This window comes from Nocardioides sp. NPDC023903, assembly GCF_040639295.1.
Lineage (GTDB): Bacteria > Actinomycetota > Actinomycetes > Propionibacteriales > Nocardioidaceae > Nocardioides.
This window is the reverse complement of record NZ_JBEZZS010000005.1, coordinates 1-56,097: the sequence shown is the minus strand read 5'-3', so window position 1 is coordinate 56,097 and position 56,097 is coordinate 1. Positions and strand designations below refer to the sequence as shown.

The 56,097-nt window shown below is 69.2% G+C and carries 57 protein-coding genes and 1 tRNA gene (1 of these 58 only partly in view); 42 read left to right on the top strand and 16 right to left on the bottom strand.

The features are described from left to right. The 5 genes from AB0F44_RS07995 to AB0F44_RS07975 all read right to left on the bottom strand — a co-directional run. Positions 1–527: the 5' portion of a response regulator gene (locus AB0F44_RS07995; protein ID WP_357354290.1), read on the bottom strand. The gene continues 127 nt to the left of window position 1, outside the view; only the first 527 of its 654 coding nucleotides appear in the window; the start codon lies at positions 525–527; its stop codon lies off the left edge, out of view. Between the two features lie 117 nt (positions 528–644). Further along, complete coding sequence (locus AB0F44_RS07990; RefSeq protein WP_357354288.1) at positions 645–1,913, bottom strand: amidase; 1,269 nt, start codon at positions 1,911–1,913, stop codon at positions 645–647. After that, positions 1,910–2,200 carry a hypothetical protein gene (locus AB0F44_RS07985; protein WP_357354286.1) on the bottom strand — a complete coding sequence of 97 codons (291 nt, stop codon included), beginning with the start codon at positions 2,198–2,200 and terminating at the stop codon, positions 1,910–1,912. Before AB0F44_RS07985 ends, AB0F44_RS07990 begins: the two co-directional genes overlap by 4 nt. Then, positions 2,197–2,724, bottom strand: a complete 528-nt coding sequence (locus tag AB0F44_RS07980) for a flavin reductase (RefSeq protein WP_357354284.1) — start codon at positions 2,722–2,724, stop codon at positions 2,197–2,199. The genes AB0F44_RS07985 and AB0F44_RS07980 overlap by 4 nt, the downstream gene beginning before the upstream one ends. Positions 2,725–2,830: 106 nt before the next feature. Further along, positions 2,831–4,348 (bottom strand): ATP-binding protein, encoded by a 1,518-nt coding sequence (locus tag AB0F44_RS07975; RefSeq protein WP_357354281.1) that lies wholly within the window; start codon positions 4,346–4,348, stop codon positions 2,831–2,833. 197 nt (positions 4,349–4,545) lie between these two features. Between AB0F44_RS07975 and AB0F44_RS07970 the strand changes: the two genes are divergently transcribed. The 7 genes from AB0F44_RS07970 to AB0F44_RS07940 all read left to right on the top strand — a co-directional run bounded on the left by AB0F44_RS07970 (position 4,546) and on the right by AB0F44_RS07940 (position 11,230). Continuing rightward, on the top strand, positions 4,546–5,700 hold the full coding sequence (locus AB0F44_RS07970) for an acyl-CoA dehydrogenase family protein (protein WP_357354279.1): 1,155 nt from the start codon (positions 4,546–4,548) through the stop codon (positions 5,698–5,700). 38 nt (positions 5,701–5,738) lie between these two features. Further along, positions 5,739–6,125 (top strand): hypothetical protein, encoded by a 387-nt coding sequence (locus AB0F44_RS07965; RefSeq protein WP_350838665.1) that lies wholly within the window; start codon positions 5,739–5,741, stop codon positions 6,123–6,125. Position 6,126: 1 nt separating this feature from the next. Then, positions 6,127–7,437, top strand: coding sequence for an aromatic ring-hydroxylating dioxygenase subunit alpha (locus AB0F44_RS07960; protein WP_357354277.1), 1,311 nt, complete (start codon positions 6,127–6,129; stop codon positions 7,435–7,437). Then, entirely contained in the window at positions 7,430–7,960 is a 531-nt protein-coding gene (locus AB0F44_RS07955; RefSeq protein WP_357354275.1) for an aromatic-ring-hydroxylating dioxygenase subunit beta, read from the top strand. Before AB0F44_RS07960 ends, AB0F44_RS07955 begins: the two co-directional genes overlap by 8 nt. Next, positions 7,957–8,715: an SDR family NAD(P)-dependent oxidoreductase gene (locus AB0F44_RS07950; protein ID WP_357354273.1), complete on the top strand. Its 759-nt coding sequence runs from the start codon at positions 7,957–7,959 to the stop codon at positions 8,713–8,715. Before AB0F44_RS07955 ends, AB0F44_RS07950 begins: the two co-directional genes overlap by 4 nt. Before the next feature lie 23 nt (positions 8,716–8,738). Next, a complete protein-coding gene (locus tag AB0F44_RS07945) occupies positions 8,739–9,692 on the top strand; it encodes a PDR/VanB family oxidoreductase (protein WP_357354271.1) in 954 nt (317 codons plus the stop codon). Positions 9,693–9,868: 176 nt separating this feature from the next. Next, entirely contained in the window at positions 9,869–11,230 is a 1,362-nt protein-coding gene (locus AB0F44_RS07940; protein WP_357354269.1) for an MFS transporter, read from the top strand. A 12-nt stretch (positions 11,231–11,242) separates the two neighbouring features. Here AB0F44_RS07940 and AB0F44_RS07935 read toward each other — a convergent pair whose 3' ends face one another. The 3 genes from AB0F44_RS07935 to AB0F44_RS07925 form a co-directional block, all read right to left on the bottom strand. Beyond that, positions 11,243–11,800, bottom strand: coding sequence for a hypothetical protein (locus AB0F44_RS07935; RefSeq protein ID WP_357354267.1), 558 nt, complete (start codon positions 11,798–11,800; stop codon positions 11,243–11,245). A gap of 45 nt (positions 11,801–11,845) precedes the next feature. Further along, the gene (locus AB0F44_RS07930) at positions 11,846–12,256 is read right to left on the bottom strand and encodes a hypothetical protein (protein WP_357354265.1); all 411 of its coding nucleotides are present in this window, start codon (positions 12,254–12,256) and stop codon (positions 11,846–11,848) included. 85 nt (positions 12,257–12,341) lie between these two features. After that, the gene (locus AB0F44_RS07925; RefSeq protein WP_357354263.1) at positions 12,342–13,505 is read right to left on the bottom strand and encodes a beta-1,3-glucanase family protein; all 1,164 of its coding nucleotides are present in this window, start codon (positions 13,503–13,505) and stop codon (positions 12,342–12,344) included. Between the two features lie 184 nt (positions 13,506–13,689). Between AB0F44_RS07925 and AB0F44_RS07920 the strand changes: the two genes are divergently transcribed. The 13 genes from AB0F44_RS07920 to AB0F44_RS07860 all read left to right on the top strand — a co-directional run bounded on the left by AB0F44_RS07920 (position 13,690) and on the right by AB0F44_RS07860 (position 26,496). After that, entirely contained in the window at positions 13,690–14,385 is a 696-nt protein-coding gene (locus AB0F44_RS07920) for an NAD-dependent deacylase (protein WP_357354261.1), read from the top strand. 31 nt (positions 14,386–14,416) lie between these two features. After that, complete coding sequence (locus AB0F44_RS07915) at positions 14,417–15,133, top strand: hypothetical protein (protein WP_357354259.1); 717 nt, start codon at positions 14,417–14,419, stop codon at positions 15,131–15,133. Positions 15,134–15,196: 63 nt separating this feature from the next. After that, positions 15,197–16,390 (top strand): Fic family protein, encoded by a 1,194-nt coding sequence (locus AB0F44_RS07910; RefSeq protein WP_357354257.1) that lies wholly within the window; start codon positions 15,197–15,199, stop codon positions 16,388–16,390. 42 nt (positions 16,391–16,432) lie between these two features. Continuing rightward, positions 16,433–17,875: an MDR family MFS transporter gene (locus tag AB0F44_RS07905; protein ID WP_357354255.1), complete on the top strand. Its 1,443-nt coding sequence runs from the start codon at positions 16,433–16,435 to the stop codon at positions 17,873–17,875. A gap of 63 nt (positions 17,876–17,938) precedes the next feature. Then, positions 17,939–19,084, top strand: a complete 1,146-nt coding sequence (locus tag AB0F44_RS07900; RefSeq protein ID WP_350660438.1) for an acyl-CoA dehydrogenase family protein — start codon at positions 17,939–17,941, stop codon at positions 19,082–19,084. Between the two features lie 169 nt (positions 19,085–19,253). Continuing rightward, the gene (locus AB0F44_RS07895) at positions 19,254–20,435 is read left to right on the top strand and encodes a Xaa-Pro peptidase family protein (protein ID WP_357354253.1); all 1,182 of its coding nucleotides are present in this window, start codon (positions 19,254–19,256) and stop codon (positions 20,433–20,435) included. Between the two features lie 11 nt (positions 20,436–20,446). Next, positions 20,447–21,655: a PLP-dependent aminotransferase family protein gene (locus AB0F44_RS07890; RefSeq protein ID WP_357354251.1), complete on the top strand. Its 1,209-nt coding sequence runs from the start codon at positions 20,447–20,449 to the stop codon at positions 21,653–21,655. Then, a complete protein-coding gene (locus AB0F44_RS07885) occupies positions 21,652–22,812 on the top strand; it encodes a M20 family metallopeptidase (RefSeq protein ID WP_357354250.1) in 1,161 nt (386 codons plus the stop codon). Before AB0F44_RS07890 ends, AB0F44_RS07885 begins: the two co-directional genes overlap by 4 nt. Before the next feature lie 8 nt (positions 22,813–22,820). Beyond that, positions 22,821–24,059: an amidohydrolase gene (locus AB0F44_RS07880; RefSeq protein WP_357354248.1), complete on the top strand. Its 1,239-nt coding sequence runs from the start codon at positions 22,821–22,823 to the stop codon at positions 24,057–24,059. Between the two features lie 188 nt (positions 24,060–24,247). Beyond that, a complete protein-coding gene (locus tag AB0F44_RS07875; RefSeq protein WP_357354246.1) occupies positions 24,248–24,568 on the top strand; it encodes a hypothetical protein in 321 nt (106 codons plus the stop codon). After that, entirely contained in the window at positions 24,552–25,286 is a 735-nt protein-coding gene (locus tag AB0F44_RS07870; RefSeq protein WP_357354244.1) for a VIT family protein, read from the top strand. Before AB0F44_RS07875 ends, AB0F44_RS07870 begins: the two co-directional genes overlap by 17 nt. 33 nt (positions 25,287–25,319) lie before the next feature. Continuing rightward, a complete protein-coding gene (gene thpR, locus AB0F44_RS07865) occupies positions 25,320–25,880 on the top strand; it encodes an RNA 2',3'-cyclic phosphodiesterase (RefSeq protein ID WP_357354242.1) in 561 nt (186 codons plus the stop codon). Positions 25,881–25,965: 85 nt separating this feature from the next. After that, entirely contained in the window at positions 25,966–26,496 is a 531-nt protein-coding gene (locus AB0F44_RS07860) for a DoxX family protein (protein ID WP_357354240.1), read from the top strand. Positions 26,497–26,634: 138 nt separating this feature from the next. Here the strand turns inward: AB0F44_RS07860 and upp are convergent, their stop codons facing one another. Next, a complete protein-coding gene (gene upp, locus AB0F44_RS07855; protein WP_350660065.1) occupies positions 26,635–27,276 on the bottom strand; it encodes a uracil phosphoribosyltransferase in 642 nt (213 codons plus the stop codon). Between the two features lie 67 nt (positions 27,277–27,343). Here upp and AB0F44_RS07850 point away from each other — a divergent pair, with 67 nt between their 5' ends. The 6 genes from AB0F44_RS07850 to AB0F44_RS07825 all read left to right on the top strand — a co-directional run bounded on the left by AB0F44_RS07850 (position 27,344) and on the right by AB0F44_RS07825 (position 31,834). Further along, complete coding sequence (locus AB0F44_RS07850; protein ID WP_357354238.1) at positions 27,344–28,132, top strand: MerR family transcriptional regulator; 789 nt, start codon at positions 27,344–27,346, stop codon at positions 28,130–28,132. Further along, the gene (locus AB0F44_RS07845) at positions 28,129–29,031 is read left to right on the top strand and encodes an ABC transporter ATP-binding protein (RefSeq protein ID WP_357354236.1); all 903 of its coding nucleotides are present in this window, start codon (positions 28,129–28,131) and stop codon (positions 29,029–29,031) included. Before AB0F44_RS07850 ends, AB0F44_RS07845 begins: the two co-directional genes overlap by 4 nt. Then, complete coding sequence (locus AB0F44_RS07840; protein ID WP_357354235.1) at positions 29,028–30,632, top strand: polyketide antibiotic transporter; 1,605 nt, start codon at positions 29,028–29,030, stop codon at positions 30,630–30,632. Before AB0F44_RS07845 ends, AB0F44_RS07840 begins: the two co-directional genes overlap by 4 nt. 97 nt (positions 30,633–30,729) lie before the next feature. Continuing rightward, complete coding sequence (locus AB0F44_RS07835) at positions 30,730–31,242, top strand: tRNA adenosine deaminase-associated protein (protein ID WP_160026513.1); 513 nt, start codon at positions 30,730–30,732, stop codon at positions 31,240–31,242. 26 nt (positions 31,243–31,268) lie between these two features. Beyond that, a complete protein-coding gene (locus AB0F44_RS07830; protein WP_357354233.1) occupies positions 31,269–31,736 on the top strand; it encodes a nucleoside deaminase in 468 nt (155 codons plus the stop codon). Between the two features lie 10 nt (positions 31,737–31,746). After that, positions 31,747–31,834 (top strand) — tRNA-Ser (locus AB0F44_RS07825). A gap of 46 nt (positions 31,835–31,880) precedes the next feature. Here AB0F44_RS07825 and AB0F44_RS07820 read toward each other — a convergent pair. The 4 genes from AB0F44_RS07820 to AB0F44_RS07805 form a co-directional block, all read right to left on the bottom strand. Beyond that, complete coding sequence (locus AB0F44_RS07820) at positions 31,881–32,738, bottom strand: fructosamine kinase family protein (protein ID WP_357354231.1); 858 nt, start codon at positions 32,736–32,738, stop codon at positions 31,881–31,883. After that, positions 32,735–33,196, bottom strand: a complete 462-nt coding sequence (locus AB0F44_RS07815) for a low molecular weight protein-tyrosine-phosphatase (RefSeq protein ID WP_357354229.1) — start codon at positions 33,194–33,196, stop codon at positions 32,735–32,737. The genes AB0F44_RS07820 and AB0F44_RS07815 overlap by 4 nt, the downstream gene beginning before the upstream one ends. 54 nt (positions 33,197–33,250) lie before the next feature. Next, positions 33,251–33,643, bottom strand: a complete 393-nt coding sequence (locus AB0F44_RS07810) for a phage holin family protein (RefSeq protein WP_357354227.1) — start codon at positions 33,641–33,643, stop codon at positions 33,251–33,253. Between the two features lie 75 nt (positions 33,644–33,718). Continuing rightward, the gene (locus AB0F44_RS07805) at positions 33,719–34,390 is read right to left on the bottom strand and encodes a GntR family transcriptional regulator (protein ID WP_357354225.1); all 672 of its coding nucleotides are present in this window, start codon (positions 34,388–34,390) and stop codon (positions 33,719–33,721) included. 136 nt (positions 34,391–34,526) lie between these two features. Between AB0F44_RS07805 and AB0F44_RS07800 the strand changes: the two genes are divergently transcribed. Then, on the top strand, positions 34,527–35,417 hold the full coding sequence (locus tag AB0F44_RS07800; RefSeq protein ID WP_357354223.1) for an arginine deiminase family protein: 891 nt from the start codon (positions 34,527–34,529) through the stop codon (positions 35,415–35,417). Positions 35,418–35,428: 11 nt separating this feature from the next. Further along, entirely contained in the window at positions 35,429–36,508 is a 1,080-nt protein-coding gene (gene hisC / locus AB0F44_RS07795; RefSeq protein ID WP_357354221.1) for a histidinol-phosphate transaminase, read from the top strand. Between the two features lie 97 nt (positions 36,509–36,605). Here hisC and AB0F44_RS07790 read toward each other — a convergent pair whose 3' ends face one another. Next, positions 36,606–37,292, bottom strand: a complete 687-nt coding sequence (locus AB0F44_RS07790) for a hypothetical protein (RefSeq protein WP_357354219.1) — start codon at positions 37,290–37,292, stop codon at positions 36,606–36,608. A gap of 440 nt (positions 37,293–37,732) precedes the next feature. Here AB0F44_RS07790 and AB0F44_RS07785 point away from each other — a divergent pair, with 440 nt between their 5' ends. The 10 genes from AB0F44_RS07785 (at position 37,733) to AB0F44_RS07740 (ending at position 49,485) form a co-directional block, all read left to right on the top strand. Further along, on the top strand, positions 37,733–40,981 hold the full coding sequence (locus tag AB0F44_RS07785; protein WP_357354217.1) for a transglutaminase family protein: 3,249 nt from the start codon (positions 37,733–37,735) through the stop codon (positions 40,979–40,981). Further along, the gene (locus AB0F44_RS07780) at positions 40,978–43,446 is read left to right on the top strand and encodes a circularly permuted type 2 ATP-grasp protein (protein WP_357354215.1); all 2,469 of its coding nucleotides are present in this window, start codon (positions 40,978–40,980) and stop codon (positions 43,444–43,446) included. The genes AB0F44_RS07785 and AB0F44_RS07780 overlap by 4 nt, the downstream gene beginning before the upstream one ends. Positions 43,447–43,563: 117 nt before the next feature. Further along, a complete protein-coding gene (locus tag AB0F44_RS07775) occupies positions 43,564–43,875 on the top strand; it encodes a hypothetical protein (protein WP_357354213.1) in 312 nt (103 codons plus the stop codon). A gap of 602 nt (positions 43,876–44,477) precedes the next feature. Then, positions 44,478–44,939 (top strand): hypothetical protein, encoded by a 462-nt coding sequence (locus AB0F44_RS07770; protein ID WP_357354209.1) that lies wholly within the window; start codon positions 44,478–44,480, stop codon positions 44,937–44,939. After that, a complete protein-coding gene (locus AB0F44_RS07765; RefSeq protein ID WP_357354207.1) occupies positions 44,936–45,847 on the top strand; it encodes a transglutaminase family protein in 912 nt (303 codons plus the stop codon). The genes AB0F44_RS07770 and AB0F44_RS07765 overlap by 4 nt, the downstream gene beginning before the upstream one ends. A 16-nt stretch (positions 45,848–45,863) precedes the next feature. After that, entirely contained in the window at positions 45,864–46,334 is a 471-nt protein-coding gene (locus tag AB0F44_RS07760) for a hypothetical protein (RefSeq protein WP_357354205.1), read from the top strand. 20 nt (positions 46,335–46,354) lie between these two features. After that, positions 46,355–47,356: a putative zinc-binding metallopeptidase gene (locus tag AB0F44_RS07755; RefSeq protein ID WP_357354204.1), complete on the top strand. Its 1,002-nt coding sequence runs from the start codon at positions 46,355–46,357 to the stop codon at positions 47,354–47,356. 55 nt (positions 47,357–47,411) lie between these two features. Further along, positions 47,412–48,023, top strand: a complete 612-nt coding sequence (locus AB0F44_RS07750) for a CDP-alcohol phosphatidyltransferase family protein (RefSeq protein WP_357354201.1) — start codon at positions 47,412–47,414, stop codon at positions 48,021–48,023. Further along, a complete protein-coding gene (locus tag AB0F44_RS07745) occupies positions 48,020–48,481 on the top strand; it encodes a hypothetical protein (protein WP_357354200.1) in 462 nt (153 codons plus the stop codon). Before AB0F44_RS07750 ends, AB0F44_RS07745 begins: the two co-directional genes overlap by 4 nt. Before the next feature lie 38 nt (positions 48,482–48,519). Then, positions 48,520–49,485, top strand: a complete 966-nt coding sequence (locus tag AB0F44_RS07740; protein ID WP_357354198.1) for a glutathione S-transferase C-terminal domain-containing protein — start codon at positions 48,520–48,522, stop codon at positions 49,483–49,485. 14 nt (positions 49,486–49,499) lie between these two features. On the opposite strand, the gene AB0F44_RS07735 is transcribed toward AB0F44_RS07740, so the two are convergent. Both AB0F44_RS07735 and AB0F44_RS07730 read right to left on the bottom strand, forming a co-directional pair. Then, entirely contained in the window at positions 49,500–50,072 is a 573-nt protein-coding gene (locus tag AB0F44_RS07735) for a hypothetical protein (protein WP_357354196.1), read from the bottom strand. Positions 50,073–50,142: 70 nt separating this feature from the next. Next, positions 50,143–51,237 (bottom strand): DUF2855 family protein, encoded by a 1,095-nt coding sequence (locus tag AB0F44_RS07730; protein WP_357354194.1) that lies wholly within the window; start codon positions 51,235–51,237, stop codon positions 50,143–50,145. A 201-nt stretch (positions 51,238–51,438) separates the two neighbouring features. Here AB0F44_RS07730 and pdhA point away from each other — a divergent pair, with 201 nt between their 5' ends. From pdhA to AB0F44_RS07710, 4 genes are all read left to right on the top strand, one after another. Then, positions 51,439–52,575 (top strand): pyruvate dehydrogenase (acetyl-transferring) E1 component subunit alpha, encoded by a 1,137-nt coding sequence (gene pdhA / locus AB0F44_RS07725; protein ID WP_357354192.1) that lies wholly within the window; start codon positions 51,439–51,441, stop codon positions 52,573–52,575. Next, on the top strand, positions 52,572–53,549 hold the full coding sequence (locus AB0F44_RS07720) for an alpha-ketoacid dehydrogenase subunit beta (RefSeq protein WP_355017620.1): 978 nt from the start codon (positions 52,572–52,574) through the stop codon (positions 53,547–53,549). Before pdhA ends, AB0F44_RS07720 begins: the two co-directional genes overlap by 4 nt. Then, positions 53,543–54,901, top strand: coding sequence for a dihydrolipoamide acetyltransferase family protein (locus AB0F44_RS07715; protein ID WP_357354189.1), 1,359 nt, complete (start codon positions 53,543–53,545; stop codon positions 54,899–54,901). Before AB0F44_RS07720 ends, AB0F44_RS07715 begins: the two co-directional genes overlap by 7 nt. Before the next feature lie 168 nt (positions 54,902–55,069). Continuing rightward, entirely contained in the window at positions 55,070–55,930 is an 861-nt protein-coding gene (locus tag AB0F44_RS07710) for a calcium-binding protein (protein WP_357354187.1), read from the top strand. Positions 55,931–56,097: the final 167 nt, after the last annotated feature.

Here is a 56,097-nt window from a genome sequence, read left to right as displayed (position 1 = left end):
ATGTGCTGGCTCGGCAGGCCGTCGATGACCAGGCGCAGGACCTCGAGCTCGCGTGGGGTGAGCTGGTCGACCCGGGTCTGCACCTCGCGGCGTACGGCATCGGCGGCGAACCGCTTGCTCGCCTCGAGAAGCTGCTCCTGGACGACCTCCAGCATCTGCTGGGAGTCGTAGGGCTTCTCGAGGAAGTCGACGGCGCCGTGCTGCATCGCCCGCACCGACATGGGCACGTCGCCGTGTGCGGAGCAGAAGATGACCGGTGCCGGGTAGTCCTGCTGGCGCAGCGTCTCCTGCAGCTGGAAGCCGCTGCCCCCGGGCATCCGGACGTCGACGATGAGGACGGCCGGTTCGGTCGCGTCGTACTCATCGAGGAACGTGGTCGCGTCGGGATAGGTCAGTGCCTCGATGCCGACGGTCTCGAGCAGGAAGACCAGCGACTGTCGCAGGTCGTGGTCGTCGTCGACGATGTGGACGACCGGAGTGCGGGTGACGGCGGCGGTTTCCGGTCGGGGGAGTTCGGAGATGCTCATCGGTGTCGCCTTGCTCGTGGGGATGGTCGTCGACGGTACGTCGTCGCTGTTACTCAGCCGTTTCGTCATCGCGTTTCACCCATCCTTCGTGGTGTGACCAGGGCCATATGCCCAGGATCAGCACACCAGGCTTTGCTCGACGGTGCACGCTGCGGCCAGGAGGTGGTCCTCACCGAGGCGGTGGCCGACCACCTGGATGCCCAGCGGCATGCCCTCAGCATCCCGTAGTCCTGGGACGGTCACGACGGGTAGGCCGAGCGCCTGCCACGGCCGGCTCAGCACCGGGTCACCGGTCGCGCCGAGCCCTCGGGGAGCTGGACCAGGTGCTGCGGCGCCGATTACGACGTCGTACGCCCCGAGAAGCTCGGCGACCCGCTCACGGCCTCGCGCGATCAGGTCGAGGGCTCCCTCGTAGTCGCTCCGGCTGGTCTCGGCACCCGTACGCAGCAGCCCGGCCAACGGCTCGGACAGCTGGTCGGCCGCGGCCAGCTCCGCGGAGCGCTCGCGGGCCGCCTCGTACGCCATGACCACGGGGTGCGCGGAGGCGAGGTCGGCGACGAGCTGCTCCTCGGGGAAGTCGCGGACGATGGCGCCGCTGGCCTCCAGCGCGGCCCGGCTGGTCTCCAGGGCGCCCCGCATCGCGGAGTCCAGGACGCCGATCGGCGCGGCCGACCAGAGCAGCGCGCGCAGCGGCTCGCCTCGCCGAGGCGCGCCCGGTCGGGCGACGTCCACGCCGCCGCTCAGCGCGGACCAGGCCAGCGCGAGGTCACCTGCCGTGGCGGCGTACACACCATGGCTGTCGAGGCTCGGGCTCAGCCCGGTGACGCCGTCGACCGGGTAGCGACCGTTGGTCATCACCAGGGCCGCGACCCCGCAGTACGCCGCCGGGCGGGTCACTGAGCCGGCGGTCTGCGACCCCAGGGCGAGCGGCACCTGGCCGGCGCCGACGGCCGCTGCCGAGCCGCTGGAGGAGCCGCCCGGCGTGTGGTCGGTCGCGGCCGGGTTGGCGGTGGGGCCGGGGGAGAAGAAGGCGAACTCGGTGGTCACGGTCTTGCCGACCGGCACCGCACCGGTCCGGCGCCACTCCGTGACGATCGCGGCATCCTTGTCGGCGGGAGCGACGTCCGCGCGGAGCCCGGAGCCGCATCTGGTCGGCAGGCCGGCGACGTCGATGATGTCCTTCACACCCAGGGGCACACCCGCCAAGGGCCCGGCCCCAGTCTCCGGGGACGGGTCCTGACGGACGACCCAAGCGTTGAGCCCGGGCTCGGTCACCGCGATCCGCTCCGCGGAGCGGGCCATCGCCTCGGCCGGCGTGGTGGCGCCTCGGGCGAGGTCGGTGACGAGGTCCCGCAGCGACCAGGGCTGCCACAGCGACGTGCTCATGCGTCCTCCCAGCTGGCGTCGGCGGTCCAGTAGTCCATCCCGCTGGCGGACACGGCATGGCGCCATTCAGAGGTGCGTCGCAGGGTCGGCTCGACCCGGGAGGTGACCTGGTCGGCGATCTCGGGGCCGTCGCCAGGGACCTCCCAGTGCACCCAGTTGAGCTCGTGGCCGGAGGCGTCGTGGACGAAGAGGTCCACGTGCTGCCAGCCGTACCCGTGGGTGTCGGTGTAGCACATCAGCGCCATCCGGGCCCCGGCCTCCATCATCGTCGCGCTCCGTCGGCTCATGCGGAGAGCTCGGTGGGGTGCAGGGTGTGGAAGCGGCGCTGGAAGTAGACCAGGCCGCCGGTGTCGTCGCGGCTGTTGACGGCGTCGACCTCGACGAAGAGAACCGTGTGCGAGCCGTGCGAACGGTGATCCGCAACCCGCCCGATGACCGTCGCGACGGCATCGCGCAGGACGGGGACGCCGTGGCTGTCGTGCTCCCATTCCGGCTCGGAGAGCCGGTCGCTCATCGACACGTCGCTCGCTCCCGCGAATCGCATCGCGATCGGCTCTTGCTCGGCGCCGAGCACGTTGATGGCGACCCGCTTGTTCTCGACGAAGAAGTCGTGGGTGTAGCTGGACCGGTTCACACAGACGAGCATCGTCGGCGGGCTGTCGGTGACCGAGCACGTCGCGCTCACCGTGATGCCGGCCGGCCCGCGTGGGCCGTCGGTGGTGACGATGTTGACCGCTGCCGACAGATTCGACATCGCGGCGCGGAAGGCGCGCTGGGTCGGGGTCAGCTCGGGATGGGTCGTGGTGGACAACCTGGGCCTCCTACCGGGTCGGATACCTCGACCGTAGGCAGTGTCGCGTCGACGCGGAATCGAGAGTTCCTCGACGGACGATGAGGATTTCCCCTACGCCTGCGGGCTACGCGCGGGGCAGCGTGAACGCGAATCGGGTGCCGCCGCCCTCCCGTGACTCCGCCCAGATCATGCCGTGCTGACGGGTGATGATCCGGTAGCTCAGGGCCAGCCCGATCCCGCTCCCGCGCTCCTTGGACGTGAACGACTCCGCGAACGGGTCCTGGGTCAGGCCGCGCCCGCGGTCCTCGACGGTCACCATGCCCGAGGTCTTCCCGTCGTACGTCGCGGTGCCGGTGCTGATCCGCAGCACCCGGCTATCCGGCTCGCACTGGCTCAGCTCGTCGACGGCGTTGAAGCAGAGGTTGAGCACCACCTGCCCGGTCAGCACCCTTTCGCATCGTACGGGGACCGGGTCCGAGCAGAGGTCGAGCTCGACCTCGATCCCGGCGGGGTCCGCCCGCAGCCCGACGAAGTAGAGGCACTCCTCGACCACGTCGTTGAGGTCCACCCGGCCCGAGACCTGCTCCAGATGGCCGACATAGGAGCGTACGGAGCTGACGATCGTCGCCGCCCGCTCGATCTGGCGCTCGGCGCCGTCCAGCCCGAAGGCGAGCATCTCGGTGGCGCCCGCTATCTCGGCGCAGCCCTCGAGCGTCCGTGCCCGGGCGCGGACGCCGGCCAGGAAGTTGTTCGCCGCGGCCAGCGGCTGACCCAGCTCGTGGGCGATCGCCATCGCCATGTCACCCATCGCGTTGTAGCGGGCCAGGTAGTTCTCCTGGTCGTACGCCTGCTCGGCCCGCACCCGTTCGGAGATGTCGTAGACGGTCAGCACGAACTCCACGACCCCGGGCTGGTGCATCCGCTCGAGCGTTCCGCCGAGCCAGGCGGACCGGGCGGGCCCGGGTCCGGTGCGGCGGCGCAGCCGCAGCCGGACGGTGGCGATCGGGTCGGCCGCGCCGACCGCCGCCGACCAGCCGGTGCGCTCGCGGTCGCCCCGCCGGTCGATCTGGACCGACGCGACGTCGTCCAGACGGTGCCCTGCCATGTCGGTGCGGGACACCCCGAACTGGGCGAGCGCCTGGTCGGTCACGTGCTCGACGACGCCCTCCGGGTTCAGCACGACGACCCCCGCGGCGGTGTGCCGGCTCAGCGTCTCGACGTACGCCGTGGTCTGCCGCAGCTCGCGCTCGACCGCCTGCTCGCGCTCGATGTCGCGGAACTGCACCATCACCGCCGGACCCTGGGCGAGCTCGACGCGGGTGGCGACCGCCTCGGTCGGGACCACCCGGCCGGTGCTCGACCGGTAGTGCCACTCGATCCTGCTGCGGCCCTTCTCGACCGCCTCCTGCAACCACGCCCTGCCGATCACGCGGTCGTACTCCTGGGCTGAGCTGCTCATCTCGTCGGCCTTGAGCGGTCGCAGCTCGGTGACGCTCCACTCGAGCAGCTCGCACGCGGCCGGGTTGGCCCAGATGATGTCCTGCGTCTCGGCGTCGTGGATCAGCACGCACAACGAGGTCGCGTTCATCATCGCGAGGAAGTCGGTATGGACCAGCTCGGGCGCCTGTGGGTCGACCTGCATCTGGTCAGGATAGGTCGCCGGATCATGCCCAGGCGCTGAAGAAATCCCCTACGCGGGGCAGTGAGGCCCCCTCATCCGGGCCGGGCATTCCCAATTCCCGCCGCACGCGGAGCCTCATAGCGTCGAACCCGGCGGTCGGCACCCGACCGGTCCGACACATCGACCCGACTCATCCGATCCAACCCAGAGGAGCCGACATGGCCCAGACCCAGGAGATCCAGCCGGAGACGGCCGCTGCGCCGCTCACCCTGGAGGACGTCCTGTCGGAGCTGGCGGCCCGTCGGGGTGAGTTCCACGAGCAGAGCTACGTACCTCGTGACTTCGTCGACCGGCTCAAGCAGGTCGGCGTCTACCGGAGCTCGACGCCGCGGATGTTTGGCGGCGAGCCGATGGCCCCGGCCGACTTCCTCCAGGTCGTCGAGCGGATCTCGGCCGTCGACGGCTCGACCGGATGGGTCGCGGCCTTCGGTTCCGCACTCACCTATCTGGCAGCGCTCCCGCTCGAGACCCAGGCCGAGCTGTACGCCGACGGCCCCGATCTCGTCTTCGCCGGCGGACTGTTCCCGGTCCAGCCGGTGACCCCCACCGAGCACGGCTTCGTCGTCGACGGTCGCTGGAAGTTCGCCAGCGGCTGCATGGGCGCCGACGTTCTCGGTGTCGGCATCCCCAGCGACGACGCCTCCGGAGGCAAGCCGAGAACCGCGCTGCTGCGACCCGAGCAGGTCGAGATCGTGCAGGACTGGGACGTCGCCGGGATGCGCGCGTCGGGCTCGTTCGACCTGGTCGTCAACGAGGTCGAGGTCGCCCGCGAGTGGACGTTCGTCCGGGGTGGGGAGCCGACCGTCGACGAGCCGCTGTTCCGCTATCCCACGATCGGCTACCAGGCGCAGGTCCATGCCGCGGTCGGCCTCGGGGTCGCGCAGGCGGCTCTCACGTTCGCCCAGGAGGCGGGTTCGCGTACGGGCGTGACCGGCGCACCGCCGCTGGCCGCCCGCGCGTACTACCGCACGTCCTACGCCGAGAGCTACGCCGCGCTGCGCTCGGCCCGCGCGTTCTACTACGAGGTCGCCGAGGAGGTCTGGAGCAGCGTCGTCGCCGGCGATGACGTCCGCCCCGAGCAGCATGCCCGGATCCGGCTCTCCGCCACCCACCTGGCCTCCACCGCGGCCCGCATCGTCGCCGACCTCTGCACCATCTCGGGCACCGGCACCATCGCGAACCGCCATCCGCTGCAGCGGCTGCGCCGCGACGCCGAGGTGCCGCAGGTGCACGCCTTCCTGGGCCCCTCGATGTACGACGCCGCCGGTGCGGTGCTGCTCGGCCAGGAGCCGACCGTCCCCGGATTCATGTGAGCGGATCCACCAGCCACCCACGACCCCAAGGAGACCCGATGAGTGAGCCAACACCACTCCGCGTCCTGTTCTGCATCGGTATCAACCAGAACTTCTTCGACCTGCCCAGCGCCGGCGTCACCGTCGACGACGTGTGGAGGGCCTTCGTCGAGATGATGGACGGCATCAAGGCGCTGCCGGGGGTCGACTTCATCGGGGACATCGACGACGACGCGCACCTGGTCGGCCCCTCCGACTCCTGGCCGTGGACCTGCTACCTGCTGGCCGACGTCGACACCCAGGAGACCGTCAGGGCCGCCTGCAACCTGTTCCGCACCATCGCGGTGGGGGAGGGCGACTTCAAGCTCTGGAGATACGCCAAGGTCGAGGCGCGGATGGGCAGAGCCCTCACCCCGCGCTCCTACGAGCCCGCGGAGGCGAACTGAGATGACCACCGAGATCACCACCGAGATCACCGCAGCAAACGTGTACGACCTCGCCCCGGCCGATCTGGTCCAGGACGGCCGGGTCGCGGGCCGGATGTACACCGACCCCGAGATCTTCGAGCAGGAGATGACCCGGATCTTCGAGCACACCTGGATCTGGGTCGCGCACGAGAGCGAGCTGCCCAAGCCCGGCAGCTTCAAGTCGACGTACGTCGGCCGGCAGCCGGTCATCGTCTCGCGAGACCGCAAGGGCGCGATCCACACTCTCGTCAACCGCTGCCGGCATCGCGGAGCGAGCCTGTGCGAGAAGCGGACCGGCGAGGCCAACGGCTTCACCTGTCCCTACCACGCCTGGTCCTACAGCCTCGACGGCAAGCTGCGCGGCATCCCCTACCCGGAGGGCTACGAGGGTGTGCTCGACAAGAGCGAGCTCTCGCTCAAGCGGCTGCGCACCGAGTCGTACGGCGGCATGGTCTTCGCCACCCTCGACGAGGACATCGAGCCGCTCGAGGAGTTCCTCGGCGACGTGAAGGTGTGGATCGACCGGTTCATGAAGCAGGGCGGCGGCTACCCGGTCAAGGTGCTCGGCACCCACCAGTTCACCTTCGGCGGCAACTGGAAGATCCAGCTGGAGAACACCACCGACGGCTACCACTTCCCGATCGTGCACCGCTCCTGGATGGCGTCGGTCGACGCCGAGACCGCCGACATGATGTCGTTCATGACCGACCCCGAGGCGATCACCCACGACCTCGGCAACGGTCACAGCGTCATGCAGATGGTGCCCGAGCACTCCGACCTCGACGCCGACGACGGCACCGAGAAGCTTCAGGACCGGTTCGACGGACTGATCGCCGACCTGCGTGCGGCCGGCCTGTCCGACTCGGCGATCCGCAAGGTGGTCCTGGCGATGCACGGCACCGGTTTCAACCTCAACCTCTTCCCGAACGTCTCCATGTCCGCGGCGTTCTTCCGGGTTCTGCGGCCGATCTCGGTCGACAGGACGGTCATCGAGCACGTCGCGATCGGCCCCGACGGCCCCGACGAGGTCGTCGGCCCGGTGAACCGCGCCCGGCTGCGGGTGCACGAGCACTTCCAGGGGCCGTTCGGTTTCGGCACCCCCGACGACGCGGAGGGATGGGACCGGGTCCAGCGGGGCGCGCAGGGCGCACCCGAGATGCCGATCCTGGTCAACCGCGGTGCGGCTCGGGAGAAGCCGAGCCCCGAGGGCTGGCCGACCTCACATGTCACCGACGAGACCGGGATGCGCGCTGCGTACGCCCAGTGGAAGCAGATGATGAGCGATGACTGAGACCCTCCCAGACACCCGCACCGACACGACTGCCACGTCGCTGGCGGACCCGCGCGTGCTGCGCGGGATCGAGCTGGCCTGGCGGGAGGCCGACCTGCTCGACCGCAAGGAGTACGAGGCGTGGAACGCGCTCTACGCCGCGGACGGGCACTACGTCATCCCGATCGACCCGACCACGACCGACTTCGACAACACGCTGAACATGGTCTACGACGACGCCCGGATGCGCGCGATGCGCGTCACACGGATGACCGAGGGGTACGCCCTCGCCGCCGTCGACTCGGCCACGACCACCCGCACCGTCTCCCGGTTCGTACCCGTCGAGGTCTCCGATGCCGAGGTCGTGCTGCGCGCCTCCCAGGTGCTGGTCGCGTTCAAGCGCGGCCGGCATGACCTCTGGGCCGGTGACGTGGAGTACCGGATCCGGCTGGGCGCCACCCCGGCCGAGGACCTGATCGTGCTCAAGGTCATCCGCCTGGTCGACAGCGAGGCCGCCGTCCCGGCGGCCGGGTTCCTGCTGTGACATCGCGATCCGAGGGTCGGCCGGTCGCGGTCGTCACCGGCGCCGGCAACGGTCTCGGGGCGGTGATCGCCGCTCACCTGCACCGCAGCGGGCACCGCGTGGCCGTCGTGGACATCGACGAAGCGGCCGCCGCGACGGTGGCCGGCGACCTGGACGGTACGGGCGAGACCGCCCGTGCGTACGGCCTCGACGTCACCGACCGGGATGCGATCGAGGACCTGCTGACCACGCTGCTGGAGAGCTGGGGCGACGTACATGTCCTGGTGAACAACGCCGCCCGGACCCAGTCGACCCCGCTGCTGGAGATCTCCCCCGAGGAACTCGCCTCGGTGATGGCGGTCAACATCGGCGGCACCTTCGCCGCCTGCCAGGTCTTCGGACGGCACATGGTCGCCGCCGGCTACGGCCGGATCGTGAACCTCGGATCCCTCGCCGGCCAGAACGGCGGCACCGCCACCGGCGGTCACTACGCGTCATCCAAGGGCGCGGTGCTGGCGGCCACGAAGGTGTTCGCCCGCGAGCTCGCGAGCTCCGGAGTGACCGTCAACGCCGTCTCGCCCGGACCGCTCGACCTCCCCGTCGTACGCCGCATCGTCGGCGAGGACAACGTCGACCGGTTCGCCGAGACCATCCCCGTGGGCAGGCTCGGAAGCCCCGAGTTCATCGCCGAGATGGTCGCGCTGCTGGCCTCGCCGGGCGCGGCCTCGGTGACCGGAGCGTGCTGGGACGCCAACGGTGGCCTCTACGTGCGCTGATCACCACCGAGAGGAGCAGATCGATGACCGACATCAAGGTGCGTGTCACTCATATCGGGGTCGAGACCCCGCACATCCGTACGCTGCGGCTCGTCCGTGAGGACGGCCGCCCGTTCGAGCCCTACCGGGCCGGAGCCCACATCGACGTGGTCGGCCCGACCGGCGTACTGCGCCAGTACTCGCTGTGCAGCCCGCCGTCCGAGAGCGAGTCACAGCTGATCGCGGTCAAGCTCGAGCCGGACTCGCGCGGCGGCAGCTCGGCGCTGCATGAGGTGGGCGAGGGCGACGTCCTCGCCGTCGGGGAGCCGCGCAACCTCGTCTCCGTCGTCGAGGGCGCCGACCAGCACCTGCTCGTCGCCGGAGGCGTCGGGATCACCCCGATGCTGAGCCTCGCCTACGCGCTGCATGAGCGTGGTGAGGAGTTCCGGCTGGTCTACTTCGCCCGATCCCGTGAGCATGCCGCCTTCCTGGACCTGCTCGAGGGCGCCGACTTCGCGGCCCGCGTCGATATCCACCTGGGCGTACCTCGCACAGACCAGGGCTCGCTGATGCGCGTCGCGCTCGAGGCGATGACTGCGAGCAGCCACGTCTACACCTGCGGCCCGACCGGCTTCATGGAGCAGGTGACCGCGGTGGCCGCGCCCGTGGTCGGTGAGCGCAACGTACACGTCGAGCACTTCGAGGCTGCCGAGATCGACACCTCCGAGGACGACTCGTTCACGGTCGAGCTCGACACCGGGGAGTCCTTCGAGATCCCCGCCGACCGCTCGATCCTGTCGGTGCTGACCGACAACGGGATCGACGTGTTCAAGTCCTGCGAGGAGGGGATCTGCGGCTCGTGCGTCTCCGGAGTCCTCGAAGGCGTCCCCGATCATCGGGACAACTGCCTCTCCGCCGCCGACAAGGAAGCCGGCGACCAGATGGCGCTGTGCGTCTCCCGAGCGAAGAGCTCGAAGCTCGTCATCGAGCTGTACTGACGCCATCGCCGGTAGGGGAAACCCTCAACGGGCTGCGGTCAATGCCAATGGAGCCCAGGCGCCATCGTTCCTAGCGTGGAACCACCCCCTCGCGAGGGTCGGAGAACATCTGCAGTCGCACGATGCCGTGCGGTTGAGGGATGATCTGCTCCTCGCGCCTTACCGACAGGACAGTCATGACCACGACATCCCGCGTCGACACCGACGGATCGGATCTGACCTCCACCAAGGGCGGCGTCGCCCGCCTCGCCTTCGCCAGCGGCGTCGGAACCTCTCTGGAGTTCTACGACTTCGCCATCTACGGGACGGCGACCGCACTCGTCTTCACCGACACCTTCTTCCGGACCAACAACCCCTGGTTCAGCACCTTCATGGGCCTGGCGACCTTCGCCATCGGCTTCCTGATGGCGCCGGTCGGTGCGGTGCTCTTCGGCTGGGTCGGCGACCGGTACGGCCGCAAGTCCGCGCTGCTCATGACGTTCGTCGGTATGGGCGTCGCCACCATGGTCATGGGCATGCTGCCGACCTACGCCCAGATCGGCGTCGCCGCCCCGATCATGCTGGTGCTGCTCCGCATGGTGCACGGCCTGTGCCGGGGCGGGGAGACCGGCGGCGCTGCCGTGCTCGCGATCGAGCACGCCCCCGACGACAAGCGGGCCAGGTACGGCGTCTTCGTCGCGCTCGGGTCGCCGATCGGATCGATCCTGGCCAACCTCGCCTTCGCGGCGGTGCTGCTCCTCCCGGCTGCCAGCGTGGAGAGCTGGGGCTGGCGGATCCCGTTCCTCATCGGTGGTGTGGTGCTGTTCCTCGGCATCTGGATCCGCCACGGAGTCTCGGAGAGCCCGGTCTTCCAGCGGATGATGCGCGAGGAGGGCGAGACGCTGAAGAAACAGCTCCCGGTCTTCGCCGTCCTCAAGACCAACTGGCGTCGCGTCGTGCTGGCGGCCGGTGTCAACATCGGCCTGAACGCGAGCACCTTCGCCCTCGCCACCTTCATGCTCTCGTACGCCACCGCGGCCGCCCCCGAGGGCCTCGGCCTGCCGCGTCAGTCCATCGTCAACGCCAGCATCGCCGCCCTGGTCATGCACGCGGTCGCGAACGTGCTGTCCGCCTGGGCCGCCGACCGGCTCGGTCGCCGGCCGGTGATGATGGCCGGCGCAGTCGGCTCGATCGCGTCGGCGCTGGTGATCTTCCACCTCGCCGAGGCGGGCAGCGTGGCCGGTGTGGCCGCCGCGATGATCATCGGGTTCACCACGACCGGGTTCCTGTTCGGACCGATGTACACCTTCTTCACCGAGCTCTTCCCGCGCGACCAGCGCCAGTCGGGAATGGGCGTCTCCTTCCACGTCGGCGCGGTGCTCGGTGGCGGCATCTCGCCGCTGATCGCGAACCGGATCATCGCGGGCACCGGCGAGCCGACGTACGTCGGCTACTACCTGGCCGCCATGTGCGCCCTCTCGTTGATCTGCCTCTGTCTGCTCCCCGAGACCGCACCGCGGGCCCTGGCCAGGGCCAAGCTCCGGACCCAGTTCAGCTGAGCCCTGCCCCGCCTACGTGGCGGGTTCGGTGAGCACCTCGCCCCGGACCCGCCCGTGGTCGGAGTAGTCCGGCTGGACCTCGACGGTGCCGGAGCCGTCCAGCTCGGCCTGCCAGGTGGCGCCGAGGGTCTCGGCCTCGCCCTCCTGGCGGGCCCGCCGGTCGAAGGTGACCCTGGTGACGTACCCGTCCTCGGACCAGACCAGCACCCCGTCGACCTCGGCCTCGAAGCGGTCGCCGTCGGGTAGCACCAGGTCGATCCGCTCGCTGTTGTAGTCGCGCATCCCGGGGAACTCCTCGTTGTCCTCGGGCAGGCTGGAGAGTTGGATCGGCTCGCGCAGGTCGAGCTCGATGGTGTCGGGGTCGCGGGTGACCTGGGACCACACGACCAGCGTGGCGATGAAGAGCACCGGCACCGCGAGCACGCCGACCCCGGACCAGACCAGCGGCTTGGGGTTCTTCCCCGATATCCGCACCGCCCCGGCGGCCACGAGCAGGATCAGCCCGACCGCCACGAAGAACAGCAGGACAGCCCCGACGACGATGATCAGAACCGCCCCACCCGCACCCATGGCCCCAGTATCCCGGCCGTGCGGTGCCCCGCACGGCCGAACGGGCTAGGAGACGGTCGCGACGACGCAGACGGCCAGGGTGGAGAAGTAGACGACGCCGGCGAACAGGGCGTGGAAGCTGACCCGGAGCGGCAGTCTGCCTTTGAAGATGGAGCGGAGGGCGACCTTGTAGGCGTTGACCGTCGAGAGGTGGCTGCCGCCCGCACGCCGGGTACGCCACAGCAGCATGTTGTCGCCGAAGCCGTTGCCGATGGTGATGAGCAGGAGGGCGGCCCACGCCCAGAGGATCTGGTCGACCAGGACGTACGTCGTCCAGCAAGCGACGCCCAGGACGGAGAGGCCGACATGGGTGAGCACGACCGGTGAACGGACGCGGCCATGCCGGAACCAGCCCGTCAGCAGCAGGACTCCGACCGCTGCCTGGACGAGCCACGCCACGAGGACGACGTACGACATGGTGCGACCGTACGGGCCCTCGTGGCGCGGTGGGCGAGTCGAGCCGGCGATCCCCGATAGAGGGGATCGCCGCCCGGACCCGGCCTCAGAACGGGGTCAGCGTCACCGCCATCTCGGAGGCGTTGTCCTCGACGTACGAGGCGAAGCCGCCGACGTCGTCGAAGGCGAACCCGTAGGCCTTCCCGTCGACCGTGTTGTCGTGCATCGCCTTGCAGTACGCATGGACCGGGTCGCCCTGGTAGAAGCCGGCGGGGTCGCCGGTGGGCTGGTCGGCGGAGGCGAGCAGCGTGGTCCGGTTGAAGCCGGCACCGAGGACGGCGGCGACCGGACCGGTGATGCCGTCGTTGGGTGCTGCCAGCGCGCCGTCGCAGAAGAGCACGTCCCGGGTCGTGGGCCGGCTGAACGCCTTGACCCCGCCGTCGAAGACGAACTGGTCGCCGCTGACTCGGCCGGTGAAGGTGGTGTTGTTGGCCTTCACGACGAGGTCCTCGCCGGCGTACTTCGACCACACCTGATCGATGTAGGAGTCGAAGTAGGTCGCGGAGAACCGTCCCGCGTCCAGGCCGTGTCCTGGCGCGAAGATGCGGCGGTCGTCGACGACGAGAGAGCCGAAGTCCGGGGAGGCCGAGACGGCGGAGAAGATCTTCGCCCGTCCGCCCTCGACCAGGGTGCCGGTGGTCGGCGACTCCTCGCCGGTCAGCGCGATCGAGAGCGGGACGCTGAACATGTCGACCATGGTCGTGTTGCAGTAGATCCGGCCGCTCTTGTAGGTGAACTCGACACAGTCGTGCAGCACGCCGTAGCTGGGGTCGGACTCGACCCACGCCGCCGGATAGGCGAGCGCGTTGCCCTCGTTGACCTTGAACTTCAGCTTCTCGCCGAGCGAGAAGTAGATCCGGCCCGACATGTCGGCGGGGATCTGGGAGAGCGTGTCGCCGCTGCCCGAGAACGGGATCGCGTAGTCGGCGTAGCCGTCGGCGCCGTTGTCGGAGAGTGAGACGGGCACGAGCGCGCCCTCGGGCGTGACCCGGGACTGCTCGCCCGTCGCCAGGTTGGTGCCGACGATGTAGAAGTGGATGGAGGCGTTGTCGTACGCGCCGGTCTGGTTGACGAAGCGGAGCTGGATCGTGGCCTGGGCTCCGATCCGTTGCGGGCGCATGGCTTGCGCGGCCTGCCAGCTCGTCCCGCCGAGAAGTGGCACGGCGAAGGCGGCAGAGGTGGCGGCGAGTACAGATCGTCTGGTCAGCATGGGACCTCCCGAGTGGGGAACTGTAGGAACCCGAATTACAGTAAGGGGCCTTTACAGTAAAAGTCCATACCTTCGCCGGGCGGCGTCGGGACGGCCTCGGTTCGATCACAAATACCGATCGAGTGACCAAAACGGCGGTCCGGGGGCAGCGGATGTTTCGTCAACCTCGCTAGCCTGAATCCTTGTGAAAGTTGTCGTGCTCACCGGAGCCGGGATCTCCGCCGAGAGCGGTCTCGCGACCTTCCGGGATGCCGATGGGCTCTGGCAGGGTCACCACGTCGACAACGTGGCGACACCCGAGGCGTTCCATCGTGATCCCGCGACGGTCCATCGGTTCTACGACGACCGCCGCCGGGAGCTGCGCGCGGTGGTGCCCAACCCTGCCCACATTGCGCTGGCCAGGCTCGAGCAGGTGCTCGGCGACGAGCTGCTGGTGGTCACCCAGAACGTCGATGACCTGCACGAACGCGCCGGCTCCCGCCGGATCGTGCACATGCACGGTGAGCTGCTCTCGGCCCTCTGCGACTCCTGCCAGGGCCGGTTCGCCTGGGACGACGACCTCGCCGACGCCCCCGCCTGCCCGGGCTGCGGCAACGACGCGCTGAGGCCCGACGTGGTGTGGTTCGGCGAGATGCCCTACGACCTCGACCTGATCGAGCGGGCGCTCTCCCAGGCCGACCTCTTCGTCGCCATCGGCACCAGCGGCGCGGTCTATCCGGCCGCCGGTTTCGTACGCATGGCCGCCCGCTCCGGGGCCAAGACGCTCGAGCTCAACCTGGACCCGTCCGAGACCTCGCACCTCTTCGACGACGCCCGTCAGGGGCCCGCCGGCAAGCTGGTGCCCGAGTGGGTTGCCGACGTTCAGGCCCTCGCGCGTTGACCCCTTCGTAATTTCTGTCACGATAGGCCGCGTGTTTCGCCATGCCGTGCTCACGACCGCCCTCATCGTCGCGCTGACCAGCGCTCTCGCCGGCTGTGGTGACGGGGAGGGATCGTTGTCCCAGGCGCGTGACTACGCGAAGGAGCCCGGCAACCAGATCGCCGAGGACGCCCGCACCGCGATGAGCGACATCAAGACTGTGCATGTCGAGGGTGACGTGCTGGACTCGGAGAGCACCAAGATCACCGTCGACCTCGACGTCTCCGCCGACGACGCCTGCGTCGGCAAGGTCAGCATCGGCGACGGCCAGATCTCGCTGCGTTCCATCGACGGCTCGGCCTGGTACCAGGGCGACAAGGAGTTCTGGAAGGCGATCGCGCCGGCCAAGGGCGAGGGCGAGCGCATCGCCAAACGGGTCGGAAAGAAGTGGGTCAAGCTCGAGGGCGAGCTGGCCAGCCTGCGTGCCTTCTGCAGCATCGACAGCCTCACCGCCCAGATGGTCCCGGCCGAGGCCGAGGCCCAGGCGATCGGTCCGGCGATGGCCGCCGACGGCCCCGCCGTGCGTCTCGACGTCACCCACGGCGAGACCGAGAGCCGGACGTACGTCCTGGCATCTGAGCCCCACCGGATCGTGAAGTGGACCCAGGGCAGCTCCGGCGAGCTCATCTTCTCCGACTTCGACAAGGAGTTCCAGGTCGAGGAGCCCCCCGCCGACGAGGTCTTCGACCTCGCCGAGCTGGAGAAGTGAGAACATCGCCACCGCTATTCTCACTTTTCAGGGAAAAGTGAGAATAGCGCGTACGCTCTTCTCATGACCGAGCGCGGCGCGGCCTTGATTCCAGCGGCGGAGCGTGTCGTCGTGCCGTGGCGCCAGAGCGTCAAAGGCGGCACCATCGATGACCGTCGGTCAGCAGAGGTGACGGTCAGCATCCCCGCGCGCATCGCCGGCGTCAGCTTGAGTGTTCCGCCCGGTGTGGCCGCCGAGTGCGACGAGGCCGTTCGAGCGATCGCGTCGCTGGACGCCACCCATGGCCCTCAGCTTCGCCCGCTGGCGACGATGCTCCTGCGTGCCGAGTCGATCGCGTCGTCGAAAATCGAGCACGAGATCGCCTCGGTCGAGGACTATGTGCGTGCTCTGCATGGCGCCAAGTCGAACTCATCTGCGCTCTCGATGGTCCGTGCCACCGGGGCTCTGGATCGGCTAGTCTCCGGCCCGCTCGATCTCGAGACGCTCCTGGACGCGCATCGACGTCTCATGCGTGACGACCCCATCGATGGGCCGTACGCCGGGCGTTGGCGTGACATGCAGAACTGGATCGGAGGCAGTGACCACTCGCCGCGGGGCGCGATCTACGTGCCTCCGCCACCGGACCGTGTCCCGGACCTGATGGGTGATCTGATCGACTTCGCGACCCGCGACGACATCGCGGTGATTCCGCAGGCCGCGATCGCGCACGCGCAGCTGGAGGCGATTCATCCGTTCACCGACGGCAACGGCCGCATCGGTCGGGCGCTTGCTGCGGCAGTCGTACGTCGCCGCGGCATTTCGCGTGCGGTGACGGTTCCGGTTGCTTCCGCATTGGCGGCTCGTCGTGGTGCCTACTTCCAGGCTCTGAACGACTTCCATGCGGGCGACACAGTGCCCATCATCAGCCTCATCGCGACCGCATCAACGGTCGCTGCTGAGGAGTCGAAGGTGACGGCGTCCCGGCTGGCTGAGTTGCCGAACGACTGGCGTGAGCGGGTGAAGCCGAGCAGGGCCAGTGCGGCCGAGTCGCTGTTGGACAAGCTGGCGGCGGAGCCCGTGGTCACCACCGAGGACGTCGAGGACGATCTGGGCCTCTCCGTTGCGACGACACATCGGGTCATCGACCGCCTCCGTGGTGCAGGAATCATCCGCCCGCTCACCAATCGCACCCGCAATCAGGTGTGGGGCGCTGGCGACATCCTCGATGAGCTCGCCGACCTGGACGTACGCATCGCCGCCCGCGCGCGGGAGGAATGACTCCCAGGAATGAATGGGCAGTCGTGAGGCTTGCTAACCAATGTGTCCACTTCGATCAGGCCCACCCGCAGCTCGGTAGGACTTCGTAGCGAACGCGGGCCGATCCTGCTCGCCGTGATGGTGTCGCTCAGCCTGGTGGCGATCGACATGACGATCCTGGCGACGGCGGTGCCGAGCGTGGTGAAGGATCTCGGCGGTTTCGAGCAGTTCCCGTGGCTCTTCTCGATCTACGTGCTGGCCACCGCGGTGACCACGCCGCTATATGCCAAGGTCGCCGACCGGCTCGGGCGCAAGCCGGTGATGATCGCCGGGATCGTCGCGTTCCTGATCGGGTCGCTGCTGTGCGGGCTGGCGTGGTCGCTGACCGCGCTGATCGTCTTCCGGGCGATCCAGGGCATCGGCGCCGGGGCGATCCAGCCGATGGCGATGACGATCGTCTCCGACATCTACACGCTGGAGGAGCGCGCGGTCGCGACCTCGTATGTCGCCTCGGTCTGGGCCACCGCCGCCATCGTCGGGCCGACGCTCGGCGGCCTCTTCGCCGACTACCTCGACTGGCGGCTGATCTTCCTGATCAACCTGCCGGTCGGGGCGGTCGCGCTGTGGCTGCTGCGGCACTTCCGCGAGGACCGTCCGGCGGCCGTCGACGGTCAGGCCATCGACTGGGCAGGCGCGGGACTGCTGACGGTCGGCGGGATCGCGCTGTTGCTCGGTCTGCTCGAGGGCGGGCACGCCTGGGCGTGGGCCTCCTGGCCGTCGTACCTGATCTTCGCGGTCGGCGTCGCGGCCCTCGTGGCTTTCGGGTTCGTCGAGCGCCGTGCCGCCGACCCGGTCCTGCCGCCGTGGGTCCTCAGCCACCGCGTGCTCGCGCCGGCCAACGCCGCCAGCCTGATCGTCGGCGTGGTGATGCTCGGGCTGACGACGTACGTCCCGCTCTATGCCCAGAGCGTGCTCGGTCACTCGGCGCTGGTGGCCGGGTTCGCGCTCGCCGGGATGAGCATCGGCTGGCCGATCGCCGCCGCCACGGCCGGCCGGATCTACCTCTCGAAGGGGTTCCGGACCGCGGTCGCGCTCGGCTCGCTGCTGGTCATCGCCGGCGGGCTGGTGCTGGTCACGGTCGGCGAGAGCTCGTCGATCTGGCACCTGGCGATCCCGTGCTTCGTGCTCGGCCTCGGCTTCGGCTGGTCGGTCAACCCGGGCGTCGTCGCGGCCGGGTCGGCGGTCGACTGGGAGGTGCGCGGGGTGGCGACCGGGTCCAACATGTTCGCCCGCTCGGTCGGCTCGGCGCTGGGCGTCGCGCTCTTCGGTGCGGTCGCGAACGGGCTGGTCAGGCGTGAGTACGCCGGGGGAGAGGTGCCTCCGCTCGAAGCCCTGCCTGCCGATGTCCTCGCGCCGGCGCTGCACGTCGTCTTCGTCGTCGGCCTGGTCGTCTCGGTTCCGCTGCTGGTCGTGGCCTGGCGTACGCCGGTCCGGATCACCAGATGACTCTGCCCATTTTGAAACGGTGGTTACCACTGAGTAACCACTGCGCGTAGACTCCGACGCATGCTGAAGCGCGACCACTATGAGGAAGACCACGAGGACTTCCGAGCCTCCGTCCAGCAGTGGCTGGAGCGTTCGGTCAAGCCCCACACCGACAAGCACATCGCCGACAAGGCGCTGCCCCGCGAGTTCTGGCTCGAAGCCGGTGAGAACGGCTTCCTCGGTCTCGCGATCCCGGAGGAGTACGGCGGCGCCGGCGCCGACGACTTCCGCTTCAACGCGGTCCTCGCCGAGGAGCTCGCCAAGATCGGCGCGGCCTACCCGACCTGCGTCGGCATCCACTCCGACATCACCGCTCCCTACCTGGTCCGCCTCGGCACCGAGGAGCAGAAGCAGCGCTGGCTCCCGGGCGTGGCCTCCGGTGAGATCCTGCTCGCCATCGGCATGACCGAGCCGTCCGGCGGCTCCGACCTGGCCGCGCTGAAGACCACCGCGGTCCGCGACGGCGACGAGTGGGTCATCAACGGCTCCAAGACCTTCATCACCAACGGCTACTCCTGCGACCTGGTCATCACCGCGGTCCGCACCGACCCGGAGAAGGGCGCCAAGGGCATCACCCTCTTCGCCATCGAGGCGACCAAGGAGGGCTTCTCGCGCGGCCGCAAGCTCGACAAGGTCGGCATGGAGGAGTCCGACACCGCCGAGCTCTTCTTCGAGAACGTACGCGTCACCGACGCCGAGGTCATCGGCGAGCTCAACCGCGGCTTCATCCACATGATGGAGGAGCTCCCGCAGGAGCGCGTCTCGTGTGCGGTCGCCAACGTCGCGCAGGCCAAGCAGATCCTGCTCGAGACCGTGCAGTACGCCAAGGACCGCAAGGCCTTCGGCCAGTCCATCGGTGCCTTCCAGCACAACAAGTTCCTGCTCGCCGAGCTGGTCACCCAGATCGAGGTCGCCGAGGCGTACGTCGACAAGTGCGTCGCCGCGCACGCCCGCGGTGAGCTCACCCCGGTCGAGGCGTCCAAGGCCAAGTGGTGGTCCTCGCAGGCGCAGTCCGAGGTCCTCGACCACTGCGTCCAGATCCACGGCGGCTACGGCTTCATGAACGAGTACCGCGTCGCTCGCGCCTGGCGCGACGCCCGCGTCACCAAGATCTGGGCCGGCTCCAACGAGATCATGAAGGAGCTCATCGGCCGCGACCTCGGCTTCTGAGTCCTCTCTTCGTACGTCCTGACGGGCGTCCACCTCCGGGTGGGCGCCCGTTGGCGTATTTCCCGGTGTTTCGGTGACGCTACGACCGTTCGAAATCTTCGGGTTGTCTATTGTCAACAATCAACGGGCTCCGTCACGATGATCGAGTGGCGGGAACGGTGTTGGTGTGGTGAGCGTCTTCGGCCCCGAGGAGTTCGCGGAGCGGCTGGGGAAGGTGCAGCAGCGGATGGCGGAGCGGGGCTGGTCGGCGCTGGTGGTCGCGGACCCGGCGAACCTCTACTACCTGACCGGCTACAACGCCTGGTCGTTCTACGTGCCGCAGTGTGCGGTCGTGCCGGCCGCGGGGGAGCCGCACCTGTTCCTGCGGGCGATGGACGCGCACGGAGCCACCCATACGGCGGTGCTGCCGGAGGAGCGGATCCACGCCTATCCGGAGGAGCTCGTCCACCGACCCGACGTCCACCCCTACGACCACATCGCAGCGCAGGCGCGGGAGCTAAATCTATTTGTCGACAGTCCTGATGCGATCGTCGCGATGGAGCTCGACGCCCACTATCTCCCGGTGCGCGGGTTCCTGGCGGTGCAGCAGGCCATCCCGCGCACGCGGATCGTCGACAGCGGTGAGCTGGTCAACTGGGTACGCCTGGTGAAGTCGGCGGCGGAGCAGGACGAGATGAGGGCCGCTGGTGAGGTCGCCCAACGAGCGATGACGGCGGCCCTGGAAGGCGTGCGATCGGGGAGGCGCGAGTGCGACGTCGTCGCCGACATCCAGGCGGCGCAGACGGTCAGCGTCGGCGGGGCCGGTGGTGACTACCCGGCGCTGGTGCCGCTCCTGCCGACCGGCGTCAGCGCCGACACGCCCCATCTGACCTGGACCGACAGGGTCCTGCGACGCGGTGAGGCGACCACGATCGAGCTGGCCGGCGTACGCAACCGCTACCACGCCCCGCTCGCCCGGACCGTCAGCCTCGGGCCGCCGTCGGCCAAGCTTCTCGACTGCGCCGGCGCAGTCGCCGAGGGCATGGAGGCCGCGCTCGGCTCGATGAAGCCCGGGGCGGCCGGTGCCGACGTACATGCCGCCTTCACCCGGGTGATCGCAGCCCACGGGCTCAGCAAGGACTCCCGGATCGGCTACTCGATCGGGATCGGCTTCCCGCCCGACTGGGGCGAGCGGACCGTCAGCCTCCGGGCCGGCGAGGAGACGGTTCTCGAGCCCGGGATGGCCTTCCATGTGATCCTCGGGATGTGGATGGACGGCTGGGCCTATGAGCTCTCCGAGTCGGTCCTGGTCACCGAGCACCTGCCCGAGCCGCTGACCTCGATGCCGCGTCAGCTGATCGTCAACGAGTAAGGGAGCGTCAATTGTCTACAACCGACACAGACGCAAGGCTGCCCCTGGCAGCACGCACCGAGCACCTCGTGGGTTCGGTGATCGACTCCAGTACGTCGCTGCTGGCCGGGCAGACCCACGACATCGTCCGCCTCGCCATGGGCAGTCCGGCCCAGGACGCGATCCCGGCCGCCGCGCTGGCCGCGGTCCCGCTGGAGCCGCACGCCTTCGACTACGCCGCGACCGAAGGCGATCCGGTGCTGCGCGAGGCGCTGCTGGCTCAGCTGGCCGGCACCAGCGACGAGACCACTTCCGACCGGCTCACCATCACCTCCGGCGGGATGCAGGGCCTCGACCTCGTCCACAAGCTCTTCACCGACCCTGGCGACCTGGTCGTCGTCGAGGCGCCGACCTATACCAACGGCAGCGCGACCGCCCTCTCCTACTCGGCCGAGCTCCTCGAGATCCCGGTCGACGAGGAGGGCCTCGACGTGGAGCGGCTCGAGGCGGAGGTACGCCGCACCGGCCGCCGCCCGAAGTCGATCTACGCCATCCCGACCTTCCAGAACCCGTCGGGGGCGACCCTGTCGCTGGAGCGTCGGATCCGGCTCATCGAGCTCGCCCGCGAGTGGGGCTCGATCCTCATCGACGACGACCCCTACGGATTGCTGCGGTTCGCCGGCGACCCGCTGCCGACGCTGCACGAGCTGGCCGAGGGGGACCCGCTGGTCTTCTCGGTGCGCACCTTCTCCAAGACCGTCGCGCCGGGGCTGCGGGTCGGCTGGGTCGACGCCGACCCGTCGCTGGGGCAGCTGCTCATCAACGCCAAGCAGGCGATGGACACCTGCACCAACCTGCCGGCGCAGCGTCAGCTCGCTGGGTTCCTCGACTCGGGCGGGTTCGACTCCCATGTGGCCGATCAGCGGATTGTCTACATGGAGCGGAAGGAGGCGATGCGCGCGGCGTTGAACGAGCACTTCGAGGGCCGGGCGACGTGGACCGACCCCGACGGAGGCTTCTTCCTCTGGGTCACCTTCGACCCGCCGGTCGACACCACCGCACTGTTCGAGGTCGCTCTTGCCGAGGGCGTCGCGCTGATCCCGGGCAACGCGTTCTCGCCCGGCGGGCTCTTCCCGCACGCGATGCGTCTCTGCTTCGCCTCCACCCCGCCCGGCCGGATCGCCGAGGGCATCGCGCGGCTGCGGCGGGCGGTCGACCGTCTCGTCGAGGAGGGTCGGTGACGTCAGTCGATGCCGACGAGGTCGTCGCGCTCGCCCAGCGGCTGGTGCGCGCCCGCGGTCAGAACCCGCCGGACTCGGAGGCCGCGACGGTCGCGGTGCTCGCCGAGGAGTGTCGCCGGCGCGGGTTCGAGGTGACTCTCGATGAGGTCGCGCCCGGCCGCGCGAACCTGATCGCGCGAGTCGGACGCGGTCCCGGGCCGGGGCTCCTGATCGTGAGCCACTCGGATGTGGTGCCGCCGGGGGAGGGTTGGAGCGGCGACCCGTTCTCCGGTGACGTACGCGACGGGCGGCTGCACGGACGAGGCAGCGCGGACACCAAGGGCGGCCTGGCGGCCGCGATCGCGGCATTGTCCACAGTCGAGAACACAGCCGATCAGCCCCCGATCAGCCTCGCCGTGCTTGTCGACGAGGAGGAGCTCGGCCTCGGCATCCGCCACTTCGTCCGCGGACTCTCGGCGGACGACCACACCGCCTGCCTGGTCGTCGAGCCGACCAGCCTGCAGCCCGTGATCGCGGCCCGCGGCGATGCCTACCTGGAGATCACCCTCACCGGCCGGGCAGCCCACTCCGGCAACCCTGCCGACGGCCGCAACGCCATCCACGGGATGGCCCGGGTGATCGCCGAGATCGAGCGCTGGCACGACGAGCTGGCAGCGAGCCCGCACCCGCTGTGCGGGCCGGCGACTTGGAGCGTCGGCACCGTCGAGGGCGGCCAGGCGACCTCGACGGTCGCGGCGCACTGCCGGATCACCGCGGACCGCCGCCTGCTCCCGGGTGAGGATGCGAGTGACGTACGAAAGGAGGTCGAGAGCCGCCTGGCGGCCCTCGACCTCGCCGGGCGCGGCCTCGCCGTCGAGGTCCGGATGACCATGGACATGCCTGGCTTCGAGACCGCGGTCGACGATCCGATTGTCGACAACGTCGCCGCCGCGCTGACCGCAGCCGGCGCGTCCTCAGCCGCCCCGACCGGCTGGACCGCCGCCTGCGATGGCGGCTTCGTCGCGAGCGCGGGCATCCCGGTCGTCGTACTCGGCCCCGGCTCCGTCGCCGAGCAGGCCCACCGACCCGACGAGAGCGTCGCGGTGGCGGAGCTGGTGACCGCCGCCCACACCTACGCCGCCCTTTTCCGAAGCGTCGGCCACCCGAGCCCGGCATGATGACGGCCATGACTCAGCGTTCCTCAGTCGCCATCACCCATGCGTACGTGGTCCCGGTCTCTGCCGCGCCGATCGAGAACGGCACCGTCGTGATCGAGGACGGCGTGATCACGGCCGTGGGCACCGACGTCGCCATCCCTGACGGCATGGAAACCATCGACGCGGAAGGGAAGTGGCTGCTCCCGGGTTTCGTCGAGGGGCACGGCCACATCGGCACCCACGAGCAGGGCGAGGGCTGGGCCGGCGACGACACCAACGAGATGACCGACCCCGACGGCGCCGGCCTGCGGGCGATCGACGCGATCAACATCGAGGACGAGGGTTTCCGCGACGCCCTCGCCGGCGGCGTGACCACGGCGGTGATCAAGCCCGGGTCCGGCAACCCGATCGGCGGCCAGACGGTCGCGATCAAGACCTGGGGTGGGCGGACCATCGACGAGCAGGTCGTCTCCGACTCGGTCTCGGTCAAGAGCGCCCTCGGCGAGAACCCCAAGCGCGTCTACGGCGACCAGAACAAGACCCCGTCGACCCGGCTCGGCGTCGCCAACATCATCAGGAAGGCCTTCGTCGAGGCCCAGAACTACGCCGCCAAAAGGGCAGCCGCCGAGGAGAAGGGCGAGCCGTTCGACCGCGACCTCGGCAAGGAGACGCTGGCCCGGGTCCTCTCCGGCGAGCTCGCCTGGGACCAGCACACCCACCGCGCCGACGACATCGCCACCGCCATCCGGCTGAGCGAGGAGTTCGGCTACCGCCTCGTGGTCAACCACGGCACCGAGGGCCACCTGCTCGCCGACGTGCTCGCCGAGAAGGACATTCCGGTCATCTACGGCCCGATGTTCGTGAGCCGCTCGAAGGTAGAGGTACGCAACCGGGCCAACCGCAACATCGCCGCGATGGCCGCCGCGGGCGTGCGGGTCGCGATCACCACCGACCACCCGGTCATCCCGATCAACTTCCTGGTCCACCAGGCCTCCTTCGCCGTACGCGACGGCCTCCCGCGCGACACGGCCCTGGCCGCGATCACCACGAACCCGGCGAGCTTCCTCGGCCTCGACGACCGCGTCGGCGCGATCGCGCCCGGTCTCGACGGTGACGTGGTCATCTGGTCCGGAGACCCCCTCGACACCGACCACCGAGCAGAGCGCGTCTTCATCACCGGCACCGAGGTCTACAGCTGGGACAGCGAAGCCGACGCGGGCCGCGGCGGCGGGCGCACCCGAGAGCGTGTGACGCGGTTCGGGATCTAACGATGCGCAACGAACCTCGGACTGTGGACGTACCCAAGGTCATGACCCCCACCGACATCAGCACAGACAACAGCAAGCGAAAGATCCGCCCCGCCGCGTACCTTCTGCCGGTTCTGGCGCTGACGCTGGCACCTGCGTTGGCCGGATGTGGCTCCGAGGCGACCGACCCAGGCGCTAACGTGTCTGACGTGCCCACCTCATCCAGCCCGACGCCCGCCGAGGACCCGAAGGTCGCAGCCGCGATCGCCGACCTGGCCAAGCGTCAGGGGGTGAAGAGCGAGGAGATCACCGTCGTCTCGAACGACAAGGTGACCTGGCGCGACGGCAGCCTCGGCTGCCCCGAGCCGGGGAAGATGTACACGATGGTCCTGACCGACGGCGTACGCGTGGTGCTCGAGGCCGCAGGAACGACCTACGAGTATCACGGCGCCGAGAGCGGCCCGGTCCGCTTCTGCGAGAACCCGCAGGAGCCTGTCCCCGACAAGGGGAGTAGTGACGCTCCCCAGTGAGGGTGCCCACGCGGGCCACGGGGACGCCGAGGAGCGGGCCGAGGGCCTGAAGAATCGGCTCAACTGGCTGCGCGCCGGCGTCCTCGGCGCCAACGACGGCATCGTCTCCACCGCCGGTGTGGTGATGGGCGTCGCCGGCGCGACCACGGGCACGACCACGGTCCTGATCGCGGGTGTCGCCGCTCTGGTGGCGGGCGCGATCAGCATGGCGGCGGGAGAGTACGTCTCGGTATCCACCCAACGCGACACCGAGAAGTCGCTGATCGCCAAGGAGCGTCGCGAGCTGCGGGACATGCCCGAGGAAGAGCTGCGCGAGCTCGAGGGGTTCCTGCGCGAGCGCGGGCTGGAACCCGAGACCGCCGCCGAGGTCGCCGAGCAGCTCACCGATCGGGACGCGCTGCGTGCCCATGCCGTCCTCGAGCTAGGCATCGACGTCGACGATCTCACCTCGCCCTGGTCCGCGGCCTGGGCGTCGATGCTGGCGTTCACCCTCGGCGCGCTGCTGCCCCTGCTGTCGATCATGCTCCTGCCGGACAGCGCCCGCATCTGGGGGACCGTCCTCACGGTTACCGTCGCGCTCGCCATCACCGGCTGGACCAGTGCTCGCCTCGGCTACGCACCACCCGGCCGCGCGGCGCTGCGCAACGTCGCCGGCGGTCTGCTCGCAATGCTGGTGACCTACGTCGTCGGCGACCTCCTCGGTATACAACTCAGGTGACCCGGCCCCTGCCGCCGGGCACAATGGGCATCGATGAATCGAATGTTCGTGGCGGTGATCCCGCCGGAGTCGGTGATCGAGGATCTCGACGAGTTCTTGTCCGTACGCCGCGACGCGGCCGCCTTTCGCTGGTCGGCGCCTGACCAGCTCCATCTGACGGTCGCCTTCGCCGAGCACGTCCCCGACAGGTCGCTCGATGACGCGATCGAGCGGCTGGAGACGGCCGCGGGGCGGCGTACGCCCTTCGAGCTGACCGTCACTGGAGGCGGTGCCTTCCCCAACGTGACCGAGGGCAAGGTCCTCTACGCGGGTGTCCAGACCGACGCCGCCGAGGAGCTCGACCGGGTCGCCGCCGGGACCCGGAACGCCCTGGTCAAGGCCGGGGTCGAGGTCGACGGCGGCCGCTTCCGGCCCCACCTGACGGTCGCCCGGACCGGCATGCCGACCGAGCTCAGCAACTGGGTGCGGCTGCTCGATGCGTACCGTGGTCCGACCTGGACCGTCTCCTCCTTCGCGCTGGTGCACTCACGGCTCGGCGAGGGGCCGAGGAAGCGTCCGGCCTACGAGGTCATAGCAGAGTTCCCCTTCGGCTGAGAGGAAGCCCCGGGCGGTACCGGTCGGGACCCCACATCGCTACCGTGTGCGCCCTGTTTCTGACCTGACCAGAGGAGAACCGGACATGAGTCGTCGAGTGGGGCGCAACGCCTACACCGGACTTTTCAACGACGTCGTGCTGCTCGCCGCCCGTGTGGTGGTCGGCGGGATCTTCGTCGCGCACGGCTGGCAGAAGTACGACCAGGGCTTCGCCGGCACCGAGCAGTTCCTGGGCGGCCTGGGGGTCCCGGAGCCCGCCATCGCCGCTCAGGTGGCGACGTACGTCGAGCTCGTCGGCGGCGCGCTGCTGGTGCTGGGCCTGTTCGCCCCGATCGTCGGAGTGGTGCTCGCGGGTCAGATGGCCGGAGCCATCTGGTACGCCCACCGCACCACCGAGGTCTTCGTCGACCAGGGCGGCTGGGAGCTCCCCGCCGCGCTCGGCGCCGCCGCCCTCGTGCTCGGTCTGGTCGCCCCCGGCCGGCTCACCCTCGACCAGCTCCTCACCTGGCCCTTCAAGGCCATCGCCGCCAAGCGCAAGGCCCGCGCCGAGGCAGCCGAAGCCGAGACCGCCGAGGCCGAGCCGTACGTCGAGGAGAAGGTGACGATCAAGGCCTGAGGCCTCCGCTGGTCGAGCCGCCGGAGCCGCTAGGCGGAGGCGCGTCGAGACCAACACGGTCCCATCGAGCGCCGACCGGACCGTGTTGGTCTCGACACGCTCGGCCGCAGGCGGCCTCGCGGCTCGACCAGCGGCAGCTCAGCCCGCGACGCCGTAGAGCCGGTCGCCGGCGTCACCGAGGCCGGGGACGATGTAGCCCTTCTCGTTGAGCTTCTCGTCCATCGCGGCGGTGACGACACGGACGGGGGCGTCGACGCCCTCGAGACCCTTCTCCAGCGCAGCGACACCCTCCGGGGCGGCGAGAAGTACGACGGCGGTGATGTCGTCGGCGCCGCGCGAGACCAGGAAGTCGATCGCGGCGGCGAGGGTGCCACCGGTGGCGAGCATCGGGTCGACGACGTAGCACTGGCGGCCGGAGAGGTCGGCGGGGAGACGCTCGGCGTACGTCGTCGCCTCGAGGGTCTCCTCGTTGCGGACCATGCCGAGGAAGCCGACCTCTGCGGTCGGCAGCAGCCGGATCATCCCGTCGAGCATCCCGAGACCGGCCCGGAGGATGGGGACGATCAGCGGCTGCGGGTCGGTGAGGCGTACGCCCTGGGTCGGAGCGACCGGCGTGACGATGTCGACCGGGGCGACCCTCACCCCGCGGGTCGCCTCGTAGGCGAGGAGCGTGACGAGCTCGTCGGCGAGACGACGGAAGGTCGATGAGTCGGTCTCTTTGTTGCGCAAGGTGGTGAGTTTGTGGGCGACGAGGGGGTGGTCCACAACGAGGGTCTCCATGGGGCGAAACCCTACGTCACCAGTCAGACCTTGACCTTGACGCTCCGTCAAGGTCTTGACTGGTCTCATGCGGATCGGAGAGCTTGCGGCAGCGGCGGGGGTGAGCACCCGCACGGTGCGCTACTACCACCAGGTCGGACTGCTCCCGGAGCCGGAGCGATCCGCGTCCGGATATCGGGTCTACGGCATGCGGGACCTGGTGCTCCTCAGCCACGCCCGACGGCTCGTCGAGCTCGGCCTCGGCCTCGACGAGGTGCGGCAGGTGCTGGCCGACGAGGAGGGACGCGACCTTGGCGAGATCGTCGCCTCGATGGACGCCGCCCTCGCTCTGCAGCAGGAACGTCTGGCCGCTCAGCGGCGACGCCTCGCCGAGCTGCAGGAACGGGTACGCGACGGCCGCCTCGCGCTCGACGACCTCCCCGATCCGAGGCTGGTCGAGTTCTTCACCCGCGTCGAGGCCGCCGGCGCCACCGGGCCGATGGCTCGGCTCGATCGTGACGTACTCGCGTTCATCCCCGGCACCGAGGCGAGCCGCTGGATCGCCCCGATGCTGCCGCTGCTCGGCGACGAGGACTTCACCCGGCGCCTGGTCGGGATGTACGACGAGTTCGACCGTCTCGCGGATGCGGACCCGGACGACCCGGCGGTCGCCACGCTCGTGGACCGGATCCTCGACCTGCTTCCGGAGGAGTCGTTGCGCGCCCTGTCCGAGCACGACCTGGTGAGTGCCAGTGGCGATTTCGTCATCGACGCGGTCGTCGAGGAGCTCACCCCCGCGCAGGCCGCCGCTGCTCGCCTGCTGATCGAACGCACTCGGGCGCCGCTCACCGTCACCCAGGAGGAGAAGGAAGAATGACCGCCATCGAGCTGACCGGACTGGTCAAGACCTTCGGCAGCGTACGGGCTCTCGACGGGCTCGACCTGCACGTCGAGACCGGCGAGGTGCACGGGTTCCTCGGCCCCAACGGCGCCGGCAAGTCCACCACCATGCGGGTGCTGCTCGGCCTGCTCCGCGCGGACAGCGGCAGGGCGCGGCTGCTCGGCGGTGACCCGTGGCGCGACGTCGCCACGCTCCACCGTCGGATCGCGTACGTGCCCGGCGACGTACCGCTGTGGCCCAGCCTGACCGGTGGCGAGGTGATCGACGTGCTCGGCCGGCTGCGCGGCGGCCTCGATGAGAAGCTGCGCGGGCAGATGATCGAGCGCTTCGAGCTCGACCCGCGCAAGAGGTCGCGCACCTACTCCAAGGGCAACCGGCAGAAGGTCGCGCTGGTCGCGGCGTTCAGCGCCGAGGCCGACCTCTACCTGCTCGACGAGCCGACCTCGGGCCTGGACCCGCTGATGGAGGCGGTCTTCCAGGAGTGCGTCGAGGAGGTCGTCCAGCGGGGTGCGACGGTGTTGCTGTCCAGCCACATCCTCGCCGAGGTCGAACGGCTCGCGGACCGGGTGAGCATCATCCGGTCCGGCCGCACCGTCCAGAGCGGCACGCTGACCGAGCTGCGCACACTGACCCGCACCACGGTCGTCGCCGAGACCCGGACCCCGGTCACCGACCTGGCCTCCCTCCCCGGCGTCCACGACCCCGAGTACGACGACAGCCACGGCACGCACACGGTCACCCTGGCCGTCGACACCGCCCATCTCGACGAGGTGGTCGGCATCCTGCACCGGGCCGGGATCGTCTCCCTCCAGGCACACCCGCCGACTCTGGAGGAGCTGTTCCTCCGCCAGTACGGCGACGTGGTGACCCGATGAGCGCCCACGAGCTCTTCGCCGGTACGTCGACCCTGGTCCGGCTGGCGCTGCGACGCGATCGGGTTCGCCTCCCGCTCTGGACCCTCGGCATAGTCGGAGTCTCGGCGGCCAGCGCGGCCACCGTGAAGGGCACGTACGACACGCCCGCCAAGATCGCCACGTACGGACCGACAGCCGGCGCGAGCGCGGCGTCACGAATCACCAGTGGCCGGCAGGTGGCCCTGGACACGGTCGAGGGGATCATCGCCAATGAGATCACCCCGATCGTCACGCTCGGCATCACGCTGCTGGTCGTCTTCACGGTGGTCCGCCACACGCGCGCCGAGGAGGAGTCCGGGGCGGCCGAGCTGGTCCGCGCGGGCGTCGTGGGACGTCACGCCGCACAGGTGGCCGCACTCGTGGTCGCGCTCGCCGCGACGGTCGTCATCAGCGGGCTGCTGGCCGCGGTGCTGATCGGCCTGGGCCTGGAACGCACCGGGTCGCTGGCCTTCGCGGCGGAGGTCGCGATGCTCGGCCTCCTCTTCGCCGGCCTTGCCGCGGCGGCGGCCCAAGTCACCGCGTCGGCCCGCGGCGCGCTCGCGATCGCAGGTGGTCTGCTGGGGGCGGCGTACGTCGTCCGCGGCGTCGGCGCTGTCGGCGACAGCGCGCTCTTCTGGCTCTCTCCGTTCGGCTGGGCCCAGGGGGTCAACGCGTTCGGTGACGAGCGATGGTGGCTGCTCGGGGTGCTGCTCGCGGCCGCGGCCGTCTGCTTCGGTCTGGCCGTGGTGCTGACCGCGCGACGCGATGCCGGCGCCGGCCTGTTGCAGCCGCGACCCGGTGCCACGCGCGCCTCCGCCGTCCTCGGGACGCCGTGGGGTCTGGCGCTGCGCACCCAGCGCGGCCTGGTGATCGGCTGGGCGGTCGGGCTGGCGGTGCTCGCCGCGATCTACGGCTCCGTCATCCCGGAGGTGCCCGACATGCTGGAGGGGAACCCCGACCTGCTCGAGGCGATGGGTCTGGGTGCCGGCGCCGGCGACGCCCTGATCGACGCGTTCCTCGGCTACGTCAACCTCACCCTCGGCGTGATCGGCACGGTCTTCGGTGTCGCCTCGGTGCTCCGGCTCCGGGCGGAGGAGGACACCGGGCGGCTCGAGGCGCTGATCGCCACCCCGCTCACTCGGACCCGCTGGCTGGTCGGCTCGCTCGCGGTGACCGTCGTCGGCGTGCTGCTGGTGGCACTGGCGATGAGCGCCGGGATGGTGCTGGGGTACGTCCCGGTCGCCGGCGAGGTCTCCGGCTCGCGCGTCTCCGAGCTGATCCTCGGCATTCTCGCGCAGCTGCCGGCGATGCTGCTCGTCGCCGCCCTCGCCCTCCTGATCCTGGCGTGGTTGCCGCGGTTCGCCGTCCTGGCGTGGGCGCTGGTGGCATGGGTGGTGCTGGACGCCTTCCTCGGGGAGACGCTCGAGCTGCCCGACGGGATCCGCTCGCTGTCGCCCTTCTTCCACCTGCCGACGTACCCGACGGAGACCTGGACCGCCGGTCCGACGGTCGCGCTGCTGGCGGCGGCGGCCGTCGTCGCAGCGCTGGCCCTCGTCGGCTACCGGCGTCGAGACGTGGGCTGACCAAGCGGGGCGCATGAGACCCGAAACACCGCGCCGTGAGCGTGGAATTCAGCGATACGGCCTAGACCCAGGGCGGTTTCGGTGTCACTCTGGTCGTGTGTCTGATCAGCTGGAGCAGATCGAGGGTGTTGACTTCGCCGTCGCGATGTATCGCGAGGACGGCGCCTGGGTTGTGCGCGAACTCGCTCACGACCTCCTGACCGATGTCGAGACTCTGACGCACGCTCTCCACCGCTTCCCAGGCGATGGCGGCGCGATCGCGATGGCGGCGATCGACGAGGACTTCTTCGTGATCGTCCGGGTCCACGGGGCAGCGACCAAGGTGCTGCTCTCCGACGTGACCGCGGCCGACGAGTGGGAGCTGGCCGCGTCGGCTCTCGACGTGCTCGGGCTTCCGCTGCCCGAGGAGGTCGAGGACGAGGAAGAGCCCGACCCCGCTGGCGACCTCGGCATCCTGGCCGACTTCGGGATGAGCGCGGTCGAGATGGGCATGCTGCTCGACGACATGTTCGAGGACGACCTCTACCCCGACGAGACGCTCTCCGAGATCGCCCGGGCGATCGGCTGCGGCGAGGCCTTCGACGACGCCGTCGGCCTCATGCCGGCGTGACCCCAGCCAGTCGATGGGAGGCCCCGATGAGGGCCGCTCTCGATGAGGGTCGTGCTGCCCTGGCGACCGGTGACGTGCCGATCGGCGCCGTCGTCGTCGACCCGTCCGGCGTGGTGATCGGGAAGGGCCGCAACGTACGCGAGGCCGAGGCCGACCCCACCGGACATGCCGAGGTGGTCGCGCTGCGCGAGGCGGCCAAATCGCGTGGCGAGTGGCGCCTGGAGGGCTGCACGCTCGTGGTGACGCTGGAGCCGTGCACGATGTGCGCCGGCGCCGCGGTCCTGGCCAGGGTCGAGCGGATCGTCTTCGGTGCCTTCGACGACAAGGCCGGTGCGGTCGGCTCGCTGTGGGACGTCGTACGCGACCGCCGGCTCAACCACCGGCCCGAGGTCGTCGCCGGGCTGATGGCCGAGGAGCAGCGCGCGCTGCTGGAGGACTTCTTCGGATCCCAGCGAGGCGGCCCCGATTTCGGCGAAGACCACCCGAGGTTGTAACTTATTCGGCGGTGACGTGTCCGAGCGGCCGATGGTGCAACACTCGAAATGTTGTGTAGGGCGACCTACCGTGGGTTCAAATCCCACCGTCACCGCCATCCGAAAACCCCTGGGTAACCAGGGGTTTTCTGGTTTCCCAGGGAATCAGAGGTAGCGAGCGGCGACCGTGGCGGCGCGGGCGCCGTAGCCGCCGCCGAACATGGCCGCGTGGACGAGCAGCGGGAAGAGTTGGTGGAGGCCCTGGCGGTCCTCCCAGCCTTCGGCGAGCGGCGTCGTGTCCTCGTAGGCGGACATCATCCGCTCCAAGTGGGGAAGGCCGAAGAGCGCGAGCATGGCGAGGTCGACCTCACGATGACCGGCGTACGCCGCGGGGTCGATGAGCCAGGCCTCGCTGGTCCGGTCCCACAGGACGTTGCCGTTCCAGAGATCGCCGTGGAGCAGAGCGGGCTGCTCCTCCGGGATCAGCGAGGGCAGCTTCCCGACGACCTGCTCGACGCTCTCGGCGCCGGCGGCGTCGATGGCGCCGCGGTCACGGGCGGCCCTGAGATAGGGGAGCAGGCGGCGTACGGCATAGAACTCGGCCCAGGTGTCCGCGGGCTTGTTGGGCATCGGCATCCGGCCGATGAATCCGTCCCGGTCGGCGCCGAAGCCCGAGACCGGGGTGCTGTGCAGACGCGCGAGCGCGCGGCCGAGCTCCTCGGCGGTCTCGGCGTTGGGACGTCCGGGCTCGATCCAGCGCAGGACCAGGCAGTCGGGCTCGGCGGCGAGGACCTCGGGGACCTTCACGGCCCCCGACTCCTCCAGCCAGCGGAGCCCGCGGGCCTCGGCGGCGACGAAGTCGTCACGCGGCGGGGAGAGAGCCTTCATCAGCACCAGCGAGCCGTCACTGAGCCGGATCTTGGTGGCGGTCGAGATGTCACCGCCCGCGACCGGAGATGTGCTCACCACCGCCGCCCCGAGCAGCTGCTCGGCACGACGGGCGACCGCGGGCTGACGGGTCACGAACTGGGCCTCGCCGAGGCCACCGATGCAACGATCGCATCACTCGTACGCTCCACCATCGCCAGCACCTCCCGGAATCCCTCAGCACCACCGTAATAGGGATCGGGTACGTCCCCGGGGCCTTCGGGATCGAAATCACGGAACATCCGCAGTCCGCTGTCCGGTGCCTGACCAGCCAGATCGGCCAGGTTGTCGGCGTCCATGGCGAGCACGAGGTCGTACGTCTCGGGGTCCCCGACCGGCCACTGCTGGGCCCGGTGACGCTCGGGGTCGTAGCCCGCCTCCAGCAGTGTCGCGGCCGCCCGGCGGTCCATCTTCTCGCCCGCGTGCCAGCCGCCGGTGCCGGCCGAGACGAGCTCCACGTCGTCGAGCCCGGCACCGTCGAGACGCTCCCGCAGCACCACCTCCGCCATCGGAGAACGGCAGATGTTGCCCAGGCAGACGACGGCGATCTTCATGGCCCGAGTTTTACATTTCCGCCAAGAGCGCGTGGCGGATGTGGAATTCGGGCCTCACTCGTCGCTCTCCGCCCAGGCCCGATCGAGGCCCCAGTCGACGATCGAGATGATGATGCCGCCGAGGACCGCCGCCCAGAACCCGTCGACGTGGAAGCCCACCCCGGTCGGGCCGAGGATCCACGCGGTCAGGCCGAGCATCGCCGCGTTGATCACCAGCAGGAGCAGGCCCAGGGTGAGCAGGATGAACGGGAACGCGAAGAACTTCACGACCGGCTTGACGAAGGACGACACGAGGCCGAGCACGACGGCGACGATCAGCAGCGGGAGCAGCTTCTGCTTGACCTCGTCCATGCCGCTGGTCGGGCCGTCGAAGTAGATCCCGCCGACGAGCCAGGTTGCCACGGCCAGAGCGACGGCGTTGGTGATGAGCCAGGTCACGATGCGCATGTTCGTGAGTGTGTCAGGCTCCGCAGGAGGTACGTAAGGGGCGCGCGCGAGGTGTGGCGACTGTGTTACCCCGCGTCACCGCTCAAGGCCGAGTGCCTTGCAGATGGCGTGGGCGGCGTCGGAGAGATGCTTGTCCAGGAACTGCTCGGCCTCGTCGATGCGGTCGGCGTCGAGGAGGCGGACGAGGGCGGCGTGGTCCTCGGCCTGGTCGTGGGCGTTGCGGCGGATGCGGTCGACCTGGGCGAGCGAGAGCTTGAGCTCGAGGACCAGGTGCTCCTGCATCGCGACCAGCCGCGGTGACCCGGTGAGGGCCACCAGCGAGAGATGGAAGGCGAGGTGGCGCTCGTTGAGCTCACGGTAGGTCGAGCGCTCCGAGTGAACCGCCGAGATGTACGCATCCAGCGACTCGTGCACCGCCCGGCGGGCCTCGGCGGAGGCGTTCCGCCAGTTTCGTACCCCGGCTCCCTCGAGCACCCAGCGGGCGGCGCAGACATCACGGACCGAGGCGGCCTCCGGGGTGGTGACGGCGACGCCCTTGTTGGGTGCGCGGGTGGCCAGGCCCTCGGCGACCAGGATGGTCAGCGCCTCGCGGACCGTGGAGCGGCCGACGCCCAGCGACTCGGCGAGACCGTGCTCGCGCAGGGGAGTGCCCGACTCCAGCTCGCCCTCGAACACCGCCCGGCGGAGCTCGTCGGCGACGCGGTCGACCGTCGATGCGGGTTCGTCCAGGGTGAGCGACTCGAACATGGGACCCATTGTCCTACCTGCGCCGTCTTCCGGTGATGACCGTTCGTGCTCTAACCTAGCGGCACGGGATTGTCTGACAATCAGTCAATCAGGCAATCGGACGATCTGAAGCCAATCAGACCTGAGAGGGGTACGAGTGAGCACATCGCTGAGCTGGGGCCGTCACTACCTGATGACCGAGCCGACGCACTACCGCATCGACTACGCCATCAACCCGTTCATGGACACCGAGATCCAGCCGGATCCGGTCCGTGCTCGCGCGCAGTGGGACACCCTGAAGGCGACCATCGAGGAGCTCGGCGGCCGTGTCGACGTCATCGCGCCGCGCGAGGACAGCCCCGACATGGTCTACGCGATGAACCTCGGCTTCGCGGCCACGGTCCCCGACGGTCGGCGTCACGTGCTCCTCTCCCACATGCGCTTCCCCGAGCGCCGCAACGAGACCCGCTCCGCGATCGAGTGGTTCGACGCGAACGGCTGGAGCACGGCGTACGTCGGCAAGGACGGGGTCGGGCCGACCTTCGAGGCGGGCGACGTCTTCCCGTACGCCGGCTACCTGGTCGCCGGCACCGGGCCGCGCACCGACGAGATGGCGCTGAAGACCCTGGCCGCCGAGATGGGCGTGCGCGTCCTGGGCGTACGGACGACCCACTCGGGGATGTACCACCTCGATCTGGCCTTCTGCCCGCTCGACGAGCGCCGCGCGATCATCTGCCCGGACGCCCTCGCACCCGAGTCGGCGCAGGCGCTCCTCGACCTCGTCCCCGAGCCGCTGGTCATCACCGAGGAGGAGGCGCTCAGTACCTTCGCCGCCAACTCGATCGTGATCGGCCGCACCATCGTGATGCCGTCCTGCCCGGACCGCGTCCGCGCGGTCCTCGAAGGCTGGGGTTTCACGATCCGGATCGTCGAGATGAGCGAGCTCCACCTCGGCGGTGGGTCCGTGCGCTGCGTCACCAACCCGCTCGACATCGTGGTCGGCCGCGACGTCCCCGTGGTTTACGGGGGCGAGGTCATCCCGACCTAGGATCTCACGATATGAGCACCCCACAGCCCCGTCCCAGTGTCGCCGCTATGCCTGCGTACGTCGCGGGCAAGCCGCCGGTGGAGCGGCCCGGTCTGGTGACCTACAAGCTCTCCTCCAACGAGAACCCCTACCCGCCGCTGGACGGTGTGGTGGAGGTCGCTGCCCAGGCGGCGGGGCGGGTCAACCGCTACCCCGACGCGGGCAACACCGAGCTGTACGAGGCGCTAGCGACGGCCTACAAGGTGCCGGCCGAGGAGCTCGCCCTCTCGACCGGCGCCGTGGCGCTCATCTTCCAGCTGGTCTCGGCCTACTGCGGTCCTGAGGACGAGGTCGTCTTCGCCTGGCGCAGCTTCGAGGCCTACCCGATCGCGGTGCTCGCGGCCGGCGCGACCGCGGTGAAGGTGCCGGTCACTGACGACGGCCACCACGACCTCGACGCGATGGCGGCGGCCATCACGGAGCGTACGAAGGTCGTCTTCGTCTGCACCCCCAACAACCCGACCGGCACCTCGGTCACCCAGGCCGAGCTCGACGCCTTCCTCGCGAAGGTGCCCGAGCACGTGCTGGTCGTGGTCGACGAGGCCTACGCCGAGTTCGTACGCATGGACGACGCCATCGACGGGATCGCGACCTATCGCGCGCGAGCCAACGTGGTGGTGCTGCGTACGTTCTCCAAGGCCTACGGGCTGGCCGGGTTCCGGGTCGGCTACGCCTTCGCGCCGGCGCCTATCGCCTCGACCCTGCGGGCGATGGCGCTGCCGTTCGGCGTCAACGTGGTCGCCCAGGCGGCCGGCGTCGCCTCGCTCGAGCGGCAGACCGAGCTGCTGGCGCGCGTCGACGACGTGGTTGCCGAGCGCACCCGGGTGGTCGAGGGCGTTCGCGCTGCCGGCTGGGACGTCCCCGACGCCCAGGGCAACTTCGTCTGGTTCGCCTTCGGCTCCGCCCAGCGCTGCGCCGAGTTCGCCGCGGCCGCCGACGAGGTCGGCCTGATGGTCCGCCCCTACCCGCCCGAGGGCGTACGTGTCTCCATCGGCGAGGCCGAGGCCAACACCCGCCTCATCGAGCTCGCGGGTTCGTTCCCGAAGGACTGAGAGCCGGCCCAAGAGTCGGCCCCGCCCGACCAAATAGCAGAGGTCCAACAGCGTCGATGCTGCTGGACCTCTGCTAATTGGGTGAGAGTGGATGCCTCTACGGCAGCGGCAGCTTCCCGAGGACCGAGTTGAGCAGGTCGGTCAGGACCGGGCCGACGACCGGGAGGCTGTTGATGATGCCCAGCAGGCTGTCGGTGACGCCAGGGAGCTCGGGAACTCCGGGAACTCCGGGAACGCCGGGAACCGGGACGTCCGGAATCGGAACATCCGGGACGGGGACCTCAGGGACGGGGACGTCTGCGGCAGGAACGTCAGCGGCAGGGCTGTCCGGAACGGGTACGTCCGGAGTCTCCGGGATTCCTGGGCCGTCCGGGACGTCCGGGATCGGTGCGTCGGGAACGTCCGGGGTTTCGGGGACGTCCGGGGTGCCGGGAACGTCCGGCGTCTCCGGAACGTCCGGGGTGCCGGGAACGTCCGGTGTCTCCGGAACGTCCGGAGTGCCGGGCACGTCCGGTGTCTCCGGGGTGCCGGGGACATCCGGGGTCTCCGGAGTGCCGGGAACGTCCGGGGTCTCCGGAGTGCCGGGGACATCCGGGGTCTCCGGGACATCTGGCGTTTCCGGAGTGTCCGGGACGTCGGGCGTGTCCGGAATCGGAGGGCCCGGAGTGCCGGGGACCGGCGGGTCAGGAAGTGGAGGCGGGACGGGGCTGGCCATAGCCGGTGAAGCGACCGTGGCCAGTGCGAGTCCAGCGACGACAGCGGCGATTCGAGTCCGAGAATTCACGAAATCTCCTTAACTTGCTGTTTTGTCATGCCCGATGAATCCTGAAGCGATTTGAAGCATAAAGTCAAGAACAATCTTTAATTGATTGTTTCCTATACCAAAGCAGGTTTGCTTGCCGTAAACTCATCGGATCGCATTCCAACTGATGCTGACGTCCGTGTCTTGTTCCAGGTGAGCCCCTGGATGAGCGGTGGGCGATAGGGCCTTGCCGTGGGCCACTTCTCGGGTACCCACCGGGGTAATAGATCCCGTTCGAACTGGCGATTGGGAAATTCCCTTGGGTCAAGACACGGCATTTAGTCAGGGTGAAATGCGTTTACCAATCAGCTGATTCGGATCCCCTCGGTTTGCCTTCGTGATAGGCCACATTCGAGAGGGACGGCGGCATGAACCCGGCGGTTCGTTACCCCTGTGCAACCTGCATCGGTCACCCTTGACCCATGTCGATCAAGGTTGCGCTCGAACATCGGACCACCTACGAGTTCGCGCAGCCGGTCCGGGTGAGCCCGCACGTCGTACGCCTGCGTCCAGCGCCGCACACCCGGACCCCGATCGAGGCCTACTCGCTGTCGGTCACGCCGGCGGCCCACTTCATCAACTGGCAGCAGGACCCGTTCGGCAACTGGCTCGCGCGGCTGGTCTTCCCGGAGAAGACCGACAAGCTCGAGGTCACCGTGGGTCTGGTCGCCGACATGGTGGTGATCAACCCGTTCGACTTCTTCGTCGAGGAGTACGCCGAGACCTTCCCCTTCGACTACGAGCCGCAGCTGAAGGCCGATCTGGCGCCCTACCTCCGCGACGTTGAGTCGGCGACCGCGGCCGACGCCTGGCGGCAGCGGCTGCCGGCCCTGCCCGAGGACGGCCTTCGTACCGTCGACTTCCTGGCGAGCATCAACCAGGCGGTCAACTCGGACGTCGCCTACTCGGTGCGGATGGAGCCGGGCGTACAGACTCCCGACGAGACCCTGCGGATCGGCATCGGCTCGTGCCGCGACTCGGCGTGGCTGCTGGTGTCCCTGCTGCGTCAGTACGGCCTCGCCGCGCGGTTCGTTTCCGGCTATCTGGTGCAGCTGGCCGCCGACCAGGAGTCCCTCGACGGCCCGTCCGGCCCGACCGAGGACTTCACCGACCTGCACGCGTGGTGCGAGGTCTTCGTCCCCGGAGCGGGGTGGATCGGGCTCGACCCGACCTCGGCCCTGTTCGCGGGGGAGGGCCACATCCCGCTCTCGGCGACCCCGCACCCGTCCTCCGCGGCCCCGATCGAGGGGGCCACCGACCCGGTCGAGGTCACCTTCTCCTTCGCCAACGAGGTCACCCGGATCCACGAGGACCCTCGCGTGACGCTGCCCTACACCGGCCAGGAGTGGGCTCGCATCGACGCGCTGGGTGAGGCGGTCGACCAGCGCCTCCAGGCGGCCGGCGTCGAGCTGACCGTGGGCGGCGAGCCGACCTTCGTGTCGCTGGACGACCAAAAGAGTGACCAGTGGAACACCGACGCCGATGGGCCGCACAAGCGCGAGCTCGCCACTGACCTGGCCGAACGCCTGCGCACGGTCTACGGCAAGGGCGGGATCGTCCACCGCGGCCAGGGCAAGTGGTACCCCGGCGAGCCCCTCCCGCGCTGGAACATCGACCTGCAGTGGCGTACGGACGGCCAGCCCCTGTGGGGCGACCAGACCCTCTTCGCCGACCCCTGGGCCACCACCGACGAGCATGTCGAGACCAACACAGTCGCTGTCGCGCGGAGGATCGCCGAGATCCTCGGGCTCCCGGCGGAGCAGGTGTTCGCCGCGTACGAGGATCCGCTGGCGAAGATCGCCCAGGACGTACGCCGCCCCGACGGCCCCAAGCCGGACGACGCCGCGGACCGGGGCGATCTGAACGTCACCGAGCTCGACAAGGAGGTCACCGACCCGGTCGGGTGGGTGATCCCGATCAACACCAACGACGGGGAGTGGACGAGCCCGCAGTGGCGGTTCCGCCGGGGGCGGCTGGTGCTGGCGCCGGGGACCTCGGCGGTCGGGCTGCGGCTACCGCTGGACTCGATCTCCTGGCACGACCCGGAGTTCCCGGGTGAGCCGTCCTACCTGACCGCGGGCGAGCCGCTGGACCCCGAGATCCCGCAGGTCACCGTCACCGACCCCGACGAGGCGCCGACCACCGCGCTCGCGATCGAGGAGCGCGACGGGCTGGTCCATGTCTTCCTGCCGCCGACCGACCGGCTGGAGGACTACGTCGCCCTGCTCCGGGTGATCGAGCAGGCTGTCAACGAGGCCGGCGTACAGGTCGTGCTCGAGGGCTACGGTCCGCCGCCGGACGCCCGCCTGGCGCGGCTGACGGTCACCCCGGACCCCGGCGTGATCGAGGTCAACGTGCAACCGACCGCCACCTGGGCGGAGCAGCGTGAGCTGATCACGACGCTCTACGAGCAGGCCCGGCAGGCCCGCCTGTCCACCGAGAAGTTCGACCTCGATGGGCTCCACACCGGCACCGGCGGCGGCAACCACCTCACCCTCGGCGGACGGAGCCCCGAGCGCAGCCCCCTGCTCCGGCGCCCCGACCTGCTGGCCAGCCTGATCCGCTACTGGCAGCGCCACCCGTCCCTCTCATACCTCTTCTCCGGGCGCTTCATCGGCCCGACCAGCCAGGCGCCGAGGTTCGACGAGGGCCGCCCGGAGGCGGTCTACGAGATGGAGATCGCGCTCCAAGAGGTCGCCCGGATCACCCGTGAAGACCCTGAGCCCCGCCCGTGGATGATCGACCGCGCGCTGCGCCACCTGCTCACCGACCTGACCGGCAACACCCACCGCGCCGAGTTCTGCATCGACAAGCTCTACTCACCGGACTCGTCCCGAGGACGCCTCGGCCTCCTCGAGCTCCGTGGCTTCGAGATGCCGCCGCACCCGCAGATGGCCCTTCTTCAGTCGCTCCTGGTCAGGAGCCTGGTCGCGTGGTTCTGGGAGGAGCCGTACGAGGCGCCGCTGGTCCGCCACGGCAGCTCCCTCCATGAGGACTTCCTGCTCCCGCAGGGGTGCCTGCGCGACATCGAGGAGGTCGTGGCAGACCTGCGCCGCCACGGGATCCCGTTCGAGTCGCAGTGGCTGGCTGCGTACGCCGAGTTCCGTTTTCCGCGGATCGGGCTCGTGAAGGTCGGAGACATCGAGCTCGAGCTGCGCCAAGCGATCGAGCCGTGGAACGTCCTCGGCGAGGAGGCCACCGAGTCGGGGACCGCACGCTACGTCGACTCCTCGGTCGAGCGGGTCCAGATCTCGGCGAGAGGTATCGACCTCGACCGGCAGCTGGTGACGTGTCAGGGTGTTCCGGTGCCGCTGACCCCGACCTCCATTTCAGACACCTTCTATGCGGGGGTCCGGTTCAAGGCGTGGAGCCCGTGGTCGAGCCTCCACCCGAGCATCGACGTCCAGGCGCCGCTGCACTTCGACGTCGTCGACATCGCCTCCGAGACCAGCCTCGGCGGTGCGACCTACCACGTCGTGCACCCGGGCGGCCGCAGCTACGACCACCCGCCGGTGAACGCCAACGAGGCCGAGGCGCGCCGCGCGAGCAGGTTCGAGGCGCGCGGCCACACCTCCGGCCGCCTGGACGTCGCGGAGATGCGCGAGCGCGCAGCCCGCGGCACCACTCCCGACAACCCGCACACCCTGGATCTCCGACGGGTGGTGCGGTGACCGTCCTTCGCGAGTACGCCGACGCCCTCGGCCTTCTCGACGCGACCGACCAGCCCTACGACGAGGTCGTCGGGCCCGACGGCACCCTGCGCCCCGCGTGGAAGCCGATGGCCGAGACGGCCGTCTCGATCACGCCGGCCACGCTGAGCCGGATCGGCCACGACGTCGAGCGGTTCCTCGCCGACGACGGGGTCACCTACCTGCGTCCTGGCGCCAAGCCCGAGCCCTGGCGGCTCGACCCGGTGCCGCTCGTCATCGATCCGGCGCAGTGGCGCATCCTCGAGGTCGGCCTGGCCCAGCGTGCCGAGCTGCTCAACGCGATCCTCGTGGACCTCTACGGCCCGCAGCGTCTCCTCCGGGACGGGATCGTCCCGGCGCCGGTGATCTTCGGCCACCACGGCTTCCACCGTGTCGCCGCCCGCGCCAGCAACCACGACCCGCGGCCGCTCGTCCTGGCCGCCACCGACCTCGGCCGGACTCCCGACGGTGAGTGGCGGGTGCTCGCCGACCGCACCCAGGCGCCGAGCGGGATCGGCTATGCGATGGAGAACCGCCGGGTGATCAGCCGGGTGCTCCCCGAGCTTCACCGCGACGCCGGGCTGCACCGGATGGAGCCCTACTTCGCGGCCCTCCGCAGCGCGCTGCTGGAGTCGGCGCCCGGCGACCAGGCCGACCCCCGGGTCGTCGTGCTGTCTCCGGGAACCCACTCCGAGACCGCCTATGACCAGGCCTTTCTCGCCTCGACGCTGGGTTTCCCGCTGGTCCAGGGAGCCGACCTGACCGTACGCAACGGCGAGGTCCTCATGCGTGGCCACGGCGACCGGCTGGAGCGGGTCGACGTCATCCTGCGTCGTGTCGACGCGACCTGGTCCGACCCACTCGAGCTCCGCGGCGACAGCCAGCTCGGCGTGGCCGGCCTGATCGAGGCCGTACGCCGCGGCAACGTGCGCGTGGTCAACGGGTTCGGAGCCGGCGTACTCGAGAACCCGGGGCTGGTTCCCTATCTTCCCGCCGCCTGCGAGGCCCTGCTCGGCGAACCGTTGCGGCTGGCGTCGCTCGGCACCTGGTGGTGTGGCGACCCCGCCCAGCGTGAAGAGGTCGAGCGGCGCCTGGCCGCGGGCGACCTGGTCGTGCGGACGCTGGAGGGGGCGATCGTCAACGGAACGCCCGAGGAGCTGGGCGCCCGGATCGCGGCCGATCCCTACCGCCATGTCGGGCAGGAGAGGATCACGCTCTCCCAGGCCCCGACCTGGGCCGAGGGACACGGCGCGGTCGCCCGGCCGCTGACGCTGCGTACGTTCTCGCTCCGCTACGGCTCGGCCTACCGCCCGCTGGTCGGTGGCCTGGCCTCGATCCGGGCCGACGAGACCGGGCTGCCGCCGTGCAGTAAGGACGTCTGGGTGCTCAAGGAGTCGCCGCAGGACGCCGACCAGGGTCTTGCCGACGTGCTCCCGATGACCCATTCGCGCTCGGTCACGGTGCTCGTCCCGCGCGCGCTCGAGGACATGTACTGGTCGGGCCGCTACGCGGAGCGTGCCGAGGACCTCATCCGGCTCATCCTGGCCACGCACGTGCTGGCCGAGGACTTCAGGACCAGGCCGCGTACGTCCGGCGGCATCAGCCTCGAGGTCATGCTGAGCGCGCTCGACCGGCTGGGCTGGCACGGTCACGCGGATGCCGATATCGACGCCGAGTTCCGCTCCATGCTGCTGGACGCCGACCGGCCGGGGTCGGCCGCGCAGTCGCTGGCCGGGATGCGACAGGCCTTCAGCGGCGTACGCGACCAGCTCAGCCCCGACATGTGGCGGATCTTCTCCTCGACCGACCGGGCCGCCGATGAGCTCCGGGTCAATCCGCACTCGCTGCAGATCGCCGAGTCGGGTGCCGAGATGCTGCACGGCATCCTGGCGATGCAGGGGATCGTGGCGAGCATGATCCGCGACGAGGGCTACCACTCGATCCGGCTGGGACGGTTCCTGGAGCGGTCGATGCAGGTCTGCCACCTGCTCCGGACGACGACCACGGTGCGGAGGGGGCTCGAGGTCGACCGGGCCGTGCTCAACGCGGTCCTCGCCTCGGCCGAGTCCGCGGTCACCCACCGCCGCCGCTACCGGGGCTACGTACGCACCGGGGGAGTCCTCGACCTGCTCATCATGGACCGCGACAACCCGCGCTCCCTGGCCTTCTGCCTCGACGAGCTTCGGCTGCATCTCACCAAGCTCCCCGGCTCGACCGGCTCGTCCCGCCCCGAGCGGCTCCTCGACGACATCACCGACATGCTCGACCGCACTGAGGTCGCCGGCCTCGTCGCCATCGGCGGCGTCGGCCGCCCCAACCTGGAGTCCTTCCTCGACCAGGTCCAGGCCCAGCTCGTCCGCCTCGCCGACGCCATCAGCGACGTCCACTTCGCCACCGGCCCCGCCCCCCAGCCCCTCAACGCACTCTCGGCGCAATCGCTCACTTGAGCAAGGGCACGGCCGTCACCACGAGTGGGCGGCTGAGAGCCCGATGATGCTCCAGAAATTGCAGACCCAGATGCCGTACGTGCGGTTGAGCAGCCGGCGGGGCACAAGCAGGACATCGTGAAGGTGCTGCTCGCGCACGGCGTGTCCGCCAAGCGAGCAGCAGCAATAGCGGAGGACGACATTGCGGGCGAGGCACTACTGGCCGCAGCGCCGGTACCAGCATGTGTGACTGCTACGTACTCGAACCCGCCGGGGCCGTACCAGAACGTCAAGGTCAAGAACGGCTGCCCGGTCAGCGTCCGGGTCAAGGTGCTCTGGGCCTTCGCCACAGACAGCGCCTGTCACAAGATCGCCGCCGGTTCGTCGTGGACCGACCGCCATCTCAACCAGACTGGTCCGGATCGCTGGGACGGGATTGCATCATGCTGAGGCTGATCGGGCGGGTCACTACGGCGCTCGCTGTCACGGCGTCGATGTGGGTCGCCACCGCCATTCCAGCCAACGCCCAAGCGACTGACGCAGTTTATGGGTGCGGCGCGCGGTCCGTCGGCAACGAGTCCGCCAACGTGCCCCCTAGACATGCAAAAGACCGCCTCTGGACTATCCAGACTTCTGACGGTCCCATCGCCATCAGGTGCGGTAACGGTACGACTTCGGGTGCCGTACACGTAGAGTTGAAGCACGAGGTGCCCAACTGGCCGGACGCCCTGACGTGCATCAAGAAGACGATCAATCGCGGCACAGAGTTGGACGGCGACAACGGCAAGACTAGGTACGTTCATCGTATTCGTGGCGCGGCAACCGTCGTCGTCGTTGTTGGGGAGAATGGCCTAGTAACCGCGTACCCGAAAGGTACGGGTGTGGTGAGGAAGTGGCGACTTTGCTCGGCATCGTAGGTTGGCGACATGGGTAGTACGTCTGATCGCCAGCAGCAGGGATCGTTCCCCTCTCCGCCGCACGGTCGCCGGGTTGTCTGGGCGGGGAAGGTTCCTGCTGTCGAAGGTGGCCCGTTGGTGTTGCCAGGGGTTGTCGTGGATGACCTGCCTGACGGTTGGGCCTTGGTGTCGTGGCTCGACAAGGACGGTTGGTACAGCCCTGATGCTGTCTTCGAGGTGAAGAATCTTCGGGTTGTCTCAGATGCGGAGTTTGACGACCTGGTCCAAAATGTCCGCGAAAGTCCTGGCTGGCAGGGCATCACCCACGACATCGTGGACGATCCGGAACCGTCGCCGTACGTCGTCGGTGCCCCGGTCATGTGGCTAGGGCCGGTGCTCGGGGATAAGGATTGGGACCCGTCCAACAATGCCTGGAGACTGGCGGTGTTCGGCAAGGCGTCGGGGCCGCCGACTCGTGGCCATCGGGGTCGAATTGTCGAGATCTCGCAGAGCGGGGCGCTTCGCGTGCGGTGGATCGACAGGGATGGCGAATTCGAGGGACGAGTCTTCATCGACCCCGGCGACGTGGCGGTGGTCGGGATAGCATCCGGCGGGTGAGATACCGGGTCAGCCACACGACGACCTATTCCTACGACGAGGACGTGACGAACTCGTTCGGGATCGCGAACGTCACGCCGCGGGAGCTGCCTCACCAGCATGTCGGGAAGGCGGAGGTGCGGATCATGCCGATGCCCGCGGACCAGTCGAGCGACGTCGACTTCTACGGCAACACGGTGACGTACTTCCAGGTCCTCGAGCCGCATCGGCGGCTCGAGATCGCAGCGGTCTCCGAGGTCGACGTCAGCACCCCGGTCTATGACGAGACGAGCTTCGACCAGCCGTGGGAGCGGGCGCGGCCGCTGGTGGACCCGACTCTTCCGGGTGCCTGGCGGGCGACCGACTTGGCGGTGGCCTCGCCGCTCGTGGAGCACACCCAGGAGGCGTACGACTTCGGTGCCGTCTCGCTGACGCAGGGGCGCGGGATCGTGGAGGCGGTGGAGGATCTGATGCATCGGATCCATGCCGGGTTCGACTACGACGACACCGCCACGACCGTCACCTCGACAATCCCGGAGATCTTCGAGGCCGAGGGTGGTGTCTGCCAGGATTTCGCTCACCTGATGTTGGCCTGTTTTCGAGCGCACGGGCTCGCGGCCCGCTATGTTTCCGGCTACCTCGCCACCACCCCTCCGCCGGGGAAGCCGCGGCTCGTCGGAGCCGATGCCTCCCACGCCTGGGTGGAGGTGTGGGTGCCCCACTACGGGGCAGACCTCAGCGGCGCGGGGACGGGCCAGTGGCTCGCCCTCGACCCGACGAACGACACCAGGGCCGACGATCGCTACGTGAGCGTCGCCTGGGGACGTGACTATGCCGATGTGCCTCCTGTGAAGGGGGTCATCTACACCGAAGCCACCACCTCGACCTTGACCGTCTCTGTCGATGTGGCCCCCGACCAGCAGGAGTGAAGTTACGGTGTTGCTCGTGGGACAGCCTCCGCAGCGGGCGAGCATCGTGACCCGCGGCAGCCGCTGGCGTCGCGGAGTACGCATCTCCGGAGTGCTGGTGGTCGCCGCGGCTCTCATCGCGCTCACGCTCTGGCTGCTGGCGCGCGGCTCGACGCCGGCCGAGGTGACCCGCGAGTTCATGGAGACCACCTCGGTCGCCACCCTCTACGAGCTGGCCTCCGACGAGGGCGACGAGCTTCTCGACGGGGGCGGCGCCAGCGCGATGATCGACGCCGCGGAGGGGAAGCGGACCTACGCCGACCCCAATCCGCGCGCGGTGGACCGGGACATGGTCTTCGGTGAGCCCGAGATGTACGGCGACGCCGCCCAGGTCACCGTCAGGGTCTCCTACACCGCCGAGGACGGCTCCGTCCCGGACGAGTCGATGGTCGTGGTCCTCGTCCGCGAGGACGGCGAGTGGCGCGTCGAGAGCTGGGGGACGGCCTGAGAAGGCCGATGATTGAGGGCATGGAAGCGTTCAGCTGTCGGGAGTGCGGCAACCGCCTCTACTTCGAGAACTCGGCGTGCGTCTCGTGCGGCACCCGGCTCGCCTACTCCCGCGAGGAGCGCGAGATCGTCCCGGTCTCACCCGAGGGCAGGTACGTCGACAGCGACGGCTACATCTGGTGGGTCTGCGCCAACACGCTGGAGACGGGATGCACCTGGCTGGCCCGCATCGAGGGTGGGATCTGCTTCGCCTGCGAGCTGACCCGGACCCGGCCCAACGACGCCGCGCCCGAGTTCGTCCAGCAGCAGTACTCCCTCGCTGAGCAGGCGAAACGTCATCTCGTGGTCGAGCTCGACAACCTCGGTCTGGAGGTCCGCACCAAGGTCGAGGACCCTGCCGAGGGGCTCACCTTCGACCTGCTCGCCAGCGACGGCGTCGCGGCCACCCCGGACGTGGTCATCGGACACGACGGCGGCGTGATCACGATCGACCTGGCCGAGTCCGACGACGCCTACCGCGAGCACGTCCGGGCAACGCTCGACGAGCCCTACCGCACCCTGCTGGGCCACTTCCGCCACGAGGTCGGCCACTACTACGAGTGGCAGCTGGTCCGTGGCCCCGAGCTGATGGAGCGCTGCACCGAGGTCTTCGGCGACGAGTCGGTCTCCTACGAGGAGTCGCTCCAGCGCCACTACTCCGAAGGACCGCCCGCGGGCTGGACCGAGAACTACATCTCGACCTACGCCACCATGCACCCCTTCGAGGACTTCGCGGAGACCTGGGCCCACTTCCTGCACATCCGCGACACGCTCGGGTCCGCGGCGGCGTACGGACTCGCTGAGCCGGTGCCCGCCGACATGCCGTACCGGCAGGTCGTCACCGACATCTGGGTGCCCCTCTCGGCCGCGCTGAACGTCATCAACCGGTCCATGGGCCACGACGACCTCTACCCCTTCGTCATCCCGCCCGCGGTCCTGGACAAGCTCGACTTCGTGGCCTCGTTGGTGCGCGATCCGCGCTGACCCGCGCGGCGATATTCCACCGGGCTGCACCCATCGGCACTCTATGCTCCGGACCATGACCGACACCGCTGTCATCACCGACGCCAAGGAGCGCGCCCGTCCCGAGTCGGAACGGCTGTGGACATCGGCGACGGTGATCACGTTCGTACGCACCATCGCGTCGGTGGTGCTGTCGGCGAGCGCCGCGTCTCAGGGCAGCCTGACGCTCCTCGTCATCGCGCTGGTCGTCTACTGGGCCGGGGACAGCCTCGACGGGGCGGTCGCCCGGTGGCGCGATGAGGAGACGCGGATCGGCGGGGTGCTCGACATCTTCTCCGACCGTCTCTGCGCCGCGGCGTTCTACGTCGGGCTGGCGTTCCTGCAGCCGGACCTGTCGCCGGCGATCTTCGTCTACCTGGCGGAGTTCATGGTGATCGACTGCTTCCTCTCGATCGCCTACCTGGCCTGGCCGATCAAGAGCCCGAACTACTTCTACGTCATCGACCGGACGCTGTGGCGGTGGAACTGGTCCCACCCGGGCAAGGCGCTCAACTCGGGGCTCTTCGCGATCCTTCTGCTGGTCACCGGCTGGATGTGGTTGGGTCTGGCGATTGCCACGGCCCTGCTGGTCATGAAGTGCGTCTCGCTGGGACGCCTTCTCAGGATCGGCATACCCGTGCCTCGATGAGACTTCTGATCGGCACTCTCCTCTTCTGTCTCGGCTCCGCGCTCATCCCGGTGATGAACGCCGAGGCGTACCTCTCCGTCGTCGCCCAGAACTCTGACTGGTGGCCACCGTTGCTCGGGTTCGTCGCCGGGCTCGGCCAGACCGGCGGCAAGGTGGTCTGGTACTACGCCGGTCGCGGATCCACCAAGATCCCCTGGATCAGGAAGAAGCTCGAGTCGCCCAAGTGGCAGAGTTCCTATGACCGCTGGTACGCCCGGACCTCAGGCCGCCCGGTTCTGGCCACGGCACTCCTGGCCGCGTCAGGCTTCTCCGGCTTTCCGCCGCTCGCGGTGATGGCGGTGCTCTTCGGTGCCCTGCGGTTCAACCTGCCGATCTTCACCCTCACGGTGCTCGTCTCCCGTGCGCTGCGCTTCTGGGTGATCCTGGAGGCCGCGGGTCTCGCCTGGACGTTCCTATGATTCGCTTCAGGATTCAACCACAACGTTAGAGTGAGTCCATGCGGGAGAAGGCGACCTACGTACAACCTGGCAACGAGTTCAACCGGGACATGAACTACATCCCGGACCGGATCACCCTAGACGCGCGGACGCCCGAGTTCGGGCCGAGAGAGGTGCCGTTGTGGCCGGTCGAACCGGGCCGCTACCGGCTGGTCGCGGCCGCCGCCTGCCCGTGGGCCAACCGGGCGATCATCGTGCGCAACCTGCTCGGGCTGCAGGATGTCATCTCCCTCGGCCTCGCGGGGCCGACGCACGACGCCCGGTCGTGGACCTTCGACCTCGACCCCGGCGGCGTCGACCCCGTGCTCGGGATCGAGCGGCTGCAGCAGGCCTACTTCAAGCGCTACCCCGACTACCCGCGCGGCATCACCGTGCCGGCGATCGTCGAGGAGGCCTCCGGCAAGGTCGTCACCAACGACTTCCCGTGGATCACCCACGACTTCTTCCACGAGTGGACCGACTTCTTCGCCGCCGACGCGCCCGACCTGTGGCCGCGCGCGCTGCGCGAGGAGATGGACGAGGTCAACAAGCGGGTCTTCACCGAGATCAACAACGGGGTCTACCGGTGCGGCTTCGCCGGCTCCCAGGAGGCGTACGACACGGCGTACGGCCGACTCTTCACTGCTCTCGACTGGCTCGAGGAGCGGCTCTCCGGGCAGCGCTACCTGGTTGGCGACCAGCTCACCGAGTCAGACATCCGGCTGTTCACGACGCTGGCACGTTTCGACGCGGTCTACCACGGCCACTTCAAGTGCAACCGGCAGAAGCTGGTCGAGTTCCCCGCGCTGTGGGCCTACGCGCGCGACCTCTACCAGACCCCCGGGATCGGCGAGACGCTCGACTTCGACCAGATCAAGCAGCACTACTACGTCGTCCACACCGACCTGAACCCGACGCAGATCGTGCCCGCCGGTCCCGACCTCTCCGGCTGGGACGAGCCGCACGGGCGCGAGTCGCTCGGCTGAAAGAAACTTTTCTTTCAGGCGGCGTAGTAGCCGGTGCGCTGCCGCTGCCTCGCGGCACTGACCGCGCTGAAGTAGGCCGACGACGGCCGCACCCACAGCAGCACCAGGATCGCGACCACCAGCAACGGGTCCACAACGGCAAGCACGGTGCCGACGGCCGACATCGGCAACGCGGCGCCGCCGAGCGCAGCGTTGCCGGCGAGGTTGCCCAGGCTCGACAGGCTGCCCGCGATGGAGAGCGAGCCCAAGACGGTGCCGGTGATGCGCGCCCAGTTGCGGCCCTTTCCGTTCATGACCGCCATCCAGATCCACAGCCCGAGGGCGATCAGCCCGAAGACCGCGCCGCCGATCTGGATGATCGGGATCATCACGTCAGCCATCTCCCTCGCGTCGAAGACCGAGGGGTCGTACGTCGGCTGCTTCTCCATCTCCGTCACCATCAGCGTCTTCATCTCGGTGGTGTCCGTGGTGAGGAGGAAGACCGTCGAGACGACGCTCAGCAGGCCGCCAAGCCACATCCCGTAGACCGCGTACGTCAGCGTCTTGGGCCGTTCGACGGGCTGGCTGTAGCCGTACGGATCGGACATGGTGGGCCTCCGGTGGTCTAGGGGGCGCGACTCTAGCGGCGCCTCACGGTCGGGACCACAGAAATTCCGATCAGCCCGCGTTCGGGAGGAAGACGTGGCCGACAGCGGGGTCCGTCGACCCGTCGTGGAAGCCGGCGATGACGGCGGGGGCGTCCTCGAGACCGGCGTGTTCGAGCAGCTCGATCGATGGCTGCTCCGTTCCTCCCACGCGCTCGAGGAAGTCACGCTCGTCGCGTCGATAGCGCTCCATGAACGCGCGCGACTGGCCTTCGGCCTTGTAGGCGTCGAGCTGGAGGGCTGCGAAGAAGAAGACCGGAGCCGGTCCCACGAGGCTGTCGTCGTCCTCGGGGAAACCGTCGGCTTGGGTCGACCCGATGAGGCAGTCGAAGGCGAGGTGGTCGCCGAAGTGCTCGTGAACCCGGCGGCGCAGGTCACCGTCGCCTGACAGGTCGACGTAGACGGTCCGTTTGGTCCTGTCGATGGCCGTCAGGTCGGCGTACTCATGCGCCGCGGTGTAGTGGCCGAGGCCGTTCACGAAGTCGATGTTGCGGGCGGAGGTGAGCGCGATCTTCTGTGCCGGTGAGTCGGCGAGGCAGTAGGCGGTGCCGTACGCCGTCTTGCTCGAGGCGCTCGAGATCACGAACTGCTCGGCATCGAAGAAGTCGCGATCACGGAGGTAGTCGGCGGCGGTGTACGAGGTGATGAACAGAGCACGGAAGATGGCGGTGAGGCTGTCCAGCCGTGGATCGGAGTCCCGGGGTTCGAGCTCGTAGAGGTTGTAGACCTGGGGCGTCCCGGTGCGGTGCTCGGCGCCGTCGACGAAGCTGCGGGAGGTGACCGACGTGGGTCGCATCGTCAGATGGGTCGCGATGGGGAAGTAGCCAAAGATCCGCGTCCCGAGGGGGATGTCGGAGGCCCTCGACTCGACGATCTCCACGTGTCCCCACGCCGGCATGCAACCGTATCCCGACTGTTCGGCCGGGAACAGATTCCAATAGCCCAGGGTGTCGCCGTAGACCGCGTAGGTCATGTTGTTCGTCGTCAGAGCGAAGCGTTCGATCCGTGCCAGCACCTCGCCCTCGCCGAGCTGCGGTGCGGGGAGGTCCACCAGGTCAGCCACTCCTAGGTCGCTCTTGAGCGACTCCACTCGGGCAAATCGAGTCATCGGTTCCTCATCTCCTGGGCCGGGCTCCGTCACGTCTCGTAGAACTTACTAAGCGCTTGCTTAGTTGTCTATGTTCATCTGACTCGAACCTCTTCTCTCCCGGGGGCGGGTACCGTTTGGCTATGCCGATGTGCCACGGATCACAAGCCCGTGATCGGCGTAGCCAGCGGTGGCAACCCCACCCCGTGTGAAGGAAGCGTGATGACTGAATTTCTGGATCCGAGTCCCAGCCACACCGACATGGTGCAGCTGCTGAACCCCGAGGGAGAACGGGTCTCGCACCCGGACTTCGAGTTCTCACCCGACCGACCTGAGGACGAGGCCGTACGCGGCTTCTACCGCGACATGGTGCTGACCCGTCGCCTCGACGTCGAGGCCACCGCGCTGCAGCGCCACGGCGAGCTGGGCCTGTGGGCACAGCTGCTGGGCCAGGAGGCGGCGCAGATCGGCGCGGCCCGCGCGCTCGCACCCCAGGACTTCGTCTTCCCGACCTACCGCGAGCACGGCGTGGCCTGGTGCCGCGACGTCGACCCGATGCAGCTGCTCGGACTCTTCCGGGGCACCGACCAGGGTGGCTGGGACCCCGCCGAGCACAACTTCGGGCTCTACACGATCGTCATCGGCGCCCAGACTCTGCACGCGACCGGCTACGCGATGGGTGTCCAGATGGACGGCCTGGTCGGCACCGGCGACCCGACCCGCGACACCGCCGTGGTGGCCCACTTCGGTGACGGCGCCTCCTCGCAGGGCGACGTCAACGAGGCGATGGTCTTCGCCGCCTCCTACAACGCCCCGGTCGTCTTCTTCTGCCAGAACAACCAGTGGGCCATCTCCGAGCCGGTCGAGCAGATGGTCAAAGTGCCGCTCTTCAAGCGCGCCCAGGGCTTCGGCTTCCCCGGAATCCGTGTGGACGGCAACGACGTGCTGGCGACGTACGAGGTGATGAAGTCGGCGCTCAAGCGGGCCCGTGAGGGTGGAGGGCCGACGATGATCGAGGCCTACACCTACCGGATGGGCGCCCACACGACCACCGACGACCCGACCCGCTACCGGGTCTCCGACGAGGTCGAGGCGTGGAAGCTCAAGGACCCCATCGCCCGGGTCGAGGCCTATCTGCGCCGCGGCGGCGGCGCCTCGACCTCCTTCTTCGCCAAGGTGGAGGCCGAGGCCGAGGAGTTCGGCGAGCGACTGCGCGCCGGGATCCACTCCCTGCCCGAGCCCGATCCCGTACGCCTCTTCGACAACGTCTACACCGAGCTGCCCGACGAGCTGCGGGAGCAGCGCGACGGCTACGCGGCGTACCGCGCCTCGTTCGAGCACGAGGGGGCTTCCCGATGACCAAGATGACGCTGGCGAAGGCGCTCAACGCCGGTCTGCGGCGAGCGATGGAGGACGACGACAAGGTCGTCCTGATGGGTGAGGACATCGGCCGTCTCGGCGGTGTCTTCCGGATCACCGACGGGCTGCAGAAGGACTTCGGCGAGGCACGGGTCGTCGACACGCCGCTGGCGGAGTCGGGGATCGTCGGCACGGCGGTCGGGCTCGCGCTGCGGGGCTACAGGCCGGTGGTGGAGATCCAGTTCGACGGGTTCGTCTACCCGGCCTATGACCAGATCGTGTCGCAGGTGGCCAAGTTCCACTACCGCTCCGGCGGCCGGGTCGCGATGCCGATGGTCATCCGGATCCCGTTCGGTGGCGGGATCGGGGCCGTTGAGCACCACAGCGAGTCGCCGGAGGCGCAGTTCGCGCACACCCCTGGTCTCAAGGTGGTGGCCTGCTCGGACCCGGTCGACGCCTACTGGATGATCCAGCAGGCGATCTCCCACCCTGACCCGGTGATCTTCCTGGAGCCGAAGCGGCTCTACCACTCGACCAAGGCCGACGTGGACGTCGACGCCACGCCTGGTCCGCTGTTCGCCTCGCGGGTGACGCGCACCGGCACCGACCTGACGATGCTCGCCTACGGGCCCACCGTGAAGACCGCGCTCACCGCTGCCGAGGCGGCCGCGGGGGAGGGCAAGTCGGTCGAGGTGATCGACCTGCGCACGCTCTCGCCGCTGGACATGGGCCCGGTCTACGAGTCGGTGCGGCGTACCGGTCGTGCCGTCGTCGTCCACGAGGCTCACGTCAACCTCGGCCTCGGCGCCGAGCTCGCCGCGCGGATCACCGAGACCTGCTTCCACTCCCTGGAGGCGCCGGTCCTGCGCGTGGGTGGCTTCGACACGCCCTACCCGCCGGCCCGGGCGGAGGAGTACTTCCTCCCCGACCTCGACCGGGTCCTCGATGCCGTCGACAGGAGCCTGGCATGGTGAACGAGTTCAAGCTGCCGGATGTCGGCGAGGGCCTCACCGAGGCCGAGATCGTCGAGTGGCACGTCGCGGTCGGTGACGTCATCAAGGTCAACGACCCCGTCTGCGACATCGAGACCGCCAAGTCCGTCGTCGAGCTCCCCTCGCCCTATGCCGGCGTCGTCCAGGAGCTCCTCGTCGAGGTCGGCACCGAGGTCCAGGTCGGCACCCCGATCATCCGCATCGGCGACTCGGCGGAGGCGCCCGCACCGGCCGAGGCGTCAGCCCCGTCAGCCGAGGCGTCAGCCCCGTCGGCCGAGGCGTCAGCCCCGTCGGCCGAGGCGTCAGCCCGGGCGGCCGAGGCGTCAGCCCGGGCGGCCGAGACGTCAGCTCCTGAGCCGGACGAGCACGAGAAGCCACTGACGCTGGTCGGCTACGGCTCCAAGGAAGACGCGGTCGTACGCCGCAACCGCACGGTCTCCGCGCCGGCCGCCGCCGCGGGCACCGGTGTGCTCGCCAAGCCGACCGCCCGCAAGCTCGCGCGCGACCTGGGTGTGGACCTGGCGACCGTCACCCCGGAGCGGGACGACGGCGTGATCACCACCGCCGACCTGGAGAACCAGACGTCCGCTCCGGCGACGTCGACCGAGCCGGCAGTGCCGGTTGGTGGTGAGCGTCGTGAGCCGATCAAGGGCCTGCGCAAGCAGATGGGCCAGGCGATGGTCGACTCGGCGTTCACGGTGCCGCACGTGACCGTCTGGACGACGGTCGACGTGACACGTACGTCCGAGCTGGTCGCCGGCCTCAAGGCCAACCGCGACTTCGCCGAGGTCCGCGTCAGCCCCCTGCTGATCGTGGCCAAGGCGACGCTGCTGGCGATGCGACGTACGCCGATCATCAACTCGTGGTGGGACGAGGCCGCCCAGGAGATCGTCTTCAAGGAGTACGTCAACCTCGGCATCGCCGCAGCCACCCCCAGGGGCCTCCAGGTGCCGAACGTGAAGGGCGCCGACCGGATGTCCCTGGTCGAGCTCGGCACCGCGATCAACGAGCTCACCGCCACCGCGCGCACCGGCAAGACCCCGCCGGCCGACCAGACCGGCGGGACGTTCACAATCACCAACATCGGTCCGTTCGGCATCGACGGCGGCGCCCCGATCATCAACCCGGGCGAGTCCGCGATCCTCTCCGTCGGCGCGATCAAGCGCCAGCCGTGGGTGGTCGGCACCGGTGACGACGAGCGCATCGAGCCCCGCGACGTCTGCACCCTCGCGCTCAGCTTCGACCACCGCCACATCGACGGCGAGGCCGGCTCCCGCTTCCTCGCCGACGTGGCCAGGATCGTCGGCGACCCGAGCACGGCCCTTTTGTTCTGACGTCGAGCAGGACGCGACTTGGGAGTCCCGGAGTCACCCAGTGACACCGGGACTCCCACGTTCGACATTCGCCCTACAGAACGTGAATTCGCTACACCCGGGGGCATCGGATCTGGGAGCATCTTCCGGCCCGCAGTGACGCGGGCCTGAGAACTTCTGGAGGCAGGAATGGTGCTCCTGACGGGGCGCAGGCTGCTTGCCGGGATCGTCGCGATGGCCGCCTCGGCGACCGTACTCGTGGCGAGCCCCGCAGGCGCGGCGACAACATCAACCGGCGTACGTTGCACGATCGTCGGCACGTCCGGTGACGACAAGCTCCGCGGAACGTCCGGCAGGGATGTGATTTGCGGTCGAGGCGGCGGCGATGTGATCGAAGGTAGGGGTGGCAACGACCTCATCGATGGCGGATCGGGCGTCGACATCATCAGCGGTGGGTACGGCAGTGACACCATCCTGGGTGGCGACTCGCAAGATCACATCCACGGCAACGCGGGCAACGACACCGTCCGAGGCGGAGCCCGGCCCGACTTTCTCTATGGCGAGTCAGGAGCCGACAAGATCATCGGCGGACGCGGCAGCGACGACATCTATGGCGGCGCCGGCAGCGACCGCATCTGGGGTGCGATCGGAACCGACACCATCACGGCAGGCGATGGCAACGACATCGTCTCGACCGGTGCGGGGCGCGACCTGGTTTGGGGAGGCGTTGGTGACGACCGGATCTACGGTGGCACCGAGGCCGACGATCTGTACGGCGGCCGTGGCGCTGACCAGATCCAAGGCGGAGACCACAACGACTACATCCGCGGTGATGCCGGTAATGACCGCGTCTGGGGAGGCAACGGGGATGACAGCCTTCTCGGCGGCACAGGCTCGGACGTCCTCCGCGGAGATTCTGGAGCCGACTACCTCGAGGGAGGGGACCAGAACGACAACCTCGATGGCGGCTCGGGTGAGGACGTCCTCTATGGCGGCGCGGGTAGCGACACCTGCGCGATCGGCCCCCGCGACGTAGCGGGCACCTGCTAGGTAGAGCCGGTCAGCGACGCCGAGACGTCAGCAACGCCGGTCGAGTGGGGTCGACAGTCTCGTTCGTCACAACTACGGACTCGCCCGCCGTAAGTGAGGATTCGGCACGCCAGAAGTGAAGACTCGACCTTGATGTGATCGAACATTTGTTCGAACACATCAAGGTC

What these genes read in the sequence shown, in the direction of transcription:
- AB0F44_RS07990 (WP_357354288.1), bottom strand. Translation starts at nt 1,913, where the DNA reads ATGAGCACGTCGCTGTGGCAGCCCTGGTCGCTGCGGGACCTCGTCACC.
- AB0F44_RS07985 (WP_357354286.1), bottom strand. Translation starts at nt 2,200, where the DNA reads ATGAGCCGACGGAGCGCGACGATGATGGAGGCCGGGGCCCGGATGGCG.
- AB0F44_RS07975 (WP_357354281.1), bottom strand. Translation starts at nt 4,348, where the DNA reads ATGCAGGTCGACCCACAGGCGCCCGAGCTGGTCCATACCGACTTCCTC.
- AB0F44_RS07970 (WP_357354279.1), top strand. Translation starts at nt 4,546, where the DNA reads ATGGCCCAGACCCAGGAGATCCAGCCGGAGACGGCCGCTGCGCCGCTC.
- AB0F44_RS07965 (WP_350838665.1), top strand. Translation starts at nt 5,739, where the DNA reads ATGAGTGAGCCAACACCACTCCGCGTCCTGTTCTGCATCGGTATCAAC.
- AB0F44_RS07960 (WP_357354277.1), top strand. Translation starts at nt 6,127, where the DNA reads ATGACCACCGAGATCACCACCGAGATCACCGCAGCAAACGTGTACGAC.
- AB0F44_RS07955 (WP_357354275.1), top strand. Translation starts at nt 7,430, where the DNA reads ATGACTGAGACCCTCCCAGACACCCGCACCGACACGACTGCCACGTCG.
- AB0F44_RS07945 (WP_357354271.1), top strand. Translation starts at nt 8,739, where the DNA reads ATGACCGACATCAAGGTGCGTGTCACTCATATCGGGGTCGAGACCCCG.
- AB0F44_RS07940 (WP_357354269.1), top strand. Translation starts at nt 9,869, where the DNA reads ATGACCACGACATCCCGCGTCGACACCGACGGATCGGATCTGACCTCC.
- AB0F44_RS07935 (WP_357354267.1), bottom strand. Translation starts at nt 11,800, where the DNA reads ATGGGTGCGGGTGGGGCGGTTCTGATCATCGTCGTCGGGGCTGTCCTG.
- AB0F44_RS07930 (WP_357354265.1), bottom strand. Translation starts at nt 12,256, where the DNA reads ATGTCGTACGTCGTCCTCGTGGCGTGGCTCGTCCAGGCAGCGGTCGGA.
- AB0F44_RS07925 (WP_357354263.1), bottom strand. Translation starts at nt 13,505, where the DNA reads ATGCTGACCAGACGATCTGTACTCGCCGCCACCTCTGCCGCCTTCGCC.
- AB0F44_RS07910 (WP_357354257.1), top strand. Translation starts at nt 15,197, where the DNA reads ATGACCGAGCGCGGCGCGGCCTTGATTCCAGCGGCGGAGCGTGTCGTC.
- AB0F44_RS07880 (WP_357354248.1), top strand. Translation starts at nt 22,821, where the DNA reads ATGACTCAGCGTTCCTCAGTCGCCATCACCCATGCGTACGTGGTCCCG.
- thpR (WP_357354242.1), top strand. Translation starts at nt 25,320, where the DNA reads ATGAATCGAATGTTCGTGGCGGTGATCCCGCCGGAGTCGGTGATCGAG.
- AB0F44_RS07860 (WP_357354240.1), top strand. Translation starts at nt 25,966, where the DNA reads ATGAGTCGTCGAGTGGGGCGCAACGCCTACACCGGACTTTTCAACGAC.
- upp (WP_350660065.1), bottom strand. Translation starts at nt 27,276, where the DNA reads ATGGAGACCCTCGTTGTGGACCACCCCCTCGTCGCCCACAAACTCACC.
- AB0F44_RS07850 (WP_357354238.1), top strand. Translation starts at nt 27,344, where the DNA reads ATGCGGATCGGAGAGCTTGCGGCAGCGGCGGGGGTGAGCACCCGCACG.
- AB0F44_RS07845 (WP_357354236.1), top strand. Translation starts at nt 28,129, where the DNA reads ATGACCGCCATCGAGCTGACCGGACTGGTCAAGACCTTCGGCAGCGTA.
- AB0F44_RS07840 (WP_357354235.1), top strand. Translation starts at nt 29,028, where the DNA reads ATGAGCGCCCACGAGCTCTTCGCCGGTACGTCGACCCTGGTCCGGCTG.
- AB0F44_RS07830 (WP_357354233.1), top strand. Translation starts at nt 31,269, where the DNA reads ATGAGGGCCGCTCTCGATGAGGGTCGTGCTGCCCTGGCGACCGGTGAC.
- AB0F44_RS07815 (WP_357354229.1), bottom strand. Translation starts at nt 33,196, where the DNA reads ATGAAGATCGCCGTCGTCTGCCTGGGCAACATCTGCCGTTCTCCGATG.
- AB0F44_RS07810 (WP_357354227.1), bottom strand. Translation starts at nt 33,643, where the DNA reads ATGCGCATCGTGACCTGGCTCATCACCAACGCCGTCGCTCTGGCCGTG.
- AB0F44_RS07805 (WP_357354225.1), bottom strand. Translation starts at nt 34,390, where the DNA reads ATGTTCGAGTCGCTCACCCTGGACGAACCCGCATCGACGGTCGACCGC.
- hisC (WP_357354221.1), top strand. Translation starts at nt 35,429, where the DNA reads ATGAGCACCCCACAGCCCCGTCCCAGTGTCGCCGCTATGCCTGCGTAC.
- AB0F44_RS07785 (WP_357354217.1), top strand. Translation starts at nt 37,733, where the DNA reads ATGTCGATCAAGGTTGCGCTCGAACATCGGACCACCTACGAGTTCGCG.
- AB0F44_RS07755 (WP_357354204.1), top strand. Translation starts at nt 46,355, where the DNA reads ATGGAAGCGTTCAGCTGTCGGGAGTGCGGCAACCGCCTCTACTTCGAG.
- AB0F44_RS07750 (WP_357354201.1), top strand. Translation starts at nt 47,412, where the DNA reads ATGACCGACACCGCTGTCATCACCGACGCCAAGGAGCGCGCCCGTCCC.
- AB0F44_RS07745 (WP_357354200.1), top strand. Translation starts at nt 48,020, where the DNA reads ATGAGACTTCTGATCGGCACTCTCCTCTTCTGTCTCGGCTCCGCGCTC.
- AB0F44_RS07740 (WP_357354198.1), top strand. Translation starts at nt 48,520, where the DNA reads ATGCGGGAGAAGGCGACCTACGTACAACCTGGCAACGAGTTCAACCGG.
- AB0F44_RS07735 (WP_357354196.1), bottom strand. Translation starts at nt 50,072, where the DNA reads ATGTCCGATCCGTACGGCTACAGCCAGCCCGTCGAACGGCCCAAGACG.
- AB0F44_RS07730 (WP_357354194.1), bottom strand. Translation starts at nt 51,237, where the DNA reads ATGACTCGATTTGCCCGAGTGGAGTCGCTCAAGAGCGACCTAGGAGTG.
- pdhA (WP_357354192.1), top strand. Translation starts at nt 51,439, where the DNA reads ATGACTGAATTTCTGGATCCGAGTCCCAGCCACACCGACATGGTGCAG.
- AB0F44_RS07720 (WP_355017620.1), top strand. Translation starts at nt 52,572, where the DNA reads ATGACCAAGATGACGCTGGCGAAGGCGCTCAACGCCGGTCTGCGGCGA.
- AB0F44_RS07715 (WP_357354189.1), top strand. Translation starts at nt 53,543, where the DNA reads ATGGTGAACGAGTTCAAGCTGCCGGATGTCGGCGAGGGCCTCACCGAG.
- AB0F44_RS07710 (WP_357354187.1), top strand. Translation starts at nt 55,070, where the DNA reads ATGGTGCTCCTGACGGGGCGCAGGCTGCTTGCCGGGATCGTCGCGATG.